Origin of the sequence: Clostridium sp. AF19-22AC, assembly GCF_003479085.1 — a bacterium.
GTDB classification, from domain to species: Bacteria; Bacillota; Clostridia; order Lachnospirales; family Lachnospiraceae; genus Faecalicatena_A; species Faecalicatena_A orotica.
Window position 1 is genome coordinate 115,344 of record NZ_QUGN01000007.1, and the last position, 57,671, is coordinate 173,014.

At 45.5% G+C, this 57,671-nt stretch carries 61 protein-coding genes and 2 tRNA genes (2 of these 63 cut by a window edge); 49 read left to right on the forward strand and 14 right to left on the reverse strand.

Annotated elements, in window-relative coordinates:
- The 8 genes from DWX43_RS10055 to DWX43_RS10090 all read left to right on the forward strand — a co-directional run.
- Positions 1-1,001, forward strand: the 3' portion of a protein-coding gene (locus DWX43_RS10055; RefSeq protein WP_118620201.1) for an SMC family ATPase. 1,654 nt of this gene lie to the left of the window's left edge; 1,001 of the gene's 2,655 nt are visible here — the last part of the coding sequence; the start codon falls outside the window, past its left edge; the stop codon is at positions 999-1,001.
- A 20-nt stretch (positions 1,002-1,021) separates the two neighbouring features.
- A complete protein-coding gene (locus tag DWX43_RS10060) occupies positions 1,022-2,161 on the forward strand; it encodes a GDSL-type esterase/lipase family protein (protein WP_243099286.1) in 1,140 nt (379 codons plus the stop codon).
- A 134-nt stretch (positions 2,162-2,295) separates the two neighbouring features.
- Positions 2,296-3,312, forward strand: a complete 1,017-nt coding sequence (locus DWX43_RS10065) for an ABC transporter ATP-binding protein (protein WP_118620202.1) — start codon at positions 2,296-2,298, stop codon at positions 3,310-3,312.
- Entirely contained in the window at positions 3,296-4,162 is an 867-nt protein-coding gene (locus DWX43_RS10070; protein WP_109732211.1) for an ABC transporter, read from the forward strand. Before DWX43_RS10065 ends, DWX43_RS10070 begins: the two co-directional genes overlap by 17 nt.
- 12 nt (positions 4,163-4,174) lie before the next feature.
- On the forward strand, positions 4,175-5,644 hold the full coding sequence (locus DWX43_RS10075) for a GldG family protein (protein WP_118620203.1): 1,470 nt from the start codon (positions 4,175-4,177) through the stop codon (positions 5,642-5,644).
- Positions 5,645-5,660: 16 nt separating this feature from the next.
- Positions 5,661-6,569, forward strand: a complete 909-nt coding sequence (locus DWX43_RS10080) for a DUF4340 domain-containing protein (protein WP_118620204.1) — start codon at positions 5,661-5,663, stop codon at positions 6,567-6,569.
- A 122-nt stretch (positions 6,570-6,691) separates the two neighbouring features.
- Entirely contained in the window at positions 6,692-7,099 is a 408-nt protein-coding gene (locus DWX43_RS10085) for a hypothetical protein (RefSeq protein ID WP_109732214.1), read from the forward strand.
- A 19-nt stretch (positions 7,100-7,118) separates the two neighbouring features.
- Complete coding sequence (locus DWX43_RS10090; protein ID WP_118620205.1) at positions 7,119-7,850, forward strand: J domain-containing protein; 732 nt, start codon at positions 7,119-7,121, stop codon at positions 7,848-7,850.
- A 92-nt stretch (positions 7,851-7,942) separates the two neighbouring features.
- Here the strand turns inward: DWX43_RS10090 and DWX43_RS10095 are convergent, their stop codons facing one another.
- Entirely contained in the window at positions 7,943-8,953 is a 1,011-nt protein-coding gene (locus DWX43_RS10095) for a uroporphyrinogen decarboxylase family protein (RefSeq protein WP_109732216.1), read from the reverse strand.
- A gap of 280 nt (positions 8,954-9,233) precedes the next feature.
- Here DWX43_RS10095 and DWX43_RS10100 point away from each other — a divergent pair, with 280 nt between their 5' ends.
- The 3 genes from DWX43_RS10100 (at position 9,234) to DWX43_RS10110 (ending at position 13,198) form a co-directional block, all read left to right on the forward strand.
- A complete protein-coding gene (locus DWX43_RS10100) occupies positions 9,234-10,865 on the forward strand; it encodes a PucR family transcriptional regulator (protein WP_118620206.1) in 1,632 nt (543 codons plus the stop codon).
- Between the two features lie 184 nt (positions 10,866-11,049).
- Complete coding sequence (locus DWX43_RS10105; RefSeq protein ID WP_109732218.1) at positions 11,050-12,339, forward strand: cytosine permease; 1,290 nt, start codon at positions 11,050-11,052, stop codon at positions 12,337-12,339.
- 34 nt (positions 12,340-12,373) lie between these two features.
- Positions 12,374-13,198: a nitrilase-related carbon-nitrogen hydrolase gene (locus DWX43_RS10110; RefSeq protein ID WP_109732219.1), complete on the forward strand. Its 825-nt coding sequence runs from the start codon at positions 12,374-12,376 to the stop codon at positions 13,196-13,198.
- A 326-nt stretch (positions 13,199-13,524) separates the two neighbouring features.
- On the opposite strand, the gene DWX43_RS10115 is transcribed toward DWX43_RS10110, so the two are convergent.
- The 7 genes from DWX43_RS10115 to DWX43_RS10145 all read right to left on the reverse strand — a co-directional run bounded on the left by DWX43_RS10115 (position 13,525) and on the right by DWX43_RS10145 (position 18,119).
- Positions 13,525-13,608 (reverse strand) — tRNA-Leu (locus DWX43_RS10115).
- A 95-nt stretch (positions 13,609-13,703) separates the two neighbouring features.
- Positions 13,704-14,516, reverse strand: a complete 813-nt coding sequence (locus DWX43_RS10120) for an HAD family hydrolase (protein ID WP_118620207.1) — start codon at positions 14,514-14,516, stop codon at positions 13,704-13,706.
- A gap of 13 nt (positions 14,517-14,529) precedes the next feature.
- A complete protein-coding gene (locus DWX43_RS10125; protein WP_118620208.1) occupies positions 14,530-15,369 on the reverse strand; it encodes a PTS system mannose/fructose/sorbose family transporter subunit IID in 840 nt (279 codons plus the stop codon).
- Positions 15,356-16,138: a PTS sugar transporter subunit IIC gene (locus tag DWX43_RS10130; RefSeq protein WP_118620209.1), complete on the reverse strand. Its 783-nt coding sequence runs from the start codon at positions 16,136-16,138 to the stop codon at positions 15,356-15,358. Before DWX43_RS10130 ends, DWX43_RS10125 begins: the two co-directional genes overlap by 14 nt.
- 42 nt (positions 16,139-16,180) lie before the next feature.
- Positions 16,181-16,651 (reverse strand): PTS sugar transporter subunit IIB, encoded by a 471-nt coding sequence (locus DWX43_RS10135; RefSeq protein ID WP_118620210.1) that lies wholly within the window; start codon positions 16,649-16,651, stop codon positions 16,181-16,183.
- Between the two features lie 16 nt (positions 16,652-16,667).
- Positions 16,668-17,099, reverse strand: a complete 432-nt coding sequence (locus DWX43_RS10140; protein ID WP_118620211.1) for a PTS system fructose subfamily transporter subunit IIA — start codon at positions 17,097-17,099, stop codon at positions 16,668-16,670.
- 27 nt (positions 17,100-17,126) lie between these two features.
- The gene (locus tag DWX43_RS10145) at positions 17,127-18,119 is read right to left on the reverse strand and encodes an SIS domain-containing protein (RefSeq protein WP_118620212.1); all 993 of its coding nucleotides are present in this window, start codon (positions 18,117-18,119) and stop codon (positions 17,127-17,129) included.
- Between the two features lie 330 nt (positions 18,120-18,449).
- Between DWX43_RS10145 and DWX43_RS10150 the strand changes: the two genes are divergently transcribed.
- From DWX43_RS10150 to DWX43_RS10240, 19 genes are all read left to right on the forward strand, one after another.
- On the forward strand, positions 18,450-19,166 hold the full coding sequence (locus DWX43_RS10150; RefSeq protein ID WP_118620213.1) for a GntR family transcriptional regulator: 717 nt from the start codon (positions 18,450-18,452) through the stop codon (positions 19,164-19,166).
- A gap of 175 nt (positions 19,167-19,341) precedes the next feature.
- Positions 19,342-20,304, forward strand: a complete 963-nt coding sequence (locus DWX43_RS10155; protein WP_118620214.1) for a beta-ketoacyl-ACP synthase III — start codon at positions 19,342-19,344, stop codon at positions 20,302-20,304.
- 78 nt (positions 20,305-20,382) lie between these two features.
- Positions 20,383-20,607 (forward strand): acyl carrier protein, encoded by a 225-nt coding sequence (locus tag DWX43_RS10160; RefSeq protein WP_109732221.1) that lies wholly within the window; start codon positions 20,383-20,385, stop codon positions 20,605-20,607.
- Complete coding sequence (gene fabK, locus DWX43_RS10165) at positions 20,600-21,589, forward strand: enoyl-[acyl-carrier-protein] reductase FabK (protein ID WP_278321118.1); 990 nt, start codon at positions 20,600-20,602, stop codon at positions 21,587-21,589. Before DWX43_RS10160 ends, fabK begins: the two co-directional genes overlap by 8 nt.
- Entirely contained in the window at positions 21,582-22,502 is a 921-nt protein-coding gene (gene fabD / locus DWX43_RS10170; protein WP_118620215.1) for an ACP S-malonyltransferase, read from the forward strand. Before fabK ends, fabD begins: the two co-directional genes overlap by 8 nt.
- Positions 22,496-23,236, forward strand: a complete 741-nt coding sequence (gene fabG, locus DWX43_RS10175) for a 3-oxoacyl-[acyl-carrier-protein] reductase (RefSeq protein WP_118620216.1) — start codon at positions 22,496-22,498, stop codon at positions 23,234-23,236. Before fabD ends, fabG begins: the two co-directional genes overlap by 7 nt.
- A 12-nt stretch (positions 23,237-23,248) precedes the next feature.
- Positions 23,249-24,484, forward strand: a complete 1,236-nt coding sequence (gene fabF / locus DWX43_RS10180; RefSeq protein ID WP_118620217.1) for a beta-ketoacyl-ACP synthase II — start codon at positions 23,249-23,251, stop codon at positions 24,482-24,484.
- Between the two features lie 27 nt (positions 24,485-24,511).
- Entirely contained in the window at positions 24,512-25,015 is a 504-nt protein-coding gene (accB, locus tag DWX43_RS10185) for an acetyl-CoA carboxylase biotin carboxyl carrier protein (RefSeq protein WP_118620218.1), read from the forward strand.
- A gap of 248 nt (positions 25,016-25,263) precedes the next feature.
- A complete protein-coding gene (gene fabZ / locus DWX43_RS10190; protein ID WP_109732227.1) occupies positions 25,264-25,695 on the forward strand; it encodes a 3-hydroxyacyl-ACP dehydratase FabZ in 432 nt (143 codons plus the stop codon).
- A gap of 15 nt (positions 25,696-25,710) precedes the next feature.
- Positions 25,711-27,048: an acetyl-CoA carboxylase biotin carboxylase subunit gene (locus DWX43_RS10195; protein ID WP_118620219.1), complete on the forward strand. Its 1,338-nt coding sequence runs from the start codon at positions 25,711-25,713 to the stop codon at positions 27,046-27,048.
- 100 nt (positions 27,049-27,148) lie between these two features.
- Entirely contained in the window at positions 27,149-28,855 is a 1,707-nt protein-coding gene (locus tag DWX43_RS10200; protein WP_347559299.1) for an acetyl-CoA carboxylase carboxyltransferase subunit alpha, read from the forward strand.
- A 17-nt stretch (positions 28,856-28,872) separates the two neighbouring features.
- Positions 28,873-29,937, forward strand: a complete 1,065-nt coding sequence (locus DWX43_RS10205; RefSeq protein WP_118620221.1) for a nitronate monooxygenase family protein — start codon at positions 28,873-28,875, stop codon at positions 29,935-29,937.
- 36 nt (positions 29,938-29,973) lie between these two features.
- Entirely contained in the window at positions 29,974-30,420 is a 447-nt protein-coding gene (locus DWX43_RS10210) for a MarR family transcriptional regulator (RefSeq protein ID WP_109732231.1), read from the forward strand.
- A gap of 140 nt (positions 30,421-30,560) precedes the next feature.
- On the forward strand, positions 30,561-31,193 hold the full coding sequence (locus DWX43_RS10215; RefSeq protein WP_118620222.1) for a DUF6465 family protein: 633 nt from the start codon (positions 30,561-30,563) through the stop codon (positions 31,191-31,193).
- A 222-nt stretch (positions 31,194-31,415) separates the two neighbouring features.
- The gene (locus tag DWX43_RS10220) at positions 31,416-32,000 is read left to right on the forward strand and encodes an HD domain-containing protein (RefSeq protein ID WP_118620269.1); all 585 of its coding nucleotides are present in this window, start codon (positions 31,416-31,418) and stop codon (positions 31,998-32,000) included.
- Positions 32,001-32,035: 35 nt separating this feature from the next.
- Complete coding sequence (locus DWX43_RS10225) at positions 32,036-32,764, forward strand: NAD-dependent protein deacylase (RefSeq protein ID WP_118620223.1); 729 nt, start codon at positions 32,036-32,038, stop codon at positions 32,762-32,764.
- 41 nt (positions 32,765-32,805) lie between these two features.
- Complete coding sequence (locus tag DWX43_RS10230; protein WP_109732234.1) at positions 32,806-33,330, forward strand: nitroreductase family protein; 525 nt, start codon at positions 32,806-32,808, stop codon at positions 33,328-33,330.
- 41 nt (positions 33,331-33,371) lie between these two features.
- Positions 33,372-34,295, forward strand: coding sequence for a YafY family protein (locus tag DWX43_RS10235; protein ID WP_118620224.1), 924 nt, complete (start codon positions 33,372-33,374; stop codon positions 34,293-34,295).
- Between the two features lie 70 nt (positions 34,296-34,365).
- Positions 34,366-34,908, forward strand: a complete 543-nt coding sequence (locus DWX43_RS10240; protein ID WP_118620225.1) for an isochorismatase family cysteine hydrolase — start codon at positions 34,366-34,368, stop codon at positions 34,906-34,908.
- 84 nt (positions 34,909-34,992) lie between these two features.
- Here DWX43_RS10240 and DWX43_RS10245 read toward each other — a convergent pair whose 3' ends face one another.
- Positions 34,993-35,853, reverse strand: a complete 861-nt coding sequence (locus DWX43_RS10245) for a class I SAM-dependent methyltransferase (RefSeq protein WP_109732237.1) — start codon at positions 35,851-35,853, stop codon at positions 34,993-34,995.
- Between the two features lie 229 nt (positions 35,854-36,082).
- Here DWX43_RS10245 and yedF point away from each other — a divergent pair, with 229 nt between their 5' ends.
- The 7 genes from yedF to DWX43_RS10280 all read left to right on the forward strand — a co-directional run bounded on the left by yedF (position 36,083) and on the right by DWX43_RS10280 (position 43,798).
- Positions 36,083-36,700 (forward strand): sulfurtransferase-like selenium metabolism protein YedF, encoded by a 618-nt coding sequence (gene yedF, locus DWX43_RS10250; protein ID WP_109732238.1) that lies wholly within the window; start codon positions 36,083-36,085, stop codon positions 36,698-36,700.
- 104 nt (positions 36,701-36,804) lie between these two features.
- Positions 36,805-37,851, forward strand: a complete 1,047-nt coding sequence (gene selD / locus DWX43_RS10255) for a selenide, water dikinase SelD (protein ID WP_118620226.1) — start codon at positions 36,805-36,807, stop codon at positions 37,849-37,851.
- 70 nt (positions 37,852-37,921) lie between these two features.
- On the forward strand, positions 37,922-39,376 hold the full coding sequence (selA, locus tag DWX43_RS10260) for an L-seryl-tRNA(Sec) selenium transferase (protein WP_118620227.1): 1,455 nt from the start codon (positions 37,922-37,924) through the stop codon (positions 39,374-39,376).
- Positions 39,339-41,255, forward strand: a complete 1,917-nt coding sequence (selB, locus tag DWX43_RS10265; RefSeq protein WP_118620228.1) for a selenocysteine-specific translation elongation factor — start codon at positions 39,339-39,341, stop codon at positions 41,253-41,255. Before selA ends, selB begins: the two co-directional genes overlap by 38 nt.
- The gene (locus tag DWX43_RS10270; protein ID WP_118620229.1) at positions 41,252-42,169 is read left to right on the forward strand and encodes a selenium metabolism-associated LysR family transcriptional regulator; all 918 of its coding nucleotides are present in this window, start codon (positions 41,252-41,254) and stop codon (positions 42,167-42,169) included. Before selB ends, DWX43_RS10270 begins: the two co-directional genes overlap by 4 nt.
- A 137-nt stretch (positions 42,170-42,306) precedes the next feature.
- Positions 42,307-43,443, forward strand: coding sequence for an aminotransferase class V-fold PLP-dependent enzyme (locus DWX43_RS10275; protein WP_118620230.1), 1,137 nt, complete (start codon positions 42,307-42,309; stop codon positions 43,441-43,443).
- Positions 43,444-43,561: 118 nt separating this feature from the next.
- Positions 43,562-43,798, forward strand: coding sequence for a DUF3343 domain-containing protein (locus DWX43_RS10280; protein WP_109732244.1), 237 nt, complete (start codon positions 43,562-43,564; stop codon positions 43,796-43,798).
- 59 nt (positions 43,799-43,857) lie between these two features.
- Here DWX43_RS10280 and DWX43_RS10285 read toward each other — a convergent pair whose 3' ends face one another.
- The 5 genes from DWX43_RS10285 to DWX43_RS10305 form a co-directional block, all read right to left on the reverse strand.
- Positions 43,858-44,538: a hypothetical protein gene (locus DWX43_RS10285; protein WP_118620231.1), complete on the reverse strand. Its 681-nt coding sequence runs from the start codon at positions 44,536-44,538 to the stop codon at positions 43,858-43,860.
- Positions 44,535-44,861: a PadR family transcriptional regulator gene (locus DWX43_RS10290; protein WP_118620232.1), complete on the reverse strand. Its 327-nt coding sequence runs from the start codon at positions 44,859-44,861 to the stop codon at positions 44,535-44,537. The genes DWX43_RS10285 and DWX43_RS10290 overlap by 4 nt, the downstream gene beginning before the upstream one ends.
- 192 nt (positions 44,862-45,053) lie before the next feature.
- Positions 45,054-45,743, reverse strand: a complete 690-nt coding sequence (locus tag DWX43_RS10295; protein WP_243099287.1) for a hypothetical protein — start codon at positions 45,741-45,743, stop codon at positions 45,054-45,056.
- A 71-nt stretch (positions 45,744-45,814) separates the two neighbouring features.
- Positions 45,815-46,402, reverse strand: a complete 588-nt coding sequence (locus DWX43_RS10300) for a TetR/AcrR family transcriptional regulator (protein WP_118620271.1) — start codon at positions 46,400-46,402, stop codon at positions 45,815-45,817.
- Between the two features lie 189 nt (positions 46,403-46,591).
- Positions 46,592-47,629: a proline racemase family protein gene (locus DWX43_RS10305; protein ID WP_109732249.1), complete on the reverse strand. Its 1,038-nt coding sequence runs from the start codon at positions 47,627-47,629 to the stop codon at positions 46,592-46,594.
- Positions 47,630-47,953: 324 nt separating this feature from the next.
- Between DWX43_RS10305 and DWX43_RS10310 the strand changes: the two genes are divergently transcribed.
- The 12 genes from DWX43_RS10310 to rplB form a co-directional block, all read left to right on the forward strand.
- A tRNA-Sec gene (locus tag DWX43_RS10310) sits at positions 47,954-48,051 on the forward strand.
- A 199-nt stretch (positions 48,052-48,250) separates the two neighbouring features.
- Positions 48,251-49,576 carry a proline reductase-associated electron transfer protein PrdC gene (prdC, locus tag DWX43_RS10315; protein WP_109732250.1) on the forward strand — a complete coding sequence of 442 codons (1,326 nt, stop codon included), beginning with the start codon at positions 48,251-48,253 and terminating at the stop codon, positions 49,574-49,576.
- A gap of 186 nt (positions 49,577-49,762) precedes the next feature.
- Positions 49,763-51,619, forward strand: a complete 1,857-nt coding sequence (prdA, locus tag DWX43_RS10320) for a D-proline reductase (dithiol) proprotein PrdA (RefSeq protein ID WP_109732251.1) — start codon at positions 49,763-49,765, stop codon at positions 51,617-51,619.
- A gap of 1 nt (position 51,620) precedes the next feature.
- A complete protein-coding gene (locus DWX43_RS10325) occupies positions 51,621-51,920 on the forward strand; it encodes a CBO2463/CBO2479 domain-containing protein (protein ID WP_109732252.1) in 300 nt (99 codons plus the stop codon).
- A complete protein-coding gene (gene prdB / locus DWX43_RS10330; protein WP_109732253.1) occupies positions 51,917-52,642 on the forward strand; it encodes a D-proline reductase (dithiol) protein PrdB in 726 nt (241 codons plus the stop codon). The genes DWX43_RS10325 and prdB overlap by 4 nt, the downstream gene beginning before the upstream one ends.
- A 255-nt stretch (positions 52,643-52,897) precedes the next feature.
- The gene (gene prdD / locus DWX43_RS10335) at positions 52,898-53,659 is read left to right on the forward strand and encodes a proline reductase cluster protein PrdD (RefSeq protein WP_118620233.1); all 762 of its coding nucleotides are present in this window, start codon (positions 52,898-52,900) and stop codon (positions 53,657-53,659) included.
- Between the two features lie 18 nt (positions 53,660-53,677).
- Positions 53,678-54,157, forward strand: coding sequence for a glycine/sarcosine/betaine reductase component B subunit (locus DWX43_RS10340; RefSeq protein ID WP_109732255.1), 480 nt, complete (start codon positions 53,678-53,680; stop codon positions 54,155-54,157).
- A gap of 904 nt (positions 54,158-55,061) precedes the next feature.
- The gene (rpsJ, locus tag DWX43_RS10345) at positions 55,062-55,379 is read left to right on the forward strand and encodes a 30S ribosomal protein S10 (protein WP_087150377.1); all 318 of its coding nucleotides are present in this window, start codon (positions 55,062-55,064) and stop codon (positions 55,377-55,379) included.
- A 67-nt stretch (positions 55,380-55,446) separates the two neighbouring features.
- A complete protein-coding gene (rplC, locus tag DWX43_RS10350; RefSeq protein ID WP_109732256.1) occupies positions 55,447-56,130 on the forward strand; it encodes a 50S ribosomal protein L3 in 684 nt (227 codons plus the stop codon).
- 31 nt (positions 56,131-56,161) lie between these two features.
- Positions 56,162-56,782, forward strand: coding sequence for a 50S ribosomal protein L4 (gene rplD / locus DWX43_RS10355; protein ID WP_109732257.1), 621 nt, complete (start codon positions 56,162-56,164; stop codon positions 56,780-56,782).
- Positions 56,782-57,081 carry a 50S ribosomal protein L23 gene (gene rplW / locus DWX43_RS10360; RefSeq protein ID WP_109732258.1) on the forward strand — a complete coding sequence of 100 codons (300 nt, stop codon included), beginning with the start codon at positions 56,782-56,784 and terminating at the stop codon, positions 57,079-57,081. The genes rplD and rplW overlap by 1 nt, the downstream gene beginning before the upstream one ends.
- A gap of 102 nt (positions 57,082-57,183) precedes the next feature.
- Positions 57,184-57,671, forward strand: partial view of a 50S ribosomal protein L2 gene (gene rplB, locus DWX43_RS10365; RefSeq protein WP_118620234.1) — the 5' portion only. Its footprint extends 355 nt past the window's final position; 488 of the gene's 843 nt are visible here — the first part of the coding sequence; the start codon lies at positions 57,184-57,186; its stop codon lies off the right edge, out of view.

The following is a 57,671-nucleotide window of genomic DNA, read 5'->3' on the forward strand; positions in this document are numbered from 1 at the left end:
AGAAGTTCCGGGAATTGATGGAAGAGCTAAAGAGAAGAGGCGGTCTTCTGGAGAGCCGGGAAAAACAGCTCGAGGAACTGAATATGAAGCAGAAGGAAGAGGAAGAATACTTCTATCAGGAATTAAAAAACCAGAAATTCGACTCATACGAATCCTATCAGCAGGCCAGGGCGTGGATGGAAGGCAGAGATGCGAAAGAAGCGCTCCTTAAGCAGTATGATGCCCAGACTGTCGAGGTAAGGACCCGGCTGGAAATGCTCAGGCAGCAGACAGAGGGTAAAGAGAAGACCGACTTAAGCAGTGAGAAGGAAAAACTCGAAGAAGTACAGGCGGCACAGAAAGTGCAGCGTAAAAACGTACTCAGCCTGCACAGCCTGAACCAGAAGAACAGACAGGCAAAGACCAAACTGAACCAGTATTTTGAGGCAAGAGGGACACTGACATCCCGGTATGAGATGGTTAATCATCTGAACCGGACCGCGAACGGGATGCTCAATGGCAGTGTGAAACTGGATTTCGAAACATATGTACAGCGAAAGTACTTCAAACAGATTATTCATGCGGCCAACCGCAGACTCAGTAAAATGACATCCAATGAATTCATTCTGCAGTGCCGTGAAATAAAGGACCTGAGCAGCCAGGGACAGGCAGGGCTGGATCTCGATGTATACCATCTGGTCAATGATTCTGTAAGGGATGTCAAGACGCTGTCCGGCGGCGAATCCTTTATGGCATCCCTGTCTATGGCACTGGGACTGGCAGACATCGTCCAGAATACCGCGGGTGCCATCAGTCTGGAAACGATGTTTATAGACGAAGGATTCGGTTCTCTGGATGATTCTGCAAGAGAGCGTGCAATCCAGATTCTTCAGGAGCTGGCTGGAGAAAAAGGCCTGGTGGGGATCATTTCCCATGTAAATGAGTTAAAAGAACAGATAGACTGGAAGCTGGCGGTTACAAAGACTGAACAGGGAAGCCATGCCGAGTGGGTATTACAATAAACAGAAATGGAAGTGGGCATATGAAGAAATACCTGAGAATGGCCGCCGGCCTTATACTGGCGGCAGCCTTGCTGGTGCAGCAGGTGATGCCGGTCAGGGCCTGGGATGAGGTCATTACCTGTACCGTTTTAGGAGACAGCATTGCAAAGGGCTACTCTTCGGATAAGGTAAATAAAATCAAATGTTACGGCCGTATCGTAACAGAACAGCTGGCGGAAGAAAATGAGGCCTATTTTGATTATCAGAATTATACGAAAAATGGTCTGGACACCGCGGGGCTGAACGAAAAGGTTCTGTCGAGGGATACGGTCAAGAGAAATTTGAATAAGTCAGATATCGTCCTGATAACAATGGGCTCCAATGACCTGCTCAACGAGTTTAAACATGTATCACAGCAGATACTGAATTCAAATACAAAGTTCAGAAGCGCGAACCAGGCACTCAGCGAACTGCAGGAAGGTGTTAAAAAGAATCCTCTTACAATCCTGAAAATTGTCGATGCACTGAGTAACTGGGATTACGGGAGTTTCGAGACCGAGTGGATGAAAGCAATGGAGACGGTCAGCCAGCAGAAGAAGGAGAATGCCCAGGTTATCGTAACAAATATTTATAATCCTGTCTATAACATGGAACTGCCGGGGACTCTGAACAAAGTAGTGGAAAATATTATCGGAAATATGAACAGCATCATAGAAAAGCGGGCTTCGGATTATGGATATCAGGTGGTGGACCTCTTCAATTCCAGTATTGTGGCGTTTGTTCAGGGGGACGGACTTCATCCGAGCCAGGAAGGACAGGAACTGATCGCGGGTATGGTTTATAAACTGGTTGAAGACCCGGACAGCCGGGAGGATGTTCTGGAAGAGGATTCACAGTCGGTGGACGGCGGTGCGGTAAAGGGGGAAGCACAGGACAAAACGGGCGGACAGGCCGAGAACAGGGAGAATGCAGCAGCCCCGGATGCTGAATCGGAAAATGTAAAACAGATGCAGGAGAATCAGGCAGGAAAAACGGAAAATGAGAAAAACCTGACGGACAAACAGTCAGGACAGCAGGAACACAGCAGGAGGGCAGACTGGCTCGGGATCGCGGCCGGAGTCATACTGGCAGCGTCCGGTATATGCCTTCTTTATCTCATGAACCGGAAAAAGAAAGGTTAAGTGTCAGTTTTGATGCTTAACCTTTCTCTTTGGGAGAACAAAGAATCTACAAAACTATATCACATTTATAACACAAAACCTTCACAAAATTCTGATAACTTATTCCCTATACAAAAACACAGGGAGGTAAGGACTTGATAGAAGTAAAGAATTTAGTGAAAAAATATGGAAATCATCTGGCCATAGATCACCTGACTTTCAAGATTGAAAAAGGTAAGATCTATGGCTTTTTGGGTCCGAACGGCGCAGGAAAATCTACGACTATGAATATTATGACCGGTTATCTCGGGGCGACAGAAGGTGAGGTCCTCATCAACGGCCATGATATCTTAAAGGAACCGGAAGAGGCGAAGAAGCATATCGGCTATCTTCCTGAGATGCCTCCTCTGTATACAGAGATGACCGTGCAGGAATATCTGGACTTTGCGGCAGAACTTAAGAAAATACCGAAGAATAAACGGGAGTCTTCCGTGGAAGAAGTATTAAAGCTTGCGAAACTGATGGACGTCAGGGAGCGTCTGATCCGCAACCTGTCAAAAGGCTACAGGCAGCGTGTCGGTCTGGCACAGGCTGTGCTCGGATTCCCGGATATTATCATTTTGGATGAGCCGACGGTTGGTCTTGACCCGAAACAGATCATCGAGATTCGGGAGTTGATCCGCAATCTGGCCAAGAAGCACACCGTTATACTGAGCTCCCATATTCTGGCCGAAGTAAGAGAAGTTTGCGATTATATCATGATCATTGCGAAAGGGAAGCTTGTGGCAAGTGATACACCCGAAAATCTGGAGCACCTGATGGACGGCTCCGAATCTGTGGAGATCGAGGCGAAGGCGGCGCCTTCTAAGATAAGGGAGATACTCCGGCCGGTCACTGAGATTTCAACTGTAAAGACGGAGGAACATGCGGACGGTACAACAACGGCAGTGATTGAAACAAAGCAGCATCAGGATATCCGTGAAAAGATATTCTTTGCATTTGCAGGGGCCGGGTGCCCGCTGACCATGCTTAAGACGAACCGTGCAAGTCTGGAAGAGATATTCCTCGAACTGACACAGGGAGAGAGTGCTGTACCAGAGATAACCGGGGATGTGGAAGATATGCTCAGTGAGGACGAAAAGGAGGATGAGACAGATGCTGGCGATTTATAAAAGAGAACTTAAGTCTTATTTCCAGTCCATGATTGGATGTGTATTTGTTGCATTTCTGGTAGCTTTTACCGGAATCTACTTCATGGCCTATAACCTGAATGCGGGGTATCCGTACTTTTCCTATACATTGTCAGGTTCACTGATCGTATTTCTTGTAGGGATACCGCTGATTACGATGAAAAGTTTTTCAGAAGAACGTAAGAATAAGACCGACCAGCTGCTGCTGACGGCTCCGGTCGGACTGGGCAGGGTCGTGCTTGGAAAATATCTGGCAATGGTGTCTGTGCTTGCAGTACCCAACATTATTTTCTGCATATTCCCTTTAATCATTAAGCTTCAGGGAACAGCCTATCTCAAAGTTGACTATATTTCTATCGGCGTCTTCTTCCTGCTTGGCTGTGTGTACATCGCGATCGGTATGTTTCTGTCCTCGCTGACAGAGAGCCAGATCATTGCTTTTATCACAACGTTTGGCGTCCTTCTTGTATTATATCTGTGGGACGGGATCCTGTCATTCATGCCGGGATCAGCAATCAGCGGAGTGATCGGACTGATCATCCTGCTTCTAATTGTGGCGGCTTATATCCAGCAGATGACAGGAAACTGGGTATTAAGTGGAGGCATCGGGCTGATTGGCGCGGCAGCCTTAATTGTAACTTATATTTTAAAATCCAGCCTGTTTGAAAACATTTTGACGAAGGTTCTGGGAAATCTTGCACTTGCAAATATTTTCACGGATATTACGTCAAAAAGCATTGTAGATGTCAGCGGCATTGTACTGTATCTGTCTGTTATTGCAGTATTTATCTTCCTGACAGTGCAGGCCATTCAGAAAAGACGGTGGAGTTAGGAGGGCTGGAGCGTGCAGAAAATAAAAAGTATATTTAAAACAACAGGGACTAAGAATGGAACATACAGTGTAGGACTGACAGTGATTGTCATTGCGATCGTTGTAGTTGCCAATTTGATTTTCGGACAGATACCGGAAAAATATAAAAACATTGATGTCAGCAGCACGAAGATTTATGACATTACAGATACAAGTAAAGAGCTCTTAAAGAATTTAGACCAGAAGGTGACCTTCACGGTGCTGGCGGAAAAAGCGGGCGCGGATGACAGGATCAAGACGTTTTTGAGTAAATACAGTTCTTTATCGAAAAATATAAAAGTGGAATGGATTGACCCGGTACTTCACCCATCAGCCTTGTCGGAGTACGATACTTCTGCCAATACGATTGTAGTGGCATGTGATGATACAGGGAAAAGTACAACCGTATCATTCAGTGACATCATCGTGATGGATACTTCTTCCTATTATTATACCGGGAATGCAACGGAATCCGAATTCGATGGTGAGGGCCAGCTGACCAGTGCCGTGAATTATGTAGTCAGCGATTCGAATAAGAACATCTACAGGACTACCGGACATGGAGAGGCTACTTTATCCAGTTCTGTTTCGGAACTGATGACGAAAAACAACTATAAAGTGAATGAACTAAATCTCGTGATGGATACTTCCATACCGGAAGAGTGTGACCTTCTTCTGATGTATGCACCATCCAAAGACCTGACAGAGGATGAGAAGACTGCGGTTGAAGATTATCTGGCCAAAGGCGGCAAGGTGATGATACTGTTAGGAGAAACCAGTTCTGCAGACCTGCCGAACATTGCTTCTGTCATGAAAGAATATGGTATGGAAACAGAAGACGGTTATATCGCAGACCCGTCCAGATGTTATCAGGGCAATTACTATTATATCTTTCCAGAACTCTCTGTATCAGGGGATATGGCAAAGGGAATTACCTCACAGATGGTCCTTTTGACGAACGCCCACGGCATGAATCTGGTAGATCCGGCGAGAGACACCATAACGACAAGTCCGTTTATGACGACATCTGAGAATGCTTATGCAGTAACAGAAGAAGCTCAGAAACAGGGGGCTTATACGCTCGGGGCAGTGGCCGAGGAGACAATCAGCGGGGATTCCGCAGGAGAGACAGATGCGGATACCAGTGAAAATGACGGCGAGTCAGATGATGCGGAGCAGGAAGAGCAGAAGACGGGCAGGCTTACAGTGATTTCAGCGGGCAGTCTGATTGACTCGCAGATAACGGATACCTTTACCCAGCTCGAGAATACAACATTGTTTATGAATGCGGTGAGCAGCAATTTTGATGGTGTCCAGAATATTTCAATTGAAGCAAAGAGTCTGGGAACCGAATACAATACGGTACAGCATGCAGGACTGTTCAGCCTTCTGGTGATATTTGGAATCCCGCTTTTGATCCTTATTTCAGGATTCACGGTATGGTATAGAAGAAGGAAGGCATAGGCATAAGGAGGATAAGATGGGACAGAAAAAGAAGAAGTCTATGATTCTGCTGTTTGCTGTTCTTGTGGTGCTCGTGGCGGCATATTTCATTCTCCAGTCATGGAATAAAAGTCAGGACAAAAAGGAACAGGCAAAAGAAGAGGCAGAAAACATTTATATTACGGATATAGATACAATAACAGACATAAAATATAATATTGGCAGCGGTGACATGGAATTCACCAAGGAAGACGGCACATGGTATGTTACTGCTGATAAAGACTTTCCGCTGGCACAGTCATACCCGGAGCAGATGGCAGATACGTTCAAAAAACTTAAGGCAGAGCGTGAACTGAAGGATGGCGATTCCCTTGAGGATTACGGCCTGACGGAACCAGTTTATACGGTATCCCTGACAGATGGGGAAGGCGGCGAGACAACACTGTATTATGGAAATGCGGCAGGAGATGACTATTATGTCACCGTGGGTGATGAGGGAAAGGTTTACACGGTAAGCAGTACTACCATATCAGACCTCCAGTATTCGCTGGAAGATATGGCACAGATGGATACTTATCCAAACATCGGAAGCGGCAACCTGAAGAAGGAAGTGATCACACAGGGCGGTCAGACAACGACTTATGATTCAGAGAATGACGATGATGCCCAAAATATCGCCGCGGTTGCAGGCGGACTCGGTGCAGTCACGCTTAGTAAGGCGGCTGACTATTCTGTAGAGGATAAAGACCTTGCAGGATTCGGCCTGGATGAAGGCAGCAGAACAACGGTAGAGGCAGTTTACACGTCAGATGATAAGGAAAAGACACTTACCCTCTATATCGGCGGGACGGACGGCAGCGGAAACAGATACGTGATGATGAATGATTCCAGAATTGTCTATCTGATATCGGAAGAAATATGTAAAAATATTTTGAATGAAGAATAAATTTATAGTTATTTAATAAGAGTTTTCTTGACAATCCGCGAAAAACAGAGGAAAATGTCTTTCATGTAGTCATACAGCCCGCAGAAAACTGCGGGCAAGAAAAAAAGTGAGGTTGGTATAGAATGAAAGAAAAACTGGTACGGTTTATGCAGGGTCGGTACGGAGTAGATACATTTTCAAAATTTCTGCTCGTTTTAGGTTTGGTTGTCGTGCTGCTCTCATCCTTTTTCGCGGGAAAGACGGTCGGAACAATCTGCTATGTATTGGGATGGGTCCTGATTATTTACTGCTATTTCAGAATGTTTTCTAAGAATGTGACGAAACGGTATGCAGAGAACCAGTCGTTTATGGCCAGGACATACAAGATCCGCTGCTTTTTCCAGAGACAGAAGAATATGTTTAAACAGAGAAAGGCATACCATATATATAAATGCCCGGGCTGCGGACAGAAGATCAGGATCCCGAGAGGAAAAGGAAAGATTGAAGTGCGCTGCCCAAAATGCAGCAATACATTCATAAAGAAAAGTTAAGTGAGGGTATAAGGGAACAATGAATGATCCATACAGAGTGCTGGGAGTGTCACAGGATGCTTCCGATGACGAGATAAAGAAAGCGTACAGGACGCTGAGCAGAAAGTACCATCCCGATGCGAATATCGACAATCCGCTGAAGGACGAAGCGGAGGCGAAGTTTAAAGAAGTACAGCAGGCCTATCAGCAGATTATGGATGAACGGGAGAGAGGATATTCAGGCGGCCAGGGTGGTTTTGGCAGTTCACAGGGCGGTTATGGTGACTTCGGTGGTTTTGGAGGATTCGGTGGCTTTGGCGGCTTCGGAGGGAACCGTTCCTATGGCAGCCAGACCGGGGACAGTGAATCAGACATTCACTTGAGAGCCGCGGCAAATTACATACAAAGCGGCCATTACAAAGAAGCACTCAATGTTCTGGATGGTATCAAGGAGCACAGCGCCCTCTGGTATTTTTACAGCGCTTCGGCTAATTCCGGAATGGGGAATAATGTGACGGCGCAGGAACATGCCAAGGAAGCGGTAAGGCTTGATCCGGACAATATGCAGTACCAGATGCTTTTAAATCGTCTTCAGGGAACCGGGGGATGGTATCAGCAGAGGCAGAGCGCCTATGGCTATCCGGTCATGGGAGGCAGCAACTTCTGTATGAAGCTGTGTATCGCTAACCTTGTGTGTAATCTCTGCTGTGGCGGAGGCGGACTGTGCTGTAACGGAGGCGGTTATGGAGGCGGATTCGGCAGATATATGTAGTAATAGTAAGATGGGAAAAATAGAGGAAGGCGGTAAACGGAGTGGGAGCTTCGGTTACCGCCTTCTGCTTATACCTGCAGACTGTCTGAATGTTATCCGGCGTAGAATTCATCTACCGCTTCGAAGAATGCATTGATATTCTCCCACTTAGAAAGCGGGGGGATATCACAGCCGGAGGAGATGACGAAGTTTGGATACTTACAGCATTTGTCCATGATCTCCTTTGTAGCAGCTTTGATAGATTCTGTTGTTCCGTTTCTGAACTGGCCGGCCGGGTCTACATTTCCTGCAGCTATGATGTGTGCGGGAATGTGCGGCATCATCTCAGCCATGTCGATCGCATTTCCGAAATGAAGGAGCGGGCAGCCTGTTGCGATGATAGAGTCGATCTGTTGGATTGTGCAATTTCCGCAGTTGTGGTAAACGATAATGAATTCATCATCCTGAACAGCATCTACGATCTGTTTTACGTAGTCAGCAGAGAATTCTTCAGCGAGTGACGGGGAGAGCAGTCCTGCCAGAGGCTCTGCGAGGACAATACCGTTTGCTCCGGCTTTTTTGTATTCACGGCAGTAATTAATGATGAATTTTGTGACTTTTTCAAGCACAGTATGTACCATATCCGGCTCTTCATAACAATAGATCATAGCCTCGGATACATCCATTAACCTTCCTGCAAGCGAGAATGGTCCGATCGCTCCAGCGAGAATGGGGCGGTCTTCAATTAACTTTGCGGCTTTTTCAATTGCTTCTATATAAGTGGATGTTCGTCCTGCACCGATTTCAGGGATTTCGAGCGCATCGGCCTCTTCTTCTGTATTGACAACACTTCCGATAACAGTCGGAACTTCCTCATCTGATACACGGATTGTGGAGCCGAAGCATTCAGCTTCGACAGACAGATCCATAAGGCTTACAGAAGCGGATGCATCTGTACTTTCTGCAACAATCTGCATACCGCGTGCCTGAAGGTCACTGCTGGAAATCAGATCCTTTACTGTGATCCCCATCTTCTGAATTGCCGGGAATGACAACACTGGCATTGCCTTCTTAACAGGGTTATTAATCGTATCCGCGATCCATTGTTTCATATTCATCTTCATATATTACCTCCTGGGAAACTTTGTTCTTGATAAAATAAGTATAACGAGTTTAACTATTGATTTTTAGTAAAAATATTCTGTTTTTTGAAATTTTTATACTTTTGTTAGATTGTGCCATACCCTGTTCGCCCTTATACTTTCATTTATTATTGGATATTTTTGAATACCATTGTTTGACTTTTGAAGATGTGTGTCGTACCATGTTAAATAGTAAGGAAGAGGATAGCTGTTCATGGTTTTGAATAGATGAAAAACCGATGAAATGTAAAGGGGTGAGTAAATGACTGTTACTGTAAGGGAGGCACTTAGATCAAAAGCGTTTAATGGCTGCAGTCTGATTGCCGGGGAAGCGGGTCTGGACCGGCCGATCTCCTGTGTCGACGAGATGGAAGTGCCGAACATCCTGCCCTGGCTGAAAAAGGATGAATTATTGATTACGACCGGATATGCGGTCAAAGACGACGAAGGTGCCCTGCTGGGAATTATTCAGGGGCTGTATGATGCCGGTTCATCGGGGATTGCCCTGAAGACAAGATTTATTGGCAATATCCCGCCCAGTATCACAGAATTGGCAGACAGACTGGAAATTCCGATTATCGTAATTCCGCCGGAACTCCCTTTTATAGATATCATCCATCCTTTGATGAAACAGATCGTGGATGAACAGAATATGAAGCTTGAATTTACGGAACAGATGAATGAGCGTTTTCTGAATCTGCAGATCGAAGGCGGAAGCTTTGATTCTATATGCAGTATGCTTGGCAGCCTGATCCAGTGTGATGTCCTGATTACATACCGGAATTTTGAAGTAATCAGTTCTTATCAGGCATCACAGGGGAGCATGTCCGGGTGGATCGAGGATAACGGGACAGGCGGTGTATTCCTGAAGGACTTTCTGAAAGACCCCCAATTTTGTCAGGGCGGCAGTCTGGTCCGTCTGGAGGATGGCGGCGAGATGATGGCCTGTATGATTAATGTAAAAGGCAAATGCCGGGGATATATGTATGTAATGGGAAAGTCAGGACAGTTGACAGAGATGATGCAGATCGCAGTCAGGCAGGCTTCCGTTTATGCCGCTTTGGAATTCTCTGGAAAGGGACTTGCAGAGGAAAGAGAGTTTCATCAGGACACAGGCTTCTTTCTGGACCTGATCAATGAGAACACTTTATCGGAGGATGAGGCACAAAAGAGGGCCAGGGGCCACGGGTGGGCGGTGCTCCCGTGCCGTATGACAATATCTGATATCGATGATTTTGAGAGCTTTGCAGAGGGGAAAAGTGAGCAGGAGATCCAGAATATTAAGGACGATATCTTAGAGGAATACAAGTCTGTAATTAAGAAAAAGTTTCACGTATTCTTTGTTACGAATCTCAGTGACCGTTTCTACTGTCTGTTTCCGCAGAGTGCAGATAAGTTTCAGATTACGGACCTGATCGGTGAAATATGCATAAGGCTGAAAAAGAAGTTTATGCTCACCATGACAACCGGAGCCTCAAACATGATAGAACAATTCAGCCGTTTTGGCGAAGCACATGAGGAAGGAAAAACAGCGGTCGAGATCGGAAAAAAAGAACGGTCAGGCCGGTCTGTTTTCTTCATAGATGATCTGGCGCTTGAATCTGTATTTTTAGAGATGGGCAGACAGGAGTATTTCCGGAATTTCAGCAGCAGCCTGTTAAAACCATTGGAGGAGTACGACAGAGGCCATGAGAGCAGGCTCATGGAAACACTTGAGATGCTGACAGAAAAGGCCGGTGCACGCAAGGAAACGGCAGATGCACTGTTTCTCCACAGGAATACACTGCTTTACCGCCTCAGCCAGATTGAAGAGATTACCGGATTTAATTTGAATGATCATGAGGTGATATTGAAGCTTACGATAGCTTTTAAAATTAGAAGGTTTGTTTTTTAGGTGCAGTATGCCCAACCCTGGAAGAGATATTTGTGCAGGACGAATGATGCATGAAGACGTCCTGTATGTTATATTTTATTTGTAAACTAAATGTGATAAAGAGCAAAGAAGCTGTACTGATTTTTGGGTGCAGCTTTTTCTGAACAGGCAGGTCTTTATCAGGAGTGAGAAAGGAGAGGGCATAATGGGAAATGAGAAGGAGAAGACAAATGTACTGAATGATTATGCAACATCGTCTGTACCGGAGGAAAGGACTTATAATTGGTTGTCTATGGGGCTGATCTGGGCAGGAGTAGGCATCAACCTGGGAATGATTGTAATTGGTGGTGCACTTGGAAACGGGCTGAGCTTTAAACAGGCGGTTGCCGCTGCATTTATTGGAGGAATTGTACTTGCGATTGTTACGGGGGTCTGCGGTGTGATAGGGGCACACACCCATCTTTCTACAGCAATGATCAGTTCATTTACTTTTGGAAAAGCGGCTATTGTGATTATTGCATTAATTCAGGCATTTGGCTCCTACGGCTGGTTTGGTGTTCAACTGGGGCTGTTTGGTGAGACGGTTAGTACAACGGTAAAGATGGCAACTGGGGTTTTGCTTCCTACCTTCTTATGTGTTATTGTAGGAGGTATTTTGATGATTCTGACTTCTACATTCGGGTATAAGAGTCTGGATTTGCTAAGTAAGATTGCAGTTCCGCTTCTGATTATCCTTCTGGTGGCATCCGTTATAAAGGTGATGCAGGGATATTCAATGGGAGAAATTGTAGAGTTTCAGGCAGCAGGGCAGGCGATTACCGTAGGTTATGGGATATCCAGCGCAATCGCTTCATTTATTGTAGGGGCAGTTGTAGCACCCGATGTGTCCAGATATGCGAAGTCAGCGAAAGATACAATACTTGCGGCAATCTTTGCCTTCGCTATTGTTGTTCCGGTTATGCTTGTTGTAGGCTGCCTTATGGCACAGGTGACAGGAACTTCTGATATTATTGAAATTATGCTGAGGCTGGGCTGGGGATTTGCCGCTCTTCTGGTATTAATGCTGGCACAGTGGACTTCCAACGATAATAATCTTTACTGCGCGGCTCTGGGATTTGCCGTTGTATTCAAGAAACTGAAAAAATATCAGATCACCATAATCTCAGGTGTAATTGGAATTCTGCTCGCATTGACGGGAATTGCACAGAATATAACAGGTTTTCTGAATTACCTTGGAGTATTAATTCCACCGATGGGCGGTGTACTTGCATCTGATTATTACTTCTTCCATAAGGCCAGATACAAGGAGGAATTGGCAGGGGAAGTGAAAAACATCGAAACACCGGCATGTGTGGCATGGGTAGTAGGATCTGCTATATCATTTATTACCACGTATACTGCCGTCCGGCTGACAACCGTGCCGAGTATTGACGGTATGCTGGCAGCATTCCTCGTCCATTTTATCTGGACTAAATTGATAGAGAAGAACAAATAGTTTATAGAAAACAGTTGAAGTGAGGTAGAAGAATATGGGCAGAAAAGTAACCGTTGGGTTAGTGCAGATGGACTGTGTTTTAATGGATAAAGAAAAAAATATAGCAAGGATGCTGGAATTTTTAAAAGAGGCTTCTGAGAAGCATACGGATATAATCTGTTTCCCCGAGATGTGCACAACAGGCTACAGCCCTGACCTGATTCAGGGGAAATATCTGGAGCTTGCAGAGGAGCCGGATGGCGAAACATTTCAGATATTAAGTAAGAGGGCGAAAGAATACGGTATGTATATTGCCGCCCCAATTGTCTTAAAAAGCACCATGCCCGGAGTACTGTATAATGGACTTATTATGGTAGGGAAAGATGGAAGCCTGATGGGAACCTATAATAAGACACATCTCTGGGCGGGAGAGCGCTTTTGGTTCAGGTCAGGCAGTGAATATCCGGTCTTCCAGACCGAGTTTGGAAAAGTCGGAATGATGATCTGCTACGATGGAGGATTTCCGGAAGTCTCCAGGATTCTGACATTAAAAGGTGCCGAGCTCATCTTATGTCCTAGTGCCTTTCCGATCTGGGACAAAGACATGTGGGATATCTACTTTGCTTCCCGGTCACTGGAAAATGGCTGTTTCGTTGCAGGAATTAACAGGGTGGGCACTGAAGGCAAGTGTGAGATGTTTGGGAATAATAAAATCTACAACCCCAGAGGGAAGCTGCTGGCTGAGGCACCTGTAAATGAGGAGGCACTGCTGACCTGTACGGTAGACCTCGATGAAGTGGCATACTATCGGGAAAACGAAGTCGTATATCTGAGAGACCGCCGCCCTGAAACATATGAAATTATTTCGGAATTGTATTAGAGGAAAAATCCCCGCCCTGCATGGCAAAAGCAGCGGCGGGGATTTTTGGATGTATTATTATAATTATGTGCTATTCTATAAAAAATAGCCCGTTATCCAGTACTGGACTCAGGGCTTGTGGTGGGAAAGGAACTAATTTTGTTGGCGAGGAGATTAGTTCCAATCTCATAAAAATATTCTATCATATAATTATCTGAATAAGTGCAACAATATATCGCATATTTTATGTATATTTCCGTAAGGAACTGAGCAGCCCGCTAATCCTCCAAACGTGTCAGCCACGCAGAAAAACAAAAAAGCTGTAATCACAAGGATTACAGCAATTATGCGGAAGAAGAGACTTGAACTCTCACAGGATAAACTCCCACTAGAACCTGAATCTAGCGCGTCTGCCATTCCGCCACTTCCGCTCGACAAGTGATATAATAGCATATAATCACCTCATTTGTAAACCCCTTTTTTACAATTTTTTTAATTTTTTTATGCGATTTATTAAAGGTACATTTTACTCTAATTCCAAATCTTCCAAAACCGTTATTGCGGACGCAACAGCGTGGTGTTCGTTATCCCTCACAACGAAATCCGCTGACCGGATAATTTTGTCCAATGCATTTCCTACTGCAAATCCGATATCTGCGTTTTGAATCATCTCATAATCGTTATTATGATCACCAATACAGCATAGAATCTTATCATCCAGCTGAAACATCTTTTTATAAGCAATAACTGCGCTGCCCTTGGATGCACCCGCATTCATTAATTCTCTGGAATATGCACCGGTTGTCAGACAACGGACTTCAGGCGGTACGGATTTGTTTAAAAAGGCATCTAACTCCTGTTGGTTTACAGTATCGGATGTCATTTCTATTTTCAGCCACTTTCCGGAGATTTCTTGTATATTTGACACTTTTATATATGGCAGGTGCTCTCTCTCCATAAATTGAAGGTAAGCAGGTGTAGGATGCAGGCTGTAAATTCCACACTCTGTCATGATCTGTACTCCTAATGCGGGAAACGCGGTCATGATTTGGTGCAGATATTGTTTTGAAGCGCAAGGGAGTTCCATTTTCCATATTATTTTACTGGTTTGGTAATCATAGATACAACTGCCGTTATAAAGGATTACCGGATGGACGATGTTCAGTACATCAACATATGGTTTAAATCCCGTGATAGAACGGCCTGTTGCGATTGTAAACAGGCCGCCCTTTTCCTGAAAGCGCAGAATTGCATTTCTGTTAATTAGGGATATATTCTTCTGATTATCAAATAAGGTTTCATCCATATCAGATATGAAAATTATATTTGAAAATTCCATGTGTTTATGTCTCCTATGCAGCTAAAATACCAAGTCCTGCGCACACGATTGAAATTGCAATAATTCCCAGTAAAATATAGGTTGATTTTACATTTTTGCCAAGCAGCCAATAGATAAAGGCTGTGACGCACACGGGAAGCAGGCAGGGGAGAATTGAGTCCAGAATTCCCTGGAGTTCCGTTATGCCATCCCCTGAACCGAAGGTGATCGGGACTTTCATGGTAACCATTGTTGCGATCATGGAACCGATGGTCATAAGACCGACAATCCCGGTCATATTAGTTACCTTGTCCATGAGTCCGGATTTCTGCAGTTTTTCAAGAAGACCGGTACCTAACTGGTATCCCTTCATCATACCAATGTAGCGGACCGCAAATGCCGGGATATTGTAAAGCAGAAGGAACAAAAGTGCCCCGAACGGATTGCCGTTCATAAGCAGGGAACAGCCTATGCCTGCTGCGATAATACGGAGTGTTCCGAGGAAGATAGAATCGCCGATTCCTGAAAGCGGCCCCATAAGGCTGGCTTTTACATTGCTGATGGAGGATGTGTCAAAGCTTGGGTCTTTCGCCCGTCTTTCTTCCATAGCAGTTACAATCCCCAGTACAAGTGTTGAGAAATAGACCGTGATATTAAAAAATTCAGTATGCCGTTCCAACGCTTCCTTACGTTCTTCCTTAGTCTTGTATAACTTTTCAATAATAGGGGTCATCGCATATGCAAACCCTAAATGGTCCTGTCTTACATAATTCCATGAAATTTCGAATGGAAGTGATTTCCAGAATACATTTCTTAAATCTTTTTTTGTGATGACAGATACTTCCTCTGTCTGTGTTTCATTAAAAGTCGTCATCTTCTTCCTCCATTTCTGCCGGGCCTTCTGCGGCGGCTTTCTGAATGCTGAAGTCACCGAATGCCATAATCATAACAATACTTACCGCCATAATTGCCACGCCAAGGACTGGCAGCCCCACGTACGCCGTCAGTACAAATCCTATTGCGAGAAAGGCAGCAATTTTTTTGTTCAGTATCATCCGCAGCAGGATGGCAAATCCAAGTGCGGGAAGAATTCCTGCGGAGATAGTAAGTCCGTTCTGTACGAATTGCGGTATGGCATCCAATACATTCTGCATCACGCCGCTTCCGGCATAATATGCAATAGCCACCAGAACAGCCATCGGGAGGTACATGCCAAAGATGCCGCCGAACCAGTGCATCCTGGCAACTCCCTTTATATCGCCTTCTGCCGCGTATTTATCTGCCCGGTTGGCAAAGAGCGGCACAACTACGATGAACAAAAAGTTACGGAGTAACATGACTAACATGGCAATTGGAAGTCCAAGCGCAACAGCCATGCCTGCGTCCCTGCCTCCGGAAATGGCGAATGCCGTCCCTAAAATTGCTCCTGAAACAACTTCCGGCGGAAGCGCGGCGCCTACACCAACAGCACCCATCATCGCCAGTTCGATTGTTGCGCCAATGACGCACCCTGCCTGTAAATCTCCCATTGCAAGCCCTACCAGCGGGCCGAGGACTAAAGGTCTTGTCTGCAAAGACTTCCCTGTGAAATAATCACTGTATCCGAAACATGCAATGAGGAAAATTAATAGAACTTTTATCATTTCAATTCCACCCTCTATTCTTGGTTTTCGTATTTTTATTTTTTATAATGCGCGCACTGCGTCAATCTTTTTGTCGTTTGGAACCTGCCGGATCTCGACCTCAATTCCGGCTTCTGCCATTTTACGTATGAGCGTTTCTTCTTCAGGTAAAATATTTACAGATTTGGAAATGTTTTTCGTACCCTCCCGGGTTTTTACCAGACCAAGATTCACTTTATCCACTGCTGTGACGGCAAGTGCCAATTTTGCGGCGTCTTCGATAGACTCCACCACAATAAATAATTTGTATTTGTCTGTGACTCCGCTGTTTAAAGCAGTAATAGAATCTTCTATATTCTTGATTACCAGCTTCGTTCCTGCGGGTTTTGCGAGTTTCATCGTTGTTTTCCTGAGATTATCATCTACGACGGCATCGTTTGCAATTAAAATACAATCTGCACCGAGTCCTGATGTCCAGGATACTGCTGTCTGTCCATGTAATAATCTGCAGTCCACTCTTGTCATTAATACCATGATTCATCCTCCTGAATTAAAATTCTTCGTCTTCTGGTTCTTCGGTCTTTTGGAGCAGCGTGTTGCAAAAAACAATGGTTTCTTTTGCTTCTTCCACACATTCCGTAATTAAAGTTTCTGTTGCAGTGTCTTCATCTTTTCTTGCAGCCATGCTCATAAGCAGCGCCAGATTTAATCCTGCAACGAGATATACGTTCTTATCGGTGCCTCCTAAGACGGACATGAATTCGTTATTGACGCTTCCGCCCAATACATCTGTTACGACTATAAGCTCGTCATGGCAGGACAAGGCGTCAATGTGATTCTTGATTTCCTGTTTGATGTCAAAGTCATCCTGGGTGTATGCACATAACACCTTGACGTTATCCTGGTGCCCCATAATGAGTTCTAGTGAACTAAGGATTCCTTTGGCTAAATAGGCATGGGATGCAAATAAAAATTTTCTCATAACAGTATCCTCCGATATTCTCAGTGCTTAATATTCTACCTTCCACATATATCTTCTTGTATTATAATCGTTTTTAGTTGCGTATGACAACTGTCTCATATATACGTTGTTTAAAACGGGCGAGAATAAAATATGGTTAAAGTATTCACTGATACTATCCTTAATCCTGTTGATTCCCAGTTCTTTGGCATCCAGAATATAAACCTTATCGCCGCCGTATGTATTCAGGAACTTCACGGCACGTTCATCGGCCGGCCGGCATCTTCCTTCAGAGACAAGCAGGAATACGGAAGTGTTTTTGTCCAGTACTTCAAACGGTCCGTGGAAGAATTCACAGGTGTTGATTGTCGGGGAATCTATCTGGAGCATTTCCTCAATATTGCAGATGGAGAAAATGTATGCGGAGCCCCATGCAGGACCACTGCCCATGACATAAATGGTCTTTTCGTTTTTGTTTTGTTCTGCCCATTTTCTGGCAAGCGGCTCTGCATATTCAACAGCTTTTCTGTAAATATCATCTACAATGTCAAAGGCTGCCATTGCGTCTTCATAACCGGCATATCCTTCTGTCAGTTCTACAAGGTTCATGGCGATGTTAACGCCGATACTGGAATTTACTCTTTCGGTCCTGCTTTCATCTATCGCGATGCTTTCATATTGAATGTTATAATCACATGTATCGGTCAGGTCAGATTCCTGAACATATAAGCCGATAGTTGCAGCGCCCAGCTCCTTTGCTATTTTTGCTGCTACACATGTCTCCTTTGTTCCTCTCATGGAACAGATAACCGCCAGCGTATTCTCTCCTGCAAAAGCAGGTGCTGCATAAACAAATTCATTGCTTGTAAAGGACTGGGAGCGTAATGTTTTAGATTCACGGTCCATAAAATACTGTGCAGGGAAAAAACCTCCATTAGACCCCCCTGCTGCGATCCATACAACATTCTTAATTCCGCCAGCTGCTTCTTTTTCCTTTAATACCTTTTCGACGACCTGTCTTACTTCCTGTTTGATTTCCATAATTTAATTGTACTCCTTTGTTTTTATTATTAGCTACTTGTAGGGAGATGTCTGCATACAAGTGATTAACATGGCTATATATTAGCACGGAATATGCAGCGTGTAAAGACTGGTTTTGTAATTTTGTGAATACATCACAATACAAGCACGGGCAAATTATGCATATTATACACTTGTATTATAACTTGTATTTAAAAGTTACTAAATACATTAACACACATCTTGCTTTTTAACGACCATTTGTTATAATAGTACATGTAAAACATATGTAACTGTTTCAGGGCCTGCCTTTCAACAGTTACCAATCATGAATCAAGGAGGGACAAATGCATGGAGACACTAGATAATGGCACAAGTATTCCTTTATATGACCAGCTTGCAGAGAGGATCCGTAATGATATATATGAAGGGAAGTTTAACCGGGGAGAGAAGATCCCTTCTGAACTTGAACTCAGCGATATGTACAGTATAAGCAGAAGTACGGTGCGGAAAGCACTTTCTGTTCTGGTTTCCGAAAAGCTCCTTGTCAAGGCGCACGGAAAGGGAACCTTTGTTGCATCACCGAAGATGAACCAGCATTCGTCCACATTCCTGAGTTTCACGGATAATGTAAAATCTATGGGGAAGACACTGACAACCAAGACAATATCAAGGACCCATATAGAACCCACCCGAAGCCAGATGGCATTCTTTGGACTGAAGGCCGGTGAGATGGTATTGGAAATTAAGCGTCTCAGGATTGTGGATAAGATTGCGATCTGTGTGGAAACAACATGGTTTTCGTCCCAATATGATTCCTTAATGGAAGCAAACCTGAATGGGTCTTTATATGCCGTTCTGAAATCAGAGTATAATATCAAGCCTCTGGCCGGCAGCAAAACCATTGAATTATGTTATGCATCAGAGGAGGAGGCAAAGCTTTTGGATGTGCCGAGAGGGTCCTCGCTTATGCTCGTGGAAGATCTGGTTTATGATAATAATGAAAATCCGCTGCATATAACCAAACAGGTCGTTCGGGGGGATAAGTTTAAATATGCACTAAAATAAAAAAACTGTCCGTTAGGATATAGGAACAGGGGGTGTGTTAAGCATGCACAATGTTCCTATATCCTTTTTTCTGCACAAAATTTCTTGACATTTACAATTATTATGATATACTTTGGTAATCAAAGTATTTTAAATTAAAAATATTTGGAAATGAAATTAAACGCGGAGAACGATTATGATAGGAAAGATATGTGGAACAGGTTCATACGTGCCGGCTCATTTTCTGGACAATAATGATTTGGCCAAGATTGTAGATACAAACGACGAATGGATCCGCGAACGGACCGGCGTCGTAAAAAGACATATTATAGTAGACGAGACAACCGTATCCATGTCCGTAGAAGCATCAAAGCGGGCTTTGGAAAACAGCGGCATTGATCCGGAGGAACTGGATTTGATACTGGTTTCTACATTTACATCAGAAGTTCTGCTGCCCAGCACGGCCTGCGAGGTACAGAAGGAACTGGGGGCGGTAAATGCGACCGGTTTTGACCTGAATGCAGCCTGCACCGGTTTTTTATTTGCCTATAATACAGCCCAGGCATACATAGCCTCAGGCGTTTACAGGACCGTATTGATCATCGGGGCGGAGAGCCTGTCTAATACCGTAAACTGGGAGGACCGCGGGACCTGCATCTTATTCGGTGACGGCGCGGGGGCGGCGGTTTTGAAAGCGGAAGAAGGCGAAGCTGTCCGGCCGGTAACGCATTCGGACGGGAGCATGGGAGATGCCCTGACCTGTATGAGCAGGCACAGAAAAAACCGGCCCATAGAAGGGGAGGATCTGGATTCTTATATGAAGATGAACGGCCAGGCGGTTTTTAAATTCGCAGTCAGGTGTGTGCCGGAGGTAATCCGGGAGACCCTCGAAGGGACTGGTATCGCGGTGAGCGACATCGATTATTTTGTACTGCACCAGGCAAACAAAAGGATTGTGGAATCAGTCGCAAAGAGGCTGAAGGAAGACATCAGCAAGTTTCCTATGAACATGGATGAGTATGGAAATACATCCTCCGCCAGCATTCCGATTCTTCTGGATGAAATGAACCGGAAGGGGATGCTCAAAAGAGGTGATAAGCTGGTGATGTCCGGTTTCGGGGCAGGCCTGTCGTGGGGCGCGGCTTATCTTGAATGGTAGTTTTGGTAATACCCGGCATGGACCGGATTACACATATAAATAAAAAGAAAAATGGAAGTAAGAAAGGAATTTAAAATCATGTTAGAAAGAGTAAAAGAAATCGTAGCAGAATCATTAGGGGCAGAAATCAGTACACTTACAGAGGAGACTTCCTTCAAAGATGATCTGGCAGCAGATTCTCTGGACTTATTCGAAGTTGTCATGGCTTTCGAGGAAGAATTCGACGTAGAGATCCCGTCTGAAGACTTAGAGCAGATCGCAACAATCGGCGATGTAATCAAGTATCTGGAAGCTCATAAATAAGAAATTTTATAAAGTAGTTCATAAATTAAGAAAGGTTGTTAGTATGAAGACAAAAGTAACCGAAATATTAGAAATCGAATATCCGATCATACAGGGTGGAATGGCATGGGTTGCTGAATATCATCTTGCAGCCGCCGTATCAGAAGCTGGCGGGCTTGGGCTGATTGGTGCGGCGAGCGCGCCTGCTGACTGGGTACGGGAACAGATCAGGGAAGCGAAAAAGCTTACCCAAAAGCCATTTGGCGTAAATATTATGCTGATGAGTCCTTATGCGGATGAGGTGGCAAATGTAATTGTGGAGGAAGGCGTTAAGGTTGTGACAACGGGTGCCGGATCTCCTGAAAAATATATGAAGATGTGGAAGGAAGCAGGAGTAAAGGTAATTCCTGTCGTTGCATCTGTAGCACTTGCAAAGCGTATGGAACGCTGCGGTGCAGATGCCCTTGTTGCAGAGGGGACAGAGGCAGGCGGACACATTGGTGAAAATACAACGATGGTATTAGTACCACAGGTTGTAGATGCGGTGAGCATCCCGGTTATCGCGGCAGGCGGTATTGCGGACGGCAGAGGAATCGCAGCAGCATTTATGCTGGGTGCACAGGCTGTACAGATGGGAACTCATTTTGTGGTTACGAATGAATCTATTGTTCATGACAATTATAAGAAATGTATTCTGAAAGCGAGAGACATTGATTCCAGAGTGACAGGACGCACGACAGGGCATCCGGTCCGTGCACTGCGCAACCAGATGACGAAACTGTACTTACAGAAGGAGCAGGAAGGGGCATCTTTTGAGGAACTGGAGCTTTTGACACTGGGCGGTTTAAGGAAGGCTGTTGTGGATGGCGACGTGGTAAACGGAAGCGTGATGTCAGGCCAGATTGCCGGTATGGTTAAGGAAGAGATGTCCTGCCAGGAGCTGATCCAGAAGCTGGTAAAAGAGACAGATGACCTGATTGGAGGAAAAGGTTTTTATGAGTAAGACTGCATTTATATTTCCCGGACAGGGCGCACAGAAAGCCGGGATGGGAAAAGATTTTTATGAACATAGTGAAACGGCGGCAGAGATTTTTGATATGGCATCTGAGCTGCTTAATATAGATATGAAAGAATTATGTTTTGAAGAAAATGATCTGCTGGACCAGACAGAATATACACAGGCTGCATTAGTTACTACATGCCTTGCAATGGCGGCAGTACTGGAAGAAAGAGGGCTGAAACCGGATGTATCAGCGGGATTAAGTCTGGGAGAATACTGTGCGATTGCAGCAGCAGGCGGGATGAGCGCCGCGGACGCGGTTACTACGGTCAGAAAGCGCGGGATCCTCATGCAGAATGCAGTGCCGGGAGGCGAAGGCTCAATGGCTGCTGTTCTGGGACTTGGTGCAGATGTGATTGAGAAGGTGCTAAGCGGCATTGAAGGAGCAGGGATTGCAAATTATAACTGTCCGGGCCAGATCGTAATAACAGGATTAAAGGACAGTGTGGAAAAGGCGGCTGAGGCTTTGAAAGAGGCCGGGGCCAAGAGGGTGCTTCCGCTGAATGTGAGCGGGCCGTTCCACTCACCATTCCTTTCAGAGGCGGGAAGAGAGCTTGGAAAGGTGCTTGAGGGTGTTGAACTGAAGTCTCTGAATATCCCTTATGTGACGAATGTTACGGCAGAGTATGTGAAGGATATTGGCAGTACGAAAGAACTGCTGGAAAAACAGGTGGCGTCTTCTGTACGCTGGCAGCAGAGTGTCGAAAACATGATTGCCGATGGTGTGGATACATTTGTGGAAGTCGGGCCCGGTAAGACACTTGCAGGGTTCATGAGAAAGATTGATAAGTCGGTAAAAGTATACAATGTAGGCACATGGGAAGATGTAGACAAGGTGGTTAGCGAATTATGTTAGAAGGAAAAACAGCGATTGTTACAGGCGCATCGAGAGGCATCGGAAGAGCGGTCGCCCTCAAGCTGGCAGAAGAAGGCGCGGCTGTCGTGATTAATTATAATGGTTCTGCCGACAGAGCAGAGGAAGTTAAGAATGAGATTGAAAAAAACGGCGGAAAAGCGGAAGTGATGCAGTGTAATGTATCCGATTTCCAGGCCTGTGAGAATTTTATAAAAGAAGTGACTGCAAAGTTTGGAAGAATTGACATTCTGGTTAACAATGCAGGAATCACAAGGGATGGTCTTTTGATGAGAATGTCCGAGGATGATTTTGACGCGGTAATCGATACGAATCTGAAGGGGACTTTCAACTGTATTCGTTTCGTATCCAGACAGATGATGAAACAGAGAAGCGGCCGCATTATCAACCTTTCATCCGTATCCGGTGTTTTGGGAAATGCAGGGCAGGCAAACTACTGTGCATCTAAAGCAGGGGTGATCGGACTGACAAAATCGGCGGCACGGGAACTGGCATCCAGAGGGATTACGGTAAATGCCATTGCACCGGGATTCATTCATACGGAGATGACACAGGTACTGCCGGAGAAGGTAAAAGAAGCCTCCATCGCGCAGATACCGCTTAGAGCGTTCGGGGAACCGGAAGACATCGCCGAGGCGGCGGCATTTCTGGCATCGGAAAAAGCAAGATACATTACAGGACAGGTCCTGTGTGTAGACGGCGGAATGGCAATGTAAAAGGAGATTAGTATGAAAAGAAGAGTTGTAGTGACCGGACTGGGGGCAGTGACTCCGATCGGTAATACGGTAGAAGAATTCTGGAGCGGGATTCGTGAAGGAAAAGTCGGAATCGGACCAATTACAAAATTTGATGCATCTGAATATAAAGTGCAAATCGCTGCAGAGGTGAAAGATTTTGTGGCAAAAGAGCGAATGGATTTTAAGGCGGCAAAACGTATGGAGCCTTTTTCCCAGTACGCGGTTGCTGCGGCAAAGGAAGCATTTGAAGATTCTGGTATAGACATTTCGAAGGAAGACGCATACCGCGCAGGCGTAATTGTCGGCTCCGGTATCGGAAGCCTCCAGGTTGTAGAACAGAATTATACAAAGATTGTGGAAAAAGGACCGAGCAGGGTCAATCCGCTGATGGTGCCGCTGATGATTTCCAACATGGCGGCAGGGAATGTTTCGATTCAGTTAGGTTTAAAAGGGAAATGTACAAATGTTGTGACTGCGTGTGCTTCCGGAACAAACTGTATCGGTGATGCGTTCCGTGCAATCCAGTATGATGATGCGGATATCATGGTTGCCGGCGGTACGGAAAGCTGTATCTGTCCGACAGGCGTGGCCGGATTTTCAGGACTGACCGCACTTTCCACTTCCACGGACCCGATGCGGGCATCCATTCCGTTTGACAAAGACAGAAATGGGTTTGTGCTCGGAGAGGGAGCCGGTATCGTTGTTCTTGAGGAACTTGAGCATGCAAAGAAGAGAGGGGCAAAGATCTACGCCGAGCTGGCAGGCTACGGTTCTACAGGAGATGCATACCACATCACATCCCCACAGGAAGACGGGGAAGGGGCCGGTATGGCGATGAAGATTGCGATGAAGGAAGCAGGCGTTGCTCCAGAGCAGATCGACTATATCAATGCACACGGAACGAGCACACATCATAACGATTTGTTTGAGACGAGGGCGATCAAATATGCGCTCGGGGATGCGGCGAAAGATGTTGCGGTCAACTCCACAAAATCTATGATCGGGCATCTGCTCGGTGCAGCAGGCGGTGTCGAGTTTATCGTTTGCGTGAAGAGTATTCAGGACGGTTTCATTCACAAGACGGCAGGAAGCATCGAGGCAGAAGAAGATTGTGATCTGAATTACACATTCGGCTCCCCGATTGAAAAGGATGTCAATTATGTACTGACCAATTCACTTGGATTCGGCGGCCATAATGCAACCCTGCTCGTAAAGAAGTATCAATAACAGGTAATAACGCGAAAGGCGGATATCATGAAAATAGAAGAAATATTACAGTTAGTGGATTCAGTATCCAAATCCGCGTTGGCGGAATTTAAATATGAAGAAGGCGGAGTAAAGCTTTCTCTGAAGAAGGCAGCGGCAGTCCAGTATGCCGCTACAGATGCAGTGGCGTATACACAGGCACCCGTATCACCTGCAGCCGCACAAAAGCCGGCTGTTACGGCCGAGATGGCACCGGATGAGACAGCATATATGGCAGTTGCATCAGCTTCAGATACACCGGCAGAAAAGAAAGCAGACGGTAAAGTCGTAAAATCTCCACTGGTAGGGACATTTTATTCTGCGCCTTCAGAAGAGGCAGAGCCATTTATAAGCGTCGGCGACAGCGTTAAAGAAGGTCAGGTCATTGCAATTGTAGAGGCGATGAAACTGATGAACGAAATCGAAAGTGATTTTTCTGGAAAAGTAGCAGAAATACTGGTCCAAAACGGGGACACAGTAGAATACGGACAGCCATTGTTTGTTATAAAATAGTCAATTAACTGCAAAGGGGTCAGACCCCTTTGAAAATGTCTACTGTTCACACCTTTCAGGCGTGCACAGTAGCCGCATCTGCTTATTTTAAGTCGCCTTCGGCGAGAAGCAGATGCTCCGGGGCCATCGCTTTATTGGCCCGATGCCGTGCAGCGGGGTGCACGGCACGGTGTGAACAGTAACACAAGTGATCTACTTTTACACGAAAATGTCAGTTTGGGCTTGACATAAAGAAAGAAGGTTTTTGCATGAACAGATTAGATATTAAGCAGATTCAGGAAATTATTCCTCACAGACATCCGTTTTTACTGGTGGACTATATCGAGGATTATGAGCCGGGGCAGTTTGCCGTTGGTTATAAATGTGTGACTTACCGGGAGGATTTTTTCAAGGGACATTTCCCGGACCATCCTGTTATGCCGGGAGTGCTGACGTTGGAAGCGTTGGCGCAGGTCGGTGCAGTCGCGATTCTGAGCCAGGAGGAACACCGCGGCAAAATCGCGTTTTTCGGGGGCGTACAGAAATGTAAGTTTAAAGGCATGGTGAACCCGGGAGATAAGATCAGGCTGGAAACGAAAATCATCAAGCAGAAGGGACCTGTCGGAGTCGGTGAGGCGGTTGCGACTGTGGACGGCAAGGTCGTTGTCAGTGCAGAACTGACTTTCATGGTTGGAAAATAAGGAGATGTGCAGGTTATGATTGAAAAGGTATTAATTGCAAACCGCGGAGAGATTGCCGTGCGCATTATCCGTGCCTGCAGGGAGATGGGGATCGAGACGGTAGCTGTGTATTCGGAGGCGGATAAAGAGGCTTTGCATACCCAGCTGGCGGATGAGGCAATCTGCATCGGGCCTGCCCCTTCTACGGAAAGTTATCTGAGTATGGAACGAATCATCAGCGCGACGCTTGTATCTGGAGCAGATGCGATTCATCCGGGTTTCGGTTTTCTGTCCGAGAACAGTAAATTCGCGGAACTGTGCGAGCAGTGCAACATCACGTTTATCGGGCCGTCATCAGAAGTGATCCGGAAGATGGGGAATAAGCAGGAAGCCAGAAACACAATGGTTGCTGCAGGTGTTCCGGTAATACCGGGCAGTAAAGAACCAATCTACGATGCGCAGACAGGTGCCGCCATAGCAGATGAAATCGGTTATCCGGTTATCGTGAAGGCCGCCCTCGGCGGAGGCGGAAAAGGAATGCGCGTGGCTGAAACTCCTGACGAGTTTGAAAGCAGTTTTAATACGGCACAGAAAGAAACCCAGATGGCTTTCGGTGACAACACAATGTACATTGAACATTTTGTGCAGCACCCAAGGCATATCGAGTTCCAGATCATGGCAGACAAACATGGCAATGTCATTCATCTGGGGGAGCGTGACTGTTCCGTTCAGAGGAACCACCAGAAAATGATAGAAGAGTCCCCGTCCATTGCATTGTCAGACGCAATGCGCAGGAAAATGGGGGAGGCAGCCGTGAAAGCGGCAAAAGCGGCTAATTACACAAACGCCGGAACAATTGAATTCTTGTTAGAAAAAAGCGGCAATTTCTATTTCATGGAGATGAACACAAGAATTCAGGTTGAGCACCCTGTAACGGAATGGGTAACCGGAATCGACTTAATAAAAGAACAGATAAAAATCGCCGATGGAAGAGAACTGAGTTATACACAGGATGACGTAACCATCACGGGCCATGCCATCGAGTGCCGCATCAACGCAGAAAATCCGAAGAAGAACTTCCGCCCGTCCCCCGGTACGATCACAGACATGTACCTGCCCGGAGGAAAAGGCGTGCGTATCGACTCCGCGATCTACAGCGGCTATACCGTAACCCCTTACTACGATTCCATGCTGGCAAAACTGATCGTGCATGCGAAAAACAGAAAAGAAGCGATTCGAAAAATGCGCAGTGCCCTCGGCGAGATCATAATTGAGGGAATTGACACGAATGTAGATTATCAATATGAAATTCTTCACCATCCAGATTTCGAGTCAGGCGATATAGATATTGAATTTATAGAAAAAATGTCATGATAATGAAAGGGGAATTTTCAGAATTATCAGAAAACGGACCGCAAAAGGGTCTGACCCCTTTGCAGTATAAAGTTAGGAGCTGTCTATGAAGTTACAGAATATGTTTAAAAAGACGAGCAGAAAAAGTTATATTTCTTTGAAGGAATCCAGACCGGAGGTCCCGGAGGGGCTGCTTCGGAAGTGTAATAAATGTGGAGCGGCAATTATTGCGGATGATGTGAAAAATGGGTTTTATATCTGTCCGAAGTGCCACGGTTATTTTCGTGTCCATGCGTACCGGAGGATTGAGATGATTGCCGATGCCGGTTCTTTTGAAGAGTGGGACCGTGGCTTGGTGACGGGGAATCCGCTGGATTTTAAGGGATATGAGGAAAAGATTGAGGTACTTAAGGAGAAGACGAATCTGGAGGAAGCGATTGTTACCGGCAAGGTTGTGATTGACGGACGTTCGGCCGTGATCGGCGTGTGCGATGGCCGCTTTTTGATGGCGAGCATGGGCGAAGCCGTGGGCGAGAAGATCGCACGTGCGGTGGAGCGTGCTACAGAGGAAAAGCTCCCAGTTATTATCTTTGCCTGTTCGGGCGGTGCCAGAATGCAGGAGGGGATTGTATCCCTGATGCAGATGGCGAAGACTTCGGCTGCTTTGAAGCGCCACAGTGATGCAGGACTGCTCTATATTTCTGTACTGACAGACCCGACGACAGGCGGTGTGACAGCAAGCTTTGCAATGCTGGGGGATATTATTCTGGCAGAACCGAATGCCCTGATCGGTTTCGCGGGCCCGCGTGTGATCGAGCAGACAATCGGGGAAAAACTGCCGAAAGGTTTCCAACGCTCGGAATTTCTGCTGGAGCATGGCTTTATAGATAAAATTGTGGATCGCGAAGATATGAAGCAGGAACTGGCTCATATTCTCAGCCTCCACTGTAAAAATGCAGAGGTTGCCGGATTGCAGGAAACTATATCTGAAGAAAAAATGAGCGCACCGGAAGGCAGAGAACCACAGCAGGCGAAAAGCAGCAAACACCATACGGCATGGGAACGCGTGCAGGTATCCCGCAAGAAGGACCGTCCGGTGGGGGCAGAATATATTGAAAACTTATTCGAAGACTTTGTGGAATTTCATGGAGACCGTTACTACAAAGATGATAAGGCAATCATCGGTGGTATTGCATCTTTCAAAGGAATGCCGGTGACGGTCATTGCGCAGGCAAAAGGGAAGACAACAAAGGAAAATATCGAACGGAACTTCGGAATGCCATCCCCTGACGGATACAGAAAAGCCCTCCGCCTGATGAAACAGGCCGAAAAGTTTGGCCGTCCGATTATCTGTTTCGTAGATACCCCCGGGGCATTCTGCGGATTAGAGGCGGAAGAGCGCGGACAGGGTGAGGCGATTGCCAGAAACCTGTTCGAGATGTCGGGCCTGAAGGTCCCGGTCCTATCTGTTGTAATCGGAGAAGGAGGAAGCGGCGGCGCCCTGGCGATGGCCGTTGCGGATGAGGTATGGATGCTCGAAAACTCCATTTATTCCATACTCTCCCCGGAAGGCTTTGCGAGCATTCTGTGGAAGGACAGCAAACGCGCAAGCGAGGCTGCGGAAGTTATGAAGCTAACGGCAAAAGACCTTCTGGAGCTGAAAATCATCGAGCAGGTGATTCCAGAACCGGAGCATTATACACAAGAGAACCTGACAGAAGTCTGCAATACTCTGGAAATCAAAATCGCAGAATTTCTGAAGAAATATAGAGCTTTACCAGAGGCTGATCTCACAGAAAAACGATATCAGCGTTTCAGAAGGATGTAAGAGAAAAGAGGTAGTATATGGATCCATTTAAAATTGGTGGAAAGACGGTGAGAGTTCCTTTGATTCAAGGGGGCATGGGAGTCGGTATCAGTCTTGGAAATCTGGCCGGCAGCGTAGCGGCAGAAGGCGGAGTGGGAATCATTTCCACGGCCCAGATTGGATTCAGGGAACCTGATTTTGACCAGCATCCTTCTGAGGCTAATGTCCGGGCGATTCAAAAAGAAATGGATAAGGCAAGGGCTATTTCACCGGACGGCCTGATCGGCTATAATATTATGGTTGCCTTAAGAGATTATAAACAGCATGTAAAAGCCGCCGTACAGGCAAAAGCCGACATCATCATCTCCGGTGCGGGACTTCCAACAGAACTGCCGGGACTTGTGGGGGACAGCAGTACAAAGATTGCGCCAATCGTATCGACCGAGAAATCGGCAAAGGTGATTCTGAAATACTGGGGCAAAAAATACCGCCGCACAGCAGACCTTGTTGTCATCGAGGGCCCGAAGGCCGGCGGTCATCTCGGATTTAAGGAAGATGAACTGAAAGTATACACACCGGAAGTTTACGAAGACGAGATTAAAAAAATTATAGCAGTTGTACATTCTTATGAAGAAGAATACCAGACAAAAATCCCAGTGGTAATTGCCGGGGGAATCCATGACAGAGAAGACGTCATACATGCATTGTCACTTGGTGCCGACGGCGTTCAAGTGGCTTCCAGATTTGTAACAACAGAGGAATGTGATGCCGATATCCGGTATAAACAGGCATATCTGGATGCAAAAAAGGATGACATCGTAATTGTTAAGAGTCCCGTAGGCATGCCCGGACGTGCAATCTTGAATCCGTTCATGAAACGTGTTATGCTAGGTGAGAAAATAGAACACACACCATGCCACGGTTGTCTGGCAAGATGTAATCCGGCAGAGATACCATACTGCATCACAGACGGCCTGATCAACGCCGCAAAAGGAGATGTAGACCATGCATTACTATTCTGCGGAGCCAAAGCTTATCAGGCACAGCGCATGGAAACTGTGAAAGAAGTGATAGATTCCCTGTTTGACCGTAAAGAGTCCTGACATCATAATAGGAATCAGGAAAGGAGTACAGCATCTGTGAATGCACATGAGAAAATCAATGATATCCTCGTACATCTGTTTAATGAAATCTGGGAATTGGAGGAAGATGCCATTATTACAGATGAGTATAAAGATATCAGCAATAATGACATGCATATCATAGAGGCCATCGGACTCGGCAGCGACAGCACGATGTCCGTGGTAGCCAAGAAACTCGGCATTACTGCCGGGTCTCTTACTACGTCTGTAAACAGCCTGGTAAATAAAAAATATGTGGTGCGCGAAAGAAGCGAAACGGACCGCCGTGTCGTATACATCCGCCTGACTGAAAAGGGGCGCCGGGCATACAGGCATCATGAAGATTTCCATATGCAGATGACAGATGCGGTGATCCAGAGTCTTGACGAAAATGAGATGCCGGTCCTGCTCAAAACACTCGAAAGCCTCTCAAAATTTTTCCGCGGATACAAAGAAGAAAAATGACAGTTACTTGACCATTTTAGTGACTATGGAAATTTTTTTTTGACGTTTCAGGGAAAATGAGGTACAATACCCCTTGTAACAAAAAAATGTTTATGTTGAAGCCAAGATACTTGAGTTTGTTTTAGCAGGAGGGAGCAAGTATGGTAACCAGAAAAACAACAACGAAAACAACAAAGAAACCAGTAACCGCGAAGGCAGCAGAAAAGGCTGTAGAGACAACGGCAAAAACAGCAGCTGCAAAAGCAGAGGCTGCAGAACCCGTTAAAACAGCGGCTGAAAAGACAGAGGCTGTGAAACCAGTTAAGGCTGAACCAGCGAAAGAGGCTGTTAAAAAAGCACCGGTTAAGACAGAAGCTATTGAGACAAAAGCCGGTCAGGCAAAGGCGATTGAAACGAAGAAAGACACGACGAAAGCGATAGAGACCAGAGCAGCAGTTTTAAAAGATCCGGAACCTGTAAAAGAAGAGAAACCAGTTGTGAAGAAAGCAGCAGTTAAGAAGACTGCTTCCAAGACAACAGCTAAGAAGACAGCTGCAAAACCAACTGCAAGAACAGCAGCGAAAAAAGCAGAGGTTAAGACGGAGTTATTCCTTCAGTTTGCGGGAAGAGAGTATACTCAGGAAGAAGTTCTCCAGAAAGTGAAAAATGTCTGGACAAAAGAACTGAAAAACAAAGTCGGCGATATGAAAGATGTAAAGATCTATCTGAAGCCGGAAGAATTTGCGGCGTATTATGTAATTAATGGTGATACAACAGGGAAAGTAGACTTATAAAATGCTCATTATACATAATAGAAAGACTCCGGATATGGGACTGAAAAATGCTCATATCCGGAGTCTTTCATTTTTAACCGGTATATTTTTTAGCATAACATTAGCAATTGTTAGTTACTGTTTACAGGTTATCTGTGAACAGTAACGATTGTAAAAATGGACAAGAGAGTTTACAATAAAAATATAGAGATCCAAAAACAGAAAAGAAAAGGGGCAGCGAAAATGACAAGGTTAGAGCAGCAGATTCAATTCATTACGGAAATCGACAAGGTAAAGAATATTTACCGGCAGTCCTATCTGGCAGATGGTCAGAGGAAAGAAAACGATGCAGAGCATTCCTGGCATATCACTTTGATGGCAGTACTCCTTCAGGAATATGTGCCCGGAACAGACCTGACAAAGGTTATGATTATGGTACTGATCCATGATCTGGTAGAGATTGACGCAGGGGATACATATGCCTATGATTCCGCAGGAGCCGAGACAAAACGGGCGAGAGAAGAGAAGGCGGCGGAGAGAATCTTCGGGCTTCTTCCGGAAGACCAGGGAAAGTATTTCCGCAGTCTGTGGGAAGAATTTGAAGAGTATCAGACACCTGATGCAAAATTTGCACACCTGCTGGACAATTTCCAGCCTCTGCTGCTCAATGACGCGAGTGGCGGAAAAAGCTGGGCTGAACACGGCGTGAAGAAGTCACAGGTATATAAGCGGAACGAGAAGATTGAAGAAACGTCAGAAGATGTATGGAAATGTATGCAGGCCATTGTACAGGCGCACATCGAAAAAGGAAACCTGAAAGACGAGTAGGGGTAACAGAGCAGGAAAAGACAGGAGGGCGTGAGATGTATGAAAAAGAAGTAGAGCAGCTGCAGGAAATCATAGATGAAAGTGAGAACATCGTATTTTTCGGCGGCGCAGGAGTATCAACAGAGAGTCATATTCCGGATTTCAGAAGTGCGGACGGTATCTACCACCAGTCGTACAAGTATTCACCCGAGCAAGTTGTGAGCCATAGTTTTTTCATGCAGTATACAGAAGCATTTTATGATTTCTACAGAGAAAAAATGATGATTCTTGATGCCCGTCCGAATTCGGCCCACTTCAAGCTGGCAGAATTAGAGCAGGCGGGGAAACTGAAAGCAGTGATCACCCAGAATATTGATGGACTGCATCAGGCCGCAGGCAGCAGGACCGTGTATGAGCTTCACGGCAGTATCCACCGTAATTACTGCATGGAATGTCATCGGTTCTATGACGCACAGTTTGTGAAAGAATCCATAGGGATTCCGCGCTGCGAGTGTGAGGGCATCATTAAGCCGGATGTCGTGCTTTACGAGGAAGGGCTGGATTCAAGTACCATACAGGGTGCAGTGGAGTCCATAGCCCGGGCGGATACGCTGATTATTGGCGGGACATCCCTGGTCGTATACCCGGCGGCAGGATTCATCGATTATTTCCACGGGAGGCACCTTGTTGTTATAAATAAATCCCGGACCGCGAAAGCAGTCAGGGCCGAACTTAACATTTCTGCGCCAATCGGGGAGATTCTGGGTCAGATCGAAGTTCGTTAACAGATTTCATATACAGAACAGACAAAAGGAGGAAGAATAATATGGAGCTTCTTGAGACTATGAGAAGACGCAGAAGCATTCGAAAATATACAGACGAGCCGGTTGAAAAGGAAGTGCTCAACCAGATCCTGCAGGCGGGCTTATTATCTGCATCGAGCAGGACAAGACGGCCGTGGGAGTTCATTGCCGTAACAGACAGGGAAACCTTAAAGCTCATGTCCAAATGCAGGGCCGGGGCAGCAAAAATGCTTGAGAATGCTGCCTGTGCGGTCGTTGTGATTGCAAACCCCGAAATAACAGATGTATGGACGGAAGATTGTTCCATAGCAATGACAAACATGCATCTGATGGCTTCCAGCCTCGGTGTGGGAAGCTGCTGGATACAGGGACGCCTGAGGGAAACGCCTGACGGAGGCACAACAGAAGCTTTTCTTCGTTCCATACTGAAATATCCGGAAGGGTATAAACTAGAAGCAATCCTGTCCCTGGGTATGCCGGATGAACAGAAAGACGCATACGAATTGGACGAACTGCCGATAGACAAAGTGCACTGGGAACAGTTTTAAATGATTATTAATATAGAAAAAAGAGAGCGGGGTGGTTACAGTTGAAAATTGACCGCCTCATCGGAATCACGATGTACCTGATGAACCGTAATGTCGTTTCAGCCAAAGAGCTTGCTGAGCGGTTCGAGGTATCAATCCGGACGATTGTGCGTGATGTAGAGACTCTGTCCATTGCAGGTATTCCTGTAACATCATCAACAGGGGCATCGGGTGGCTACGAAATACTTGATACTTTCAGGCTGGATAAGCAGATTACAACAATGGAAGATTATTTATTTATCATCACCGCACTCAAGGGCATGTGTTCGGCTTATGACAGCCAGAAAATAAATACGACTCTGGAAAAGCTGTTGGCCGCGGGCCATTATAATGATAAGGAACAGCGTATATTCATTGACTTCGGTGTAGTCAGCGAGGGTGGAAATATTCCCGTATTTGTGCGTGAAATCGAAGAGGCAATCCACAATAAAAACATAGTTGAATTTGATTATACCAACGGGTCAGGACAAAAAAGCCATAGGACCGTTGAACCGCTGGCACTGAACTACCGCTGGTATGCCTGGTATCTGCTGGCGTATTGCACCTGTAAAAACGATTACCGTTTCTTCAAGCTCAACCGGTTAACGAATTTAAGAGTTACCGGCAGAACGGTGGACAGCAGACACGGTAATGTCCCGGAACTGCTGGAAAAACAATGGGGCAGTGATACCCAGCGCTATATTCCCGTAAAATTACGGTGTAAAGCGGAAGAAAGAATTCCCATTATGGAATACATGAAAGGTGAAATCATCGAAGAACATGAAAATGGTGATTTTGTTATAGCTACGCATGTAAAAGAAAATGAGCGGCTGTGGCTCTCCCTGCTCCTCGGATTCGGTGATTCAGTCGAGGTGCTGGAACCCCGGGAGATCATTGATATGCTGAAAGAAAAATCCTCCCAAATTCAAAATCTTTACAAAGATTAGTGACATACAGTTGTCATAAATAATCAGTTATAATAGCGGTAAATAAATCACATAATCAGGAGGAACCGCTATGCAGAAAAAAGCTTTAGTAGTAATAGACATTCAAAATGATATAACAAAGAATTACAAGGAAATCATTGACCGTATAAACCAATCCATAGATTGGGCAGTAAAACAGGATATTCATGTCGTCTACATAAGACATGAAAATTTATCTGGCGGGACAAGGACTTTTAAACCCAATACGCGAGGGGCTGAATTAGTTTCAGATTTAAAAATTGTATCAAAAAATATCTTCACAAAGTATAAAGGAAATGCATTAAGCAGCGAGGCATTCGCAGACTTTATTGATAAAAATGAAATAAATGACTTCTACATCACAGGAGCAGATGCGGCAGCCTGTGTAAAATCAACCTGTTACAACCTGCGCAAAGCAGGCTATCGAGTCAATGTTTTATCAGATTGTATTACAAGTTATGATAAAAGGAAGATTGACGAAATGCTGCGCTATTATGAAAGCAAAGGATGTGAAATCACAGGTATAAATGTATTGTTGGGTTCTGACAGTGGCATTTATGAAGCCGATAAGCCACAACATCATAATATTAAGTAAATATAAAATATATCCCCACTGGAATTTTAACGCTTTTATACGTTGATTCCAGTGGGGATATGGGTTTTAAAGATTGATATGGTCTCAATCCCGTGCCCAGCGTCCGGAAGCCCCACAAGGGAGGACCAGTCCGTTCTGGCTGACCGGAAGCCCGATCTCCTGTGAGTCTACTGTACCACGCCATGCTTTTAATTCTGTAGAAATCATATAAGTCAGGACAGCAGGAGCAAGCCCTGTAGTATAAGAGTTGATCAGGAAGAAGACTGCATCCTTGGAAAGAATCTGGGTACACAGCTTAATCAGAGGATGGATCATATCCTCGATCTTCCATATCTCGCCCTTGGGTCCCCTGCCATAGGAAGGCGGATCCATTATAATCGCATCATAAGTATTACCTCTGCGGATCTCGCGCTCCACAAACTTCACGCAGTCATCCACAAGCCAGCGGATCGGGGCATCCTTCAGCCCGGAAGAAGCCGCATTCTCCTTCGCCCAGTTCACCATCCCTTTCGATGCATCCACATGTGTAACCTGTGCCCCGGCAGCCGCAGCAGCAAGAGTCGCACCGCCGGTATAGGCGAACAAATTCAGTACCTTCACCGGTCTGCCCGCTTCACGGATCTTTCCGGAGAACCAGTCCCAGTTTACAGCCTGTTCAGGGAAAAGCCCGGTATGCTTGAAATTAAAAGGTTTTAGATTAAAAGTAAGGCTTCCATAATGAATCTGCCACTGATGGGGCAGGTCAAAAAACTCCCATTCACCGCCGCCCTTCTTACTGCGGTGGTAATGTCCGTTCGGGTGGGACCATCCCTTGTGTGTCTTAGGCGTGTCCCATATAACCTGCGGGTCCGGCCTGATTAGGAGATAATCTCCCCATTGCTCTAACTTCTCACCGTTAGAACAGTCTATCACTTCATAATCTTTCCAATTGTCAGCTATCCACATAATATTTATCTAATCCTTTCTCTCGGAAACTGCCAGTTAAATTAAACAGGCAGAAAACTAAACCTATCATCTCATAAAACCCCGACTTTTTCAATACGGAATGTGGATGAAACTGCGGGAGAAAAGGGAACGTGAAGCTATTTCCCCACTTTTTTAAGATAAGGTGTTTACCTGACAGCAACTCAGTGATAGAATATATCTATAAGTGTAGCAGAAGGGAGATTACAAGATGATAACAGTTAATGCTATGGGGGATGCCTGCCCGATACCGGTAATTAAAGCGAAGAAGGCTCTGCAGGAGCTGGAGGGACCTGATGTTTTGGAGGTTCTGGTGGATAACGAGATTGCGGTCCAGAATGTGACGAAGATGGCATCCAGTTCAGGGGGAGATGTCACTTCAGAGAAAATCAGTGAGAAGGAGTTCAAAGTGATTATAAGAACAGACAGAACGATGCCGAAACGAGAAACCCAGGCTATGGAAGAACCGGTCTTATGCCGTACAGACAAAAGGAAAGATACGGTAGTCGTGATTTCATCAGACCGCATGGGGGAAGGGAATGATGAGCTCGGGGCTGTCCTGATAAAAGGCTTCATTTTTGCCGTATCACAGCTTGATGAATTGCCGAAAGCAATCCTTTTCTATAACGGGGGTGCTAAACTGACTTCTGAAGGTTCTGATTCTCTGGAGGACCTGAAGTCAATGGAAGCACAGGGAGTTGAAATCATGACCTGTGGGACATGCCTGGATTACTATGGTCTGAAGGAGAAGCTGAAGGTCGGAACCGTGACGAATATGTACAGCATCGTGGAGACGATGAATCAGGCGGGAAAGATCATACGTCCTTAGTCTTACTGAAGAAGTACAAACAGTCAAAGAAAATGATGAACAGACAGCGCACCGGTCAAAGTTGCGCTGTCTGTTCTGCGGAAACGAAAAAGGAGAATAATACTATGACGACAGGCAAAGATGTACGCCTTACCCAGATGGCAAAAACGGCCGGATGAGCGGCCAAAATAGGTCCTGAGACCCTTGCCCAGGTTCTGGGCAGGCTGCCGAAATTCCAGGATGAGAATCTCATGGTTGGAATTGAAACATCAGATGATGCCGCGATTTATAAAGTAACAGATGACATTGCCATGATCCAGACGGTGGATTTTTTCACCCCTATCGTGGATGACCCATATACATTCGGACAGATTGCAGCGGCCAACTCCTTAAGCGATGTATATGCGATGGGAGGGGAGCCGAAAGTTGCCCTGAATATCGTTGGATTTCCAAACTGTCTTGACCCGGAAATACTGGGGGAGATACTGAAAGGCGGTGCGGATAAAGTGCTGGAATCCGGTGCGGTCCTTGTCGGGGGGCACTCTGTGCAGGATGATGAACCCAAGTACGGGTTAAGCGTATCGGGATTTGTACATCCGGACAGAATATTTAAAAATTACGGATGCAGGCCGGGGGACGTGCTGATTCTGACAAAACAGATCGGCAGCGGCATCGTTAATACGGCCGTGAAAGCGGAAATGGCATCCAAACAGGCAGAAGAGGAAGCGATTACAGTCATGTCCTCACTGAATAAAAAAGCAAAGGAAGCAGCCGAAAAGTATCCTGTCAGTGCTTGTACAGATATCACGGGATTCGGGCTTCTCGGACACTGCGCGGAAATGGCTTCTGCGAGCGGTGTGACACTGGAAATCCATGTACGTGATACGGCATATATAGAAGAAGCAGTCGGGTATGCCAAAATGGGGCTGATACCGGCCGGTGCATATAAGAACAGGGAACATAGCGGGCACATGGTGGATGCAGGTGGTGTAGAAGAATTTTATCTGGACCTGCTCTATGATCCGCAGACATCCGGCGGACTTCTGTTCAGCGTGCCGGAGGACTTCAGCGAAGGATTTCTCCGTGATCTTGAAGAAAAACGACTGGATACGAAAGTGTCTGTGATCGGCCGCGTACTGGAAAAGCAGGAAAAACTAATCCTGCTGCGTTAGCTTGAAACAAGCATTTACGAACAGCAGGTATGATCCCTTCCGGGAGTAAAGATAATAAAAGGAGAAGGTTATGAACAAGAACCTCTTATTCCGCAGGATTCCAAAGGTGGATGTTCTGCTGGAAAATGAAACGATAAAGAAAATGATAGATTACTACAGCTACGACAGTGTGCTGGAAGCGATACGCATGGAGCTGGAAGCCCTAAGAACCTATATCGGTTCCTGTGAGGAGGAAGAAAAGGCCCAGGAGCATATAGACCGTCTCTGCGAGCGGATAGAACTGAATGTAGCCGCGATGTACCGGCCGAACATGACCCGGGTGCTGAACGGGACGGGGACAATTCTCCATACGAATCTGGGACGTGCCCCGCTTAGTGGGGAGCATTTAAAACAGGTGACCTACATTGCGTCAGGATATTCGAATCTGGAATATGATCTGGAGGCAGGAAAAAGAGGGGAGAGGTATTCCCATTTTGAAGAACTGCTCTGCAAGATTACAGGTGCAGAAGCAGCTATGGCCGTGAATAATAATGCCGCCGCTGTTATGCTGATTTTAAGCTCTATGGCAAAAGGCGGGGAAGCGGTCGTCTCCAGAGGGGAACTGGTTGAAGTGGGCGGTAAATTCAGGATTCCGGATGTCATGGAACAGAGCGGCGCCGTTTTAAGAGAAATCGGCACGACAAACAAAACCCACATTTCCGACTATGAAGATGCGGTGACAGAAGAAACAAAAGTATTTATGAAGGTACACACAAGTAACTATAGAATTGTTGGTTTTACGGATACCGTGCCGATATCGGAACTGGTATCCTTAAAAGAAAAATATGACATCCCCGTGATCGAAGATCTGGGAAGCGGTGTACTGATAGATTTGAGTAAATATGGACTGACTTATGAACCGACTGTACAGGATTCCGTGAGAAACGGAGCCGATGTCGTGTGCTTCAGCGGCGATAAACTTCTGGGCGGCCCGCAGGCGGGAATTATTGTCGGGAAGAAGAAATACATTGACCTGATGAAGAAAAACCAGCTGACCCGTGCCCTGCGTATTGATAAGTTTACTGCATCGGCTTTAGAAGTCGTGCTTAGGGAGTATTTATCAGAAGAAAGGGCAGTGAAGAATATACCTGCACTTCATATGATCACAAAGAGGGTGGAGGAAGTAGAACAGGATGCAAAGAAGTTCCGGAGGCTGCTGAAGCGGGCAGACTTACCGGCCGAGATTGATATCGAGGAATGCGAGTCACAGATCGGGGGCGGATCCCTGCCTCTCGAGCGGATCCCGAGCACTGCGGTCACGATCCGTCCGCTTAAGATTACGACCCCTGAATTGGAAGAACGTTTAAGACATCTTCCAGTGCCTGTAATCGGCCGCACGGCAAATGACAGGATTCTGCTCGATATGAGGACGTTTGACGGGCAATTCATGAACTATTTTGCGAAAATACTAAAGGAACTGAATGTCCTTGAAAAGGAAGGAAATCAATATGAAGCATATTATTATCGGAACAGCGGGACATATTGATCACGGAAAGACGACACTGATCAAGGCGCTGACCGGACGTAATACAGACCGCTGGGAGGAAGAACAGCGCCGGGGGATCACGATAGACCTCGGATTCACGTATTTTGACCTGCCAAACGGAAACCGCGCGGGGATCATCGATGTTCCCGGACATGAAAAGTTCATCAATAACATGGTTGCCGGAGTCGTCGGCATGGATATGGTACTGCTTGTTGTGGCGGCTGATGAGGGAATTATGCCCCAGACGAGGGAACATATGGATATTTTGGCGATGCTTGGCGTCCAGAAAAGTATTCTCGTCCTGAACAAATGTGATCTGGTGGACGAGGAGTGGCTGGAACTGGTCGAAGAGGAAATCAAAGAAGAACTCGAGGGCACATTTCTGGAAACGGCTCCTGTCGTCAAGGTATCGGCCGCGACAGGGGAAGGCATTCCGGAATTGATTGAAACTGTTGAGCGTCTCACAGAGGAAGAGGTGGAGGAAAAGGATATCCACACCATCCCGAGACTGCCTGTGGACCGGGTTTTCTCGTTATCCGGTTTTGGCACGATCGTTACGGGAACTCTGGTGAGCGGTACGATTTCAAAGGAAGACACACTGGAAATGTTTCCGAATGGACAGGAATGCAAGATCAGGAATATCCAGGTGCACGGCCAGGATGTGGAAAAATGTTATGCGGGACAGCGAGTCGCTATTAATATATCTAATATGAAGAAAAAAGATTTAAAAAGAGGCTGTGTTCTTGCACCTCCGGGCAGCATGACCGATTCAAGGCTCATGGATGTCAAGCTGGAAATGCTGGATTCTACCATGCGGCTTTTGACCAACAATGCAAGGCTCCATTTCTTTAGCGGGACGAGTGAAGTTCTGTGCCGTGCGGTTCTTTTAGGGGACGAGGAGCTGGGACCCGGGGACAGCGGGTATGTGCAGTTGAGAATGGAAGAGGATGTAGCCTTCCGAAGAGGTGACCGGTTTGTTGTCCGCTTTTATTCCCCAATGGAAACGATTGGCGGCGGCGTGGTTCTGGAGCCGAATGCGGCCAGAAAGAAACGCTTTTCTAAAGAAACAATTGAAAGTCTCAGGCAGAAAGAATCAGGCACCGCAGAGGATGTCATCGAGCTTCATGTGAAAGACTTTGCAGAGACAATGGCATCGGTTTCAGAACTTGCAAAACTGACCGCTTTATCAAAGGAAGAGGCGGAGGCCGCAGTGACAGAGCTGGCCACACAGGGGCTTGTGTGCGTATTCCCGATGAAAAAGGATACTTATGTCCTTCATATGGCAGATGAACACGCATACAGGGAAAAGATACTCGGGGCGCTTGAGGACTACATCAAAAAGTATCCTTACAGGTATGGAATGCCGAAAGCGGAGGTACACAGTACATTCATGAAACGGGTAAAGCCGAATGTATTTGACAGGTATATAGAATATCTGGAGGAACAGGATGCTTTGACAAGGCATGATGAATTCCTTGCGCCGAAGGGATATGAGGTAGTCCGGGATGAAACCTTTGAGAAAGTAAGGAGAAAACTGCTTGGCGTTATTAAGCCTGCAAAATTCGATTTTGTCAGGCTGGCTGATATTGATTTTGGCGGCGTGCCGGCACGGACTGTGGACGATATCTTACTTCTTATGACAGACAGCGGAGAAATCATAAAAGTTGCCGAAGGTATGTATACACCGGGTGTGTATATGGCCGAGGCAAAAGAAAAGATCGTTGAGAAGCTGAAAGCAGATGGAAAAATCACGATAGCCGAAATTCGGGATATGTTTTCTACGAGCAGGAAAAGCGCCAAGCCGATACTGGAGTACATGGACAGCATCAAAGTAACCCGGAAAACAGGCGGAGAAAGTGAAAGGATATCAAATCTATGAATCTGAAACAGTTAGAAGCATTTGCAGCGGTTGCAGAGGAAGGCAGCTTTTCAAAAGCGGCAAAGGCCCTTTTCTTAACCCAGCCTACAGTGAGTGCTCATATTTCTTCTCTGGAGAAGGAACTGGGGGTCCGTCTGTTTATCAGGAATACAAAAGAAGTAAATCTGTCTGAGGATGGAAAGATTCTTTATGGATATGCGAAACAGATGATCATACTTCAGAAAAAAATAGAGACAACTTATGACCAGACAAGAAAAGATGGGAGCCACTGCATCCATATTGCGGCATCCAGCGTGCCTTCGCAGTACCTCCTCCCGCAGATACTGGCCCGCTTCAGTGAAAAGTATCCGCAGGAACATTTTAAGATTATGGAAACTGACAGTGCAAAAGTGGTGGAACAGGTAGTAAACGGCAACGTCGACATCGGATTTACCGGTACGGTACTGGATAAAAAATACTGCCAGTATATTCCGTTTTATAAAGATGAACTGGTTGTGATTACCCCGAATACCGACAGGTTTAGAAATCTTAAGAAGTCAGGCGCAGGAAAAGCGGCTGGGAAAGAATGGATTCAGAATGAACCGGTCATACTCAGGGAAGAAGGATCAGGCACCCGTAAAGAGGCAGAAAAGCTGCTGAAGAAGATGGGCCTGGATTTTGACTCTCTTAAGATTGTTGCGAGCATGGAGAATCAGGAAACGATTAAGCGTTCTGTGAGCCGGGGGATGGGGATCTCCATCATTTCCCGGCTGGCCGCGGGGGACGAGATAAAAGAGGGCAAAATGCTGGAGTTCTCACTGGACGGAGAGTCTGGCAGGCGTGACATTAATGTTGTGTATAATAAAAACTTTCATTTATCATCTCTTGCAGAAAAGTTCTTGCGGGTGGTGGATAAAGTGTATCCTTCACTTTAGCTGAGAATGGAATGGAAAGTGGTTTTAAGGACTATTATAGAGAACATCTATAATAGTCCTTATTTATTTATGTTTTCGATTAGACTCTTATGGGAAGGGAGGGTATACTAAACATGTATGGAAATGGGGGATGAACTATGATTTATATGGATAACGCCGCAACGACAATGCGAAAACCGAAAGAAGTGACGGAGGCTGTCGTTCAGGCGATGAATTCAATCGGTAATGCAGGACGGGGAGCTACGGAGGCTGCCTTAAGTGCATCGAGAATCATATATGATACAAGAGAGAGACTAAGCCGTTTTTTTCATGCGGAAAACCCAAAGCAGATCGTCTTTACGGCTAATTCTACGGAGAGTCTGAATATTGCCATAAAAGGAACCTTAAATCCGGGAGACCATGTGATTACGACGGTGCTGGAACACAATTCCGTTCTTCGGCCGCTATATGAGTGCAGGGATAAAGGCGTTGAACTCACCATACTTCCATCAGATGAAAAAGGGAATATCTGTTATGAAGAAATGGAGAATGCCATCCGTGAAAATACTCGTGCGATAATCTGCACGCATGGTTCGAACCTGACAGGGAATATGGTGGATATACACCGGGTGGGAAGTATAGCAAAAGGCCACGGTATTCTTTTTGTAGTAGATGCATCCCAGACGGCAGGCGTATTTCCGATTGATGTCCAGACAATGAATATAGATATCCTTTGCTTTACTGGCCATAAAAGTCTTCTGGGACCACAGGGGACTGGCGGCATGTATGTAAGGGAAGGGCTGGCCGTGCGCCCGCTCCTTTGCGGCGGCTCCGGCGTTGACACGTACAACATGCATCATCCGCAGGAAATGCCGACGGCATTGGAAGCCGGGACACTGAACGGACATGGGATTGCCGGCCTGAATGCGGCGCTGAAATATCTGGAGGAGACTGGCATTGAAGAGATAGAGAAGAAAGAAACTGACCTCATGAGAAGATTTTACGAGGGAATATCCCAAATCAAAGGTGTAAAGATATACGGAGACTTTGAGGCAGAAAAGAGGTGCCCGATCGTAACTTTTAACATTGCGGACTATGATTCTTCAGAAATCAGCGATGAGCTTTTTGTCGCTTACGGTATTTCCACCAGGCCGGGGGCGCACTGTGCACCCCTGATGCACAAGGCCCTCGGAACCGAGAAACAGGGGGCGGTCAGATTTAGCTTTTCACATTATAATACGGAAGAGGAAGTAGATGCTGCCATAGAAGCAGTGCGGGAGATCGCTGCCGATTAATACAGCAGGTTGTTAAGTTATTATCAATCAGCCTCAAAGGGGGCAGACCCCTTTGCAAAAATAAGATGAAGGAAGCAGATGCGGGGTGCAGATCCTGCCATCATTGAATAAGAGAAAGATGAGAAAAAAAGAATTAAAATTAGTAGTGACATTTCATACAACAGCAGATGCAATGGCGATGGAAAAGGTGTGTAAGGAACAAGAGGTTCCCGGCAGGCTCATTCCGGTACCCCGTGTCCTTTCGGCCGGATGCGGACTGTCCTGGTGTACGGAACTGGAAAAACGTGAAGTGGTCAGCCATGCGATGGAAAACGCAGGGATAGAAATGGAAGCAATGCAGGAGTGTCTTGTGTGATAAATATTATAAGCAAGGAATGTAAACGGGAGGAAGAGAGCAGCCTCCCGTTTTTTGCGTCATTGCGGAAAACGCTGTGCGCATCTTGCCCAGTGCCTGTTCATGGATGCGGTGGCGGCAGCAAGCATCAGTAACATGACAACGAGGATGAGCCATCCGTTGGCCCTGAATAGAAACTGTCTGGCTAATGGTGAGCTGCTCAGCCAGATGAAACTTAAAAGTGCAAGCAGGCGGCATACCCATCCAAGATATCTGCCATAGGGTTTCTTGGATATGGAGAACTTTCTTCCGATATAATCAGGCAGCACGACTCCACCCACACACCATACGACCAGCCAGATCATGAATGAGTAATCCAGTCCAAAACTGGCAGGTGCCGAGCTTATGAAAATAAACCGGATGAAGTAGAATAGTGTGGCCATCTGTAAATATTCTAGCAGGAGGTTCATAAAATGCTCCCATCCTGCATATTCCCCCGAATTCTGGATAATTTCATCACAAAACTCCTTCGGCTCACTGCCGAGGACCTCTTTCAGGGGAAGACCTTTCCTTTCCCCTTCAATAGCCATCCCGATCAGGTCTTTTCGTATAATCTGGATCTGGTAGAGGGAGAGAGAAGATGCAGACAGATATTTCATCATATTTACAATCTCCCTGCGGCTGTCCCCGTTCTGTACAGATTGGAAAGAATCCTTGTTTTCCAGCTCGAGCTTGTGTAATTGATTGGTAAACAGCATCATAGTATGTCCTCCTTAAAAATATTGTGCACCGACTCCGAGATATCCTTCCAGCTGGTCAAAAAAGAGTGGAGGTATTGGTTACCGTCCGGAGTAAGTGTATAGTATTTGCGGCTGGGGCCCAATGGACTGGGTTTATAAGTTGCAGTGATTAGTTTCTTCTTTTCGAGGCGGAGCAGAAGCGGATAAAGTGTACCTTCCCTCACCTCTGTAAATCCATTTTCCTGAAGCTGCGTGACTATCTCATATCCGTAGGTTTCAGATTGTTCAATGATTTTCAGGATGCATCCTTCCAGAATACCTTTCATTAACTGGGATTTATCCATAAGCCTCCCTCCTTCGTTCACTACCTTGTATAACAATATTCTTAACTATATTGTATCACAAGGTAGAAGAAATGCAAGGGAAGATTGATGATTTGAAAGAATAAAATAAGCCCGCCGTACAGCCGGAAATGTTGTACGGTGGGCTTTTGTTAAAACATATGGGAACTATAGAACGAATGTATATATGATATTCTACTTATCTTTGGGATTCTTCCATACCCAGAAAGCAGCCAGTATACCCGCTATGTAAAGGATATTAACGAGTATGGACGGATTGTCCCTGAGCAGATAGATAACAGCAACAATGGCAGCAAGGCCCAGTGTCATCTCAAAAGCTTTCAGAATACGTTTTTCCTTAATATTCTTAGCCTCCTGCTGCAACTCACTGCGCCGCTGTTCAAGCTTAAGATATTCCATCAGGTTTTCCTCGCTGATGCGGGAAAGAATCCATTTATCCCGGAAAAATTCTTTATCGTCCCTCTTGAAATGAAAGCGCTTCTTCTCAGGAATATCTTCATTTAGAAAATCATCCTCTGGCTCCGGTTTGATACGTGAAGCAGCCTTTTGTGCAGTCTTTCCTGCAAAATCGGCAGCTTTTTCCGTATATGCAGAGGCTTTATCCGCAATATCAGAAGCTTTTTGGACAACCTTTGCAGCAGCCCCTTCGGCAGGTGTGGCAGTTTCTGCTATATTAACGGAAGGATCCTGAGCCTCTTCAGAAACCTCGGCGGTATTCACGGCAGCCGGTTCTTCGGAATTAAAAGGAACAATATTCGAAGCATCTGCATTAGTCGGAGTAACGGCATCCTCACCGGCTGTTACAGTGCCTTCAGCAGTTGATTTAACAGTTTCATCTTTTACAAGTGTAGATTCTTCAGACACAGATAATACCTCCATTAAGATTTTTCTTAATCATATCAGTTTTTGTCGAAAAACACAATGATTTGCAGCTATCATATTCCTTTTTCAAAATTATCCAGTACATGCGGCAGTAACTTGTCACTATAAGCGGAAAGCGAATATTTACCCTCACACAGTGCCCAGTCATACAAGAGCGCACGCTCATACATGGTGTAGATTTTCACAAGCCCGTCAACAGTAGAAGTCCGGCTGAATTCCCCGGTATCTATCCCTGCCGCTATGATCTCTGTAATCAGCTGAAAATAATAACGGTCATCATCCAGTAGTGACCGGTTATCTTTAGTTACAAGCTGGGAGGAATATAAGGATGCAAGCAGGTTCATGTCGATGCTCGTCTCAATCATATAGAATAATTCGTGGTTCAGCAGTAACAGCTTGTCTCTGGAAGAAAGTGACTGGTCCAGAGTATTGTTGATTTCTTCATATTTCTGGTCGAACAGATCAGATAAAGTAGAAAGAAGGGCATCTTTCCCCTTAAAATAGTGGTAAAAGGTTCCCTTGGATGTCTTTGACAACTTAATAATGTCTTCGACGGTAGTATTGTCGTAACCGTTTTTATAAAATAAATTCCAGGCAGCCTTTACAATTCTGCTTTTGGTTGTCTGTTTTTTACGTGGCATAATACCCTCACTTCCTTGTAAATGCGCAGCTGTCAGGATATGTGAATAATAACTGAGAGGCTGCATACAGTTGTTTCTTTTTAGCTTGTATTATAGTATAGCATAAGTTGGAGTCCGCTACAAACAAAAAGAGGAAAATGAAGATTTCCCCTTCATTTTCCCCTTATATATAAGGACTAGGACTGTTTCTTATTTTCCTCTGGATACTTTGAAACCGTATCTGAGCGGATCATCCGGATCGATTACATAAGTTGACTCTCCTGTGATATAGGCGCTTCCTGTAATTTGAGGAATGACTGCTTTGAATTCCCCTACTGTTGCTTCTTCCTTTATAACGCCTTTGAACTGGGAACCGATAAAGCTTTCGTATACGAAAGGCTCTCCGATCTTTATCTGGCCGCGGGAGTAAAGTGTTGCCAGCTTTGCACTTGTTCCTGTTCCGCACGGTGAACGGTCAGCCATGTAATCACCGAAAATAACTACGTTGCGGTAGTCACATCCGTCAGTTTTTGTATGGCAGTAAAGCTCAGCCAGGTCTACGGTAGTGATGTCAAGTTCAGGATGCTTAATCTCTACTTCTTTATTAACTTGTTCAATGACCTTCATTCCGAAATTGGTTAATTCAGGAATAGACTCTTTGTTAACTGTCCAGCCCATCTGCTCGATATCTACGAGGGCGAAGAAACTTCCGCCGAATGCAATATCGTATTTTACTTCTTTGCCGTCGACAACGGTCGTCAGATTTTCTTTATATAAGAAAGCAGGCACATTTGTCAAGGTTACGTTCAGAACCTTTCCATTCTTAACTTCTGCCTTTACACGAATAAGTCCGGCCGGAGCGTCTAATACTACTTCTGTATACGGTTCAACAGCAGGAACGAGTCCGGCTTCGATCAGAGCCGTTGTTGTTCCGATCGTCCCATGTCCGCACATGTTCAGATATTCACCCGTATCCATGAAGATAACACCGAAGTCTGCTTCCGGATTAACAGGCTCTGTAACGAGTGCACCAAACATATCATGATGGCCGCGCGGTTCGAACATGAGTGCCTGACGGTATTTATCATAGTTTTTTGCAAGGTACTGCTTGCGTTCCATCATGGAGTCCCCTTTTAACTCAGGAAATCCTGACATAATAATACGGGTGAACTCTCCGACAGTGTGTGTGTCGATTGCCTTAAATGATGCTTCGAATGCATCCAGGTTAATTTTGGGATTGTAATTCATTACTTTTCCTCCTAATTGGTAGTTTATAGAACTTGTCTATAAGCGATTTAATAACAGGAATAAAATAACCTATTATATAGAAAGTATCCTGCAAAATACGGAGCCCAAATTGATAAAAAATCGACGAATAGACCGCGTTCTAGTACGAAGTTCAGTTTATATTAATTATTATGTACGAAAACCCTTGAAAAGTCAACGATTATTTGTTAATATAAAAAACAGATAAAGTAAAAAATAAAATATCAAATTGAATGTGTAATTTTGATAATTTGATATCCGCGGCTAAAGTGACAACGGCCCGGAAAGCTTGGAAAAACTGAATATGGGGGTAGAAGGGTAACTGGTGTGCCTCCTGGTCTTCAAAACCAGTGTTGGGCGTTAGGAGCGTCCTGGGTGGGTTCGATTCCCACATGCCTCCGCCAAAAATCAGATTTGTGAGATTAATTTCACAAACTTACTATATATAAGGAGCAGCGTATGCTGCCTTTTGTTTGAAAAAATATTGTAAAAGCTGGTCGGGCAGAGATAAAACAGCCTGCAGAAGCATGGCAGATGCCGTGTGTCAGCCGCTTTACTTATAGAAAAGATAAATAATATATAATCTAAAAGGAGAAACAGGTCATGGGAAAGTTACAGTTTTTGCTAAGACAGCATGTAGGTGCTCCATGTGAGCCGGTTGTGAAAGCCGGGGACAAAGTGGAGAAGGGAACACTGATTGCCGTCCCGAATGGACTGGGAGCCAACATTTTTTCCAGTGTCTATGGAAGTGTCGAGTCTGTTCTTGAAGACAGAATCGTCATTGTTCCGGATGAGGAACAGAAGGATGCGTTTGTACAGATCCATGAAGGCAGCCCGCTGGAGATGGTGAAGGAAGCCGGAGTGGTCGGAATGGGCGGGGCCGGATTCCCGACAGGCGTCAAACTGGGGACAGATTTAAAAGGTGGTTACATTCTTGTGAATGCGGTTGAGTGTGAACCGGGACTGTACCATAATATCCGTCAGATTGAAGAGAATATGGAGATGACTCTCAAAGGTGTAAAATATTGTATGGAAATCTCCAATGCTGCAAAAGCTATTTTTGCAATCAAGGCTAAGAATAAAAAAGCGGTAGATACTATCCGTGAAGCGATTAAAGGAGAGGAAAATATCTCTATCCACCTGCTTCCGGATATTTATCCAATGGGCGAGGAACGTGCGGTTGTAAGAGAGACTCTCGGAAAGCTGCTTGATCCTACACAGCTTCCGTCAGCAGCGGATTCGGTTGTGATTAATGTAGAGACAGTACTGCGTGTTGCAGAAGCGATAGAACTGAGAAAGCCATGCTATAGCAAGAACCTGACGGTCATTGGCAAGTTAAACGGCGGGAACCAGCCGCATGTTTATATGGATGTTCCGGTAGGGACAAGCGTGGAGGATATGATTGAATGTTCCGGTGGAATTGATGGTGTGTATGGGGAAATCATCATGGGCGGACCATTTACAGGAAAGGCAGTTGCGATGGATGCACCGGTTACAAAGACGACCGGGGGTATTATTGTAACAATAGATTTACCGGACCTGCACGGCGCACCGGTAGGGCTTCTTGTCTGCGCATGCGGTGGAAATGAAGAGCGTATGCGTGATATCTGCGAAAAGATGCATGGAGAGGTTGTATCTGTAGCAAGATGTAAGCAGGCGATTGAGATGAAAAACGGGACACTGAAATGTGAGAATCCGGGCAACTGTCCGGGACAGGCCCAGAAGTGTCTGCAGTTTAAGAAGGACGGTGCCGAATATATTATCATCGGCAACTGCTCTGATTGTTCCAATACAGTTATGGGATCTGCACCTAAGATGAAACTGAAAGTGTTCCATCAGACAGACCATATTATGAGGACAATTAATCATCCATTATATAGAAGATTAACAGTTTCTAAGCAGGTGGACCAGCTTCCGGACGGCCGGTAAGACTGAGAGCCCTGTTGGAAAATAGATATTTCCCGGGGAGTTGATATCCGGGAAGGTGTTTACAATGTTACTATATGGAACCGGCGGATACGTCAGTCCATATACAGTGCCGCACAAGTGTGTGTGCCTGCCTGAAGGACCAGCACAGCGGTCCTTGGGATATAAGATAAAAGGAGGAAAGAAAGTATGTCAATTACAGCTGAAACAGCGAAAGAACATGCGAAGGATCCTGCGGTGCTTTGCTGCAGGGCAGAAGAAGGCATAACAATTCAGGCATCCAACCTGGAAGATCCTGCCATTTTTGATGATCTGGTAGATTCAGGACTTTTGGACCTGGAAGGTGCATTGACGATCGAACAGGTATTAGGCGCAAAGCTTACAAAGACCTGTGATTCTCTGTGTCCTTTAACAGCGGATGTTGTAGAAGGTGCCAAGGTGATTGAAGAACCAGCTAAAGAGGAAGCACCTGCTGCAGAAGAAGCTCCGGAAGTTATCGCACCGCCGGCGCCGCCAGTACCACCATCTGCACCGGGCGGAGTGCTGAAGATTCATATTGGGGAAGGTAAGGATATTGATATAGAGCTTCCTGTAGGAATTGCAGGGGGAGCTGCACCGGTTCCGGCACCGCCGGTACCTGTACCGCCAGTTGTGGCACCAGTTCCGTCACCAGCTGCTGAAGAGAAGGTTGTCAGGACTCTTACAAGAAAGCATTATAACATTACGGAAGTAAAGCGCGGACCGGAGACAAAGATCGAAGGAACAACACTGTACATCCGTGAGGGAATTGAAAAAGACTGCATCGATTCTCAGGAACTGGTTTACGACCTGAAGATCGATATTATCACACCAGAAGATTACCACACATATTCAGAGACAATCATGGACGTACAGCCGATCGCCTGCAAAGAAGGTGAAGATGAAATCGGAAGCGGTACAACAAGAGTACTGGACGGCGTGATCATGATGGTTACAGGTACAGATGCAAATGGAGTGCAGATTGGGGAATTCGGCTCTTCAGAAGGCTATCTGGATGAGAATATCATGTGGAACCGTCCGGGAGCACCTGACAAAGGTGAAATCTTCATCAAGACTCAGGTAACGATTAAAGAGGGAACTAACATGGAAAGACCGGGCCCTCTTGCAGCTCATACGGCTACAGACCACATTACACAGGAGATCAGAGAGGCGTTAAAAGCATTGGAGGACGACTCACTGGTTGTTGATACACAGACATTTAACCAGATCAGAAGACCGGGTAAGAAAAAAGTTGTTATTGTAAAAGAAATCATGGGACAAGGTGCTATGCATGATAACCTGATTCTCCCGGTAGAACCGGTCGGCGTACTTGGGGCAAAGCCGAATGTTGATCTTGGCAACGTACCTGTCTGCGTATCTCCGTTAGAGGTGCTGGATGGATGTATCCACGCTTTGACCTGTATCGGACCTGCATCAAAGGAGATGTCCAGACATTACTGGAGAGAGCCGCTCGTACTTGAGGCGCTTCATGATACAGAAGTGGATCTTTGCGGTGTCATCTTCGTTGGAAGCCCGCAGATCAACGCAGAGAAATTCTATGTTTCAAAACGCGTTGGTATGATGGTAGAGATGATGGATGCTGATGGGGCATTCGTTACTACAGAAGGCTTCGGTAACAACCATATTGATTTTGCTAGTCATCACGAGCAGATCGGAATGCGCGGAATCCCTGTTGTTGGTATGTCTTTCTGCGCAGTTCAGGGGGCTCTGGTCGTTGGTAACAAATACATGACCAATATGGTTGATAACAATAAATCTGAATCTGGTATTGAGAACGAAGTACTCGCATGCAACACACTTTGCCACGAAGACGCAGTCAGGGCTCTTGCAATGCTGAAGAATGCAATGTCAGGCGAAGAGGTTAAGACAGCAGAGAGAAAATGGAATCCAAACGTAAAAGCGACAAACGTTGAGCTGATTTCAAATGTAACAGGAAAACCTGTTGAGCTTGTAAAAAATGAGCAGTCTCTGCCAATGAGCCAGAAGAGAAAAGAGAAATACGACTAAGATGAAAGAATTAATGTATGGTGATAAGATTATACGTATGGAAGGGGTTATTGTAGAGATTCATGACGGCTGTGTCGGAATTGACCTGAAGGGCCGGCTTGGATACTTAAAGATACCTATGAGGATGCTGATTACAGATTATCCTCTGGTCGTGGGACAGGAAGTGGCATGGAACATGAGTTTTGTGGAACAGCTTGGACCGGAAGCCAATGAGAAATACGTGAGTAATCTGGACACATATAACAGACGCCAGGAAGAAATGCGTAAAGCGAACGCAGAAACCAAGGAGGTAGAAGAATGAGCTTGACAACCACAAAAGGTTTACAGTCAGAAATTTACGTTCCGATTACTCCTCCGGCAGTTTGGACACCTGTAACAAAAGAGTTAAAGGATATGTCCATCGCCCTTGCAACAGCAGCCGGGGTACACTGCAAGAGTCAGGACAGATTCAATCTGGCAGGTGACTCTACATGGAGAAAGATAACGAACGATACACCATCAAGTGAATTGATGGTATCCCACGGTGGATATGATAACGGTGATGTGAACAAAGACATCAACTGTATGTTCCCGATAGACAGAATCCACGAACTGGCAGCAGAAGGATTCATCAGATCCTGTGCACCGGTACATGCCGGGTTCATGGGTGGCGGTGGAAACCAGGAGAAATTCAAAAACGAAACAGGACCTGCAATTGCACAGATGTTCAAAGAAGAAGATGTAGATGCAGTCATCCTGACCGCTGGCTGAGGCACCTGCCACCGCTCTGCAGTTTTGGTGCAGAGAGCAATTGAAGAAGCTGGAATACCGACAATCATTATTGCAGCTCTTCCTCCGGTCGTTCGTCAGACCGGTACACCACGCGCCGTAGCTCCGTTAGTACCGATGGGTGCCAACGCAGGTGCGCCGAATGATGTAGAAATGCAGACAGCAATTGTAAAAGCAACACTTGAACAGCTCATCAAGATCGAGACACCGGGCAAGATAGTACCGCTGCCGTACGAATATGTAGCAAAAGTGTAACTGCTTAGTACAGGACTGTGCATTTACTGCACGGTCCGTGCGAAAACGTTGGACTGTCAGGAGCAAGCCCCATCGCCAAAGGCGATTTTTATGGGCTTGCGGTGTAACTGTTCATGGTTCTGAACAGTTACACAAAAGTGTAATATACAGACACAAAAAGGGGCATTCCGGTGGAATTGTCCCTTTTTTGTCACACAACTCAGAAAACGAACCTCAAAGGGGTCTGACCCCTTTGAGAATTTGGAGGTGATTTGTATGTCAGAAAAGGATCTGCGCCGTCTGGTTATCAAGGCATTTCATATGGACCGGGTCATGGAGGGCGAGGAAAACCGGATAACTCCGGATGGACTTATGACCATAAATAAAGGATGTGCTGCGAAGATGATTGAAGCGGAACCCCTGATTGAGAATGTCGGGATCAGGGTGATACCGCCGGGCGGGCATGATTGTTGGACGAATACGATTATGGATATTATCCCGGTTTCGACAAAGGTGCTGGGGAAGCTGGGAGAAGGGATTACTCATACCCTGACAGGTGTCTATGTTGTTTTGACAGGAGTGGATACGGAAGGAAAACAGACACATGAGTTTGGGTCTTCGGAAGGTGTGCTGCGGGATAAGCTTTATCTGAACCGGGCGGGGACTCCTTCGGGGGAGGATTACATCATTTCTTTCGATGTAACTTTGAAAGCGGGCATGGGACAGGAACGGCCAGGGCCGATGGCGGCACACCGGGCCTGTGACAGATTTATCCAGATTTTCAGGGAGCAGCTTAAGAAGATGAAAGGGGATTTGTGCACAGAACGGCATGAATATCACGATGTGGTCCGCGAAGGCGGGAAAAAAGTAGTCATTATAAAGCAGGTGGCTGGGCAGGGGGCTATGTATGATACGTGGCTGTTCCCGAAGGAGCCGTCGGGAGTAGAAGGCGGACATTCGATTATTGATATGAAAAATATGCCTTTGGTTCTGACACCCAATGAATACCGGGACGGAATGATACGTTCTATGCAGTAAGAATAGGAGGAATGTAAGATGGGAATAGGGCCTTCAACGAAAGAAACAACGCTTCACCATTTTCGCGACCCCCTTCTGGATGTTGTGGCATCGGATGAAGACATAGACCTACTGGGCGTGATTATAGTGGGGACCCCGGATGATAATGAAGAAAAGATGCTCGTCGGAACGCGCGCCGCGGTTATGGCTGAGTGTATGCGTGCCGACGGGGCAATTCTGTCATCTGATGGATGGGGAAACAGCGATGTAGATTTTGCAAACACGTGTGAACAGCTCGGAATCCGTGGTATTCCGGTTACGGGTTTGAAATTCAGCGGTGTAAACGGCGGCTTTGTTGTACAGAATAATTATCTTTCTGGAATAAAGGATACGAATAAAAGCGAAGAGGGTATCGAGACATGTGTGGTTGGAGAAAATAATATCACAGAGCTGGATGCAAGAAAAGTGACGGCTATGCTGAAGCTAAAGATGAGACAGCATGAAAGAAAGGATGTATAGGAAAAGACTGGCTATTTAAAAAGCGAAAAGCACGACCGTGGTCGTGCTTTTCGCTTTTGGTATGTCATTGAGAGGTTTTTCCTCGTTGCCTTGCAGTTTGTATCATATACAAATCTGGGGAATGTCCTACAATGAGGATGTATATATTAATTGGAGTTTACCAGCGCAGGACAGTTCTTGGGGGAAACTGTCGGCGATGGCATAACTGCAACAGCAACCATAAGTATGGTCTGGTTATCTGCATAGCAGAATGATAACTTGAATCCGGACAGCTCAGGAAGTATAAAATCATATGCTGAGGCTTTTTTATAAAAAGGCGCTTTCCGAATCTGGGGAAACCGCCTTTAGTCGCTGTCCTGTAAGTTGCTTACACTATATCACTTTACCACGGTGATGTCAAGCGCATAAAAATAATTTTTTGGACTTTTATGTCAGTTAAGCATAAAAACATTGCAATTTCTATAGAAACAGCGTTATACTTTTCTGGCAGGATAATGGAAAAGAAGAGTATTTTAAAGAGTTTCTTCTATATAAATATGTTTTGAAAATATGAATAATGAGTGGGATTTTCTAAAATATAGATTGTACGAAAAAAAATACAAAAAATATTAAAAACCACTTGAAATATATGGATGAATCCGTTATACTGAAAAAGCTGTGGCATGATAGCGATGAAGTGTGAGGTTGCTGCCGATTGCAAAGAGCAAGATGGCAGGTTTTCCACGGAGCGAATGTCAAGTTAGGAAACTGACGACAAGTCACTGTACGAATCACAACTGATTACTGATTATCAAAGATAAGAGGTATGAAACAACGTGTGAGTTTCTCGCGACACACACGGGAGAGTGTACAGTCACCGCTTGTCGTACTAAAGCAAAAGTACGAAAAGGAGGCGACTTTTTTTATGGCAAGTCAAGTAATGAGAATCACATTGAAGGCATATGATCACCAGCTGGTTGATGCATCTGCAAAGAAAATCATCGAAACTGTAAAAAAGAACGGATCACAAGTGAGTGGACCAGTGCCACTTCCGACTAAGAAGGAAGTAGTTACAATCTTAAGAGCTGTACACAAGTACAAAGACTCCAGAGAGCAGTTCGAACAGAGGACTCATAAGAGACTCATCGATATCATTACACCAACACAGAAGACTGTGGACGCATTATCCAGACTGGAAATGCCGGCCGGTGTTTACATTGATATCAAAATGAAAAGCAAATAAACAGTATTCCTAAAATTTAGGATGAGCGCATAACGCGTTCCGCTGTAAATCACAGGAGGTAATTATAATGAAGAAAGCTATCTTAGCTACTAAAGTCGGAATGACTCAAATCTTCAACGAAGATGGAGTATTGACTCCGGTAACTGTACTTCAGGCTGGACCATGTGTAGTAACACAGATCAAGACAGAAGAAAATGACGGTTACAATGCTGTTCAGGTTGGTTTTGCTGACAAGAAAGAAAAGATTGTCACAAAAGACAAGAGCGGCAAAAAAGAGATCGCACACAGAAATGGTGTGACGAGAGCTGAAAAAGGACACTTTGACAAAGCAGGTGTTTCAGGCAAAAGATATGTAAAAGAATTTAGATTTGACAATGCACAGGAGTATACACTGGCTCAGGAAATCAAAGCTGATATCTTTGAAGCAGGAGATAAGATCGACGCTACTGCAGTATCAAAGGGTAAAGGTTTCCAGGGTGCAATCAAGCGTCACAACCAGAGCAGAGGACCTATGACTCACGGTTCTAAGTTCCACCGTCACGCTGGTTCTAACGGTTCTGCTTCAGATCCGAGTAAAGTATTCAAGGGCAAGAAGATGCCTGGTCAGATGGGTAACAAGAAAATAACAGTTCAGAATCTTGAAATTGTAAGAGTTGATGCTGAAAACAATCTGCTTTTAGTAAAAGGCTCTGTACCGGGACCGAAGAAGAGTCTCGTGACAATCAAAGAAACTGTAAAGGCTGCTAACTAGTCTGACTGACGAAGAAAGGAGGAACACACAGATGGCAAACGTATCTGTTTATAATATCGAAGGTAAAGAAGTTGGTACAATCGATTTGAACGATGCCGTATTTGGTGTTGATGTGAATGAACACTTAGTACACATGGCAGTTGTAAGCCAGCTCGCAAATAATCGCCAGGGAACACAGAAAGCAAAAACACGTTCTGAAGTTTCCGGAGGTGGAAGAAAACCATGGAGACAAAAAGGAACAGGTCATGCAAGACAGGGTTCTACAAGATCTCCTCAGTGGACAGGCGGTGGAGTTGTATTTGCTCCGGTACCGAGAGACTACTCTTTCAAAATGAACAAAAAAGAGAAGAGAGCAGCTCTGAAATCTGCTCTGACTTCCAGAGTAGAAGAACAGAAGTTCATCGTAATCGACGAATTAAAGTTCGATGAAATCAAGACAAAGAAATTCCAGGAAGTATTAAACAACCTGAATGTAAACAAAGCACTGGTTGTTCTGGAAGATGACAACAAAAACGTGGAAATTTCTGCAAGAAATATCGCAAACGTAAAGACAGCTCATACAAATACAATCAACGTATTTGATATCTTAAAATACAACACAGTAATCACTACAAAAGCTGGTGTTGCAAGTATTGAGGAGGTGTACGCATAATGGCTAACGTTCAATATTATGATGTAATCCTTAAACCAGTAGTAACTGAGAAAACAATGGAGCTGATGGCAGATAAGAAATATACTTTCTTAGTCCACACAGAAGCAACTAAGTCTCAGGTTAAAGAAGCTGTTGAAAAAATGTTCGCAGGAACAAAAGTAAAAAGCGTAAATACTATGAATCTTGATGGTAAGACAAAGAGACGTGGTATGACTTACGGAAAGACAGCTAAGACAAAGAAAGCCATCGTTCAGTTAACAGATGACAGTGCAGATATCGAGATTTTCGAAGGTCTGTAAGATGGCACTATAGCCGCGAAGCGCGGGGAAACCCGTAAAGCGGCCCATATACGCATAAAAGCGTGACAACAAATAAATCGGTAAACGAAAGGAGAGAAAGTAATGGGAATCAAAACATATAACCCATATACACCTTCCAGAAGACAGATGACTGGTTCTGATTTCTCTGAAATCACAAAGACTACTCCTGAGAAATCCTTACTGGATTCCAAGAGCAGAAAAGCTGGTCGTAATAATCAGGGTAAAATTACAGTTAGACACCGCGGGGGCGGAGCTAAGAAAAAATATAGAATCGTCGATTTCAAGAGAAAGAAAGACGGTATTCCGGCAACAGTAATCGGTATCGAATACGATCCGAACAGATCCGCTAACATCGCACTGATCAGCTATGCTGACGGCGAGAAGGCTTACATCCTTGCTCCGGAAGGATTAAAGGACGGAATGAAAATCATGAACGGACCAGAAGCAGAAGTAAGAGTAGGAAACTGCCTGCCTCTTTCTGAGATTCCGGTCGGAACACAGATCCATAACATCGAATTATATCCTGGAAAAGGCGGACAGCTTGTTCGTTCAGCAGGTAACAGCGCACA

Bases quoted from the DNA above. Each gene is read 5' to 3' on its own strand.
- prdA (WP_109732251.1), top strand. From the start codon at position 49,763: ATGTCAATTACAGCTGAAACAGCGAAAGAACATGCGAAGGATCCTGCG.
- fabZ (WP_109732227.1), top strand. From the start codon at position 25,264: ATGAACAGATTAGATATTAAGCAGATTCAGGAAATTATTCCTCACAGA.
- rplW (WP_109732258.1), top strand. From the start codon at position 56,782: ATGGCTAACGTTCAATATTATGATGTAATCCTTAAACCAGTAGTAACT.
- DWX43_RS10225 (WP_118620223.1), top strand. From the start codon at position 32,036: ATGTATGAAAAAGAAGTAGAGCAGCTGCAGGAAATCATAGATGAAAGT.
- DWX43_RS10245 (WP_109732237.1), bottom strand. From the start codon at position 35,853: ATGTGGATAGCTGACAATTGGAAAGATTATGAAGTGATAGACTGTTCT.
- rplD (WP_109732257.1), top strand. From the start codon at position 56,162: ATGGCAAACGTATCTGTTTATAATATCGAAGGTAAAGAAGTTGGTACA.
- fabD (WP_118620215.1), top strand. From the start codon at position 21,582: ATGAGTAAGACTGCATTTATATTTCCCGGACAGGGCGCACAGAAAGCC.
- DWX43_RS10135 (WP_118620210.1), bottom strand. From the start codon at position 16,651: ATGGTATTAATGACAAGAGTGGACTGCAGATTATTACATGGACAGACA.
- DWX43_RS10100 (WP_118620206.1), top strand. From the start codon at position 9,234: ATGACTGTTACTGTAAGGGAGGCACTTAGATCAAAAGCGTTTAATGGC.
- accB (WP_118620218.1), top strand. From the start codon at position 24,512: ATGAAAATAGAAGAAATATTACAGTTAGTGGATTCAGTATCCAAATCC.
- DWX43_RS10275 (WP_118620230.1), top strand. From the start codon at position 42,307: ATGATTTATATGGATAACGCCGCAACGACAATGCGAAAACCGAAAGAA.
- DWX43_RS10120 (WP_118620207.1), bottom strand. From the start codon at position 14,516: ATGGAATTTTCAAATATAATTTTCATATCTGATATGGATGAAACCTTA.
- DWX43_RS10130 (WP_118620209.1), bottom strand. From the start codon at position 16,138: ATGATAAAAGTTCTATTAATTTTCCTCATTGCATGTTTCGGATACAGT.
- DWX43_RS10125 (WP_118620208.1), bottom strand. From the start codon at position 15,369: ATGACGACTTTTAATGAAACACAGACAGAGGAAGTATCTGTCATCACA.
- fabG (WP_118620216.1), top strand. From the start codon at position 22,496: ATGTTAGAAGGAAAAACAGCGATTGTTACAGGCGCATCGAGAGGCATC.
- DWX43_RS10195 (WP_118620219.1), top strand. From the start codon at position 25,711: ATGATTGAAAAGGTATTAATTGCAAACCGCGGAGAGATTGCCGTGCGC.
- DWX43_RS10205 (WP_118620221.1), top strand. From the start codon at position 28,873: ATGGATCCATTTAAAATTGGTGGAAAGACGGTGAGAGTTCCTTTGATT.
- selA (WP_118620227.1), top strand. From the start codon at position 37,922: ATGAACAAGAACCTCTTATTCCGCAGGATTCCAAAGGTGGATGTTCTG.
- DWX43_RS10060 (WP_243099286.1), top strand. From the start codon at position 1,022: ATGAAGAAATACCTGAGAATGGCCGCCGGCCTTATACTGGCGGCAGCC.
- DWX43_RS10300 (WP_118620271.1), bottom strand. From the start codon at position 46,402: ATGCCACGTAAAAAACAGACAACCAAAAGCAGAATTGTAAAGGCTGCC.
- DWX43_RS10160 (WP_109732221.1), top strand. From the start codon at position 20,383: ATGTTAGAAAGAGTAAAAGAAATCGTAGCAGAATCATTAGGGGCAGAA.
- DWX43_RS10145 (WP_118620212.1), bottom strand. From the start codon at position 18,119: ATGGAAATCAAACAGGAAGTAAGACAGGTCGTCGAAAAGGTATTAAAG.
- prdD (WP_118620233.1), top strand. From the start codon at position 52,898: ATGTCAGAAAAGGATCTGCGCCGTCTGGTTATCAAGGCATTTCATATG.
- rpsJ (WP_087150377.1), top strand. From the start codon at position 55,062: ATGGCAAGTCAAGTAATGAGAATCACATTGAAGGCATATGATCACCAG.
- DWX43_RS10085 (WP_109732214.1), top strand. From the start codon at position 6,692: ATGAAAGAAAAACTGGTACGGTTTATGCAGGGTCGGTACGGAGTAGAT.
- DWX43_RS10215 (WP_118620222.1), top strand. From the start codon at position 30,561: ATGGTAACCAGAAAAACAACAACGAAAACAACAAAGAAACCAGTAACC.
- DWX43_RS10230 (WP_109732234.1), top strand. From the start codon at position 32,806: ATGGAGCTTCTTGAGACTATGAGAAGACGCAGAAGCATTCGAAAATAT.
- yedF (WP_109732238.1), top strand. From the start codon at position 36,083: ATGATAACAGTTAATGCTATGGGGGATGCCTGCCCGATACCGGTAATT.
- DWX43_RS10080 (WP_118620204.1), top strand. From the start codon at position 5,661: ATGGGACAGAAAAAGAAGAAGTCTATGATTCTGCTGTTTGCTGTTCTT.
- DWX43_RS10140 (WP_118620211.1), bottom strand. From the start codon at position 17,099: ATGAGAAAATTTTTATTTGCATCCCATGCCTATTTAGCCAAAGGAATC.
- DWX43_RS10155 (WP_118620214.1), top strand. From the start codon at position 19,342: ATGATAGGAAAGATATGTGGAACAGGTTCATACGTGCCGGCTCATTTT.
- DWX43_RS10240 (WP_118620225.1), top strand. From the start codon at position 34,366: ATGCAGAAAAAAGCTTTAGTAGTAATAGACATTCAAAATGATATAACA.
- selB (WP_118620228.1), top strand. From the start codon at position 39,339: ATGAAGCATATTATTATCGGAACAGCGGGACATATTGATCACGGAAAG.
- DWX43_RS10095 (WP_109732216.1), bottom strand. From the start codon at position 8,953: ATGAAGATGAATATGAAACAATGGATCGCGGATACGATTAATAACCCT.
- DWX43_RS10285 (WP_118620231.1), bottom strand. From the start codon at position 44,538: ATGATGCTGTTTACCAATCAATTACACAAGCTCGAGCTGGAAAACAAG.
- DWX43_RS10200 (WP_347559299.1), top strand. From the start codon at position 27,149: ATGTTTAAAAAGACGAGCAGAAAAAGTTATATTTCTTTGAAGGAATCC.
- DWX43_RS10110 (WP_109732219.1), top strand. From the start codon at position 12,374: ATGGGCAGAAAAGTAACCGTTGGGTTAGTGCAGATGGACTGTGTTTTA.
- DWX43_RS10305 (WP_109732249.1), bottom strand. From the start codon at position 47,629: ATGAATTACAATCCCAAAATTAACCTGGATGCATTCGAAGCATCATTT.
- DWX43_RS10070 (WP_109732211.1), top strand. From the start codon at position 3,296: ATGCTGGCGATTTATAAAAGAGAACTTAAGTCTTATTTCCAGTCCATG.
- DWX43_RS10290 (WP_118620232.1), bottom strand. From the start codon at position 44,861: ATGGATAAATCCCAGTTAATGAAAGGTATTCTGGAAGGATGCATCCTG.
- DWX43_RS10270 (WP_118620229.1), top strand. From the start codon at position 41,252: ATGAATCTGAAACAGTTAGAAGCATTTGCAGCGGTTGCAGAGGAAGGC.
- DWX43_RS10105 (WP_109732218.1), top strand. From the start codon at position 11,050: ATGGGAAATGAGAAGGAGAAGACAAATGTACTGAATGATTATGCAACA.
- DWX43_RS10325 (WP_109732252.1), top strand. From the start codon at position 51,621: ATGAAAGAATTAATGTATGGTGATAAGATTATACGTATGGAAGGGGTT.
- DWX43_RS10220 (WP_118620269.1), top strand. From the start codon at position 31,416: ATGACAAGGTTAGAGCAGCAGATTCAATTCATTACGGAAATCGACAAG.
- DWX43_RS10340 (WP_109732255.1), top strand. From the start codon at position 53,678: ATGGGAATAGGGCCTTCAACGAAAGAAACAACGCTTCACCATTTTCGC.
- prdC (WP_109732250.1), top strand. From the start codon at position 48,251: ATGGGAAAGTTACAGTTTTTGCTAAGACAGCATGTAGGTGCTCCATGT.
- DWX43_RS10150 (WP_118620213.1), top strand. From the start codon at position 18,450: ATGGAGACACTAGATAATGGCACAAGTATTCCTTTATATGACCAGCTT.
- fabF (WP_118620217.1), top strand. From the start codon at position 23,249: ATGAAAAGAAGAGTTGTAGTGACCGGACTGGGGGCAGTGACTCCGATC.
- DWX43_RS10090 (WP_118620205.1), top strand. From the start codon at position 7,119: ATGAATGATCCATACAGAGTGCTGGGAGTGTCACAGGATGCTTCCGAT.
- DWX43_RS10280 (WP_109732244.1), top strand. From the start codon at position 43,562: ATGAGAAAAAAAGAATTAAAATTAGTAGTGACATTTCATACAACAGCA.
- rplC (WP_109732256.1), top strand. From the start codon at position 55,447: ATGAAGAAAGCTATCTTAGCTACTAAAGTCGGAATGACTCAAATCTTC.